54 protein-coding genes (1 of these 54 running past the window's edge) are annotated in these 55,835 nt (G+C 71.4%); 29 read left to right on the top strand and 25 right to left on the bottom strand.

Annotated features, from left to right (window positions below; translation table 11 throughout):
* Positions 1–101 precede the first annotated feature (101 nt).
* Together C4V41_RS56615 and C4V41_RS56620 are read left to right on the top strand one after the other, a co-directional pair.
* Positions 102–602: a SigE family RNA polymerase sigma factor gene (locus C4V41_RS56615; RefSeq protein WP_103964352.1), complete on the top strand. Its 501-nt coding sequence runs from the start codon at positions 102–104 to the stop codon at positions 600–602.
* A complete protein-coding gene (locus tag C4V41_RS56620; protein ID WP_103964353.1) occupies positions 599–1,909 on the top strand; it encodes a TolB family protein in 1,311 nt (436 codons plus the stop codon). The genes C4V41_RS56615 and C4V41_RS56620 overlap by 4 nt, the downstream gene beginning before the upstream one ends.
* 118 nt (positions 1,910–2,027) lie before the next feature.
* On the opposite strand, the gene C4V41_RS56625 is transcribed toward C4V41_RS56620, so the two are convergent.
* Positions 2,028–2,513: a GNAT family N-acetyltransferase gene (locus C4V41_RS56625; RefSeq protein ID WP_235031026.1), complete on the bottom strand. Its 486-nt coding sequence runs from the start codon at positions 2,511–2,513 to the stop codon at positions 2,028–2,030.
* A 206-nt stretch (positions 2,514–2,719) separates the two neighbouring features.
* Here C4V41_RS56625 and C4V41_RS56630 point away from each other — a divergent pair, with 206 nt between their 5' ends.
* The 6 genes from C4V41_RS56630 (at position 2,720) to C4V41_RS56655 (ending at position 8,083) form a co-directional block, all read left to right on the top strand.
* A complete protein-coding gene (locus C4V41_RS56630; protein ID WP_103964355.1) occupies positions 2,720–4,120 on the top strand; it encodes a glycosyltransferase in 1,401 nt (466 codons plus the stop codon).
* A 161-nt stretch (positions 4,121–4,281) separates the two neighbouring features.
* Positions 4,282–5,328, top strand: a complete 1,047-nt coding sequence (locus C4V41_RS56635) for an ABC transporter substrate-binding protein (RefSeq protein ID WP_200824960.1) — start codon at positions 4,282–4,284, stop codon at positions 5,326–5,328.
* Positions 5,325–6,149 (top strand): ABC transporter permease, encoded by an 825-nt coding sequence (locus C4V41_RS56640; protein WP_103964357.1) that lies wholly within the window; start codon positions 5,325–5,327, stop codon positions 6,147–6,149. The genes C4V41_RS56635 and C4V41_RS56640 overlap by 4 nt, the downstream gene beginning before the upstream one ends.
* Positions 6,125–6,835: an ABC transporter ATP-binding protein gene (locus tag C4V41_RS56645; RefSeq protein ID WP_103964358.1), complete on the top strand. Its 711-nt coding sequence runs from the start codon at positions 6,125–6,127 to the stop codon at positions 6,833–6,835. Before C4V41_RS56640 ends, C4V41_RS56645 begins: the two co-directional genes overlap by 25 nt.
* Before the next feature lie 118 nt (positions 6,836–6,953).
* Positions 6,954–7,430: a hypothetical protein gene (locus C4V41_RS56650; RefSeq protein WP_103964359.1), complete on the top strand. Its 477-nt coding sequence runs from the start codon at positions 6,954–6,956 to the stop codon at positions 7,428–7,430.
* A complete protein-coding gene (locus tag C4V41_RS56655) occupies positions 7,427–8,083 on the top strand; it encodes a TetR/AcrR family transcriptional regulator (RefSeq protein WP_103964360.1) in 657 nt (218 codons plus the stop codon). The genes C4V41_RS56650 and C4V41_RS56655 overlap by 4 nt, the downstream gene beginning before the upstream one ends.
* On the opposite strand, the gene C4V41_RS56660 is transcribed toward C4V41_RS56655, so the two are convergent.
* Genes C4V41_RS56660 through C4V41_RS56680 form a run of 5 tightly spaced genes read right to left on the bottom strand, consistent with a single transcriptional unit; the run spans position 7,989 to position 12,530 of the window.
* A complete protein-coding gene (locus C4V41_RS56660) occupies positions 7,989–8,822 on the bottom strand; it encodes an ABC transporter permease (protein WP_103964361.1) in 834 nt (277 codons plus the stop codon). The two genes, C4V41_RS56655 and C4V41_RS56660, sit on opposite strands and share 95 nt — an antisense overlap.
* Complete coding sequence (locus C4V41_RS56665) at positions 8,819–9,538, bottom strand: ABC transporter ATP-binding protein (RefSeq protein ID WP_103964362.1); 720 nt, start codon at positions 9,536–9,538, stop codon at positions 8,819–8,821. The genes C4V41_RS56660 and C4V41_RS56665 overlap by 4 nt, the downstream gene beginning before the upstream one ends.
* 15 nt (positions 9,539–9,553) lie before the next feature.
* Positions 9,554–10,519 carry a phosphotransferase family protein gene (locus C4V41_RS56670; RefSeq protein WP_103964363.1) on the bottom strand — a complete coding sequence of 322 codons (966 nt, stop codon included), beginning with the start codon at positions 10,517–10,519 and terminating at the stop codon, positions 9,554–9,556.
* Positions 10,516–11,706, bottom strand: coding sequence for an acyl-CoA dehydrogenase family protein (locus tag C4V41_RS56675; protein WP_103964364.1), 1,191 nt, complete (start codon positions 11,704–11,706; stop codon positions 10,516–10,518). The genes C4V41_RS56670 and C4V41_RS56675 overlap by 4 nt, the downstream gene beginning before the upstream one ends.
* A 41-nt stretch (positions 11,707–11,747) precedes the next feature.
* Positions 11,748–12,530: a CPBP family intramembrane glutamic endopeptidase gene (locus C4V41_RS56680; protein WP_103964365.1), complete on the bottom strand. Its 783-nt coding sequence runs from the start codon at positions 12,528–12,530 to the stop codon at positions 11,748–11,750.
* Between the two features lie 90 nt (positions 12,531–12,620).
* Between C4V41_RS56680 and C4V41_RS56685 the strand changes: the two genes are divergently transcribed.
* Positions 12,621–12,968, top strand: a complete 348-nt coding sequence (locus C4V41_RS56685; RefSeq protein ID WP_103964366.1) for a DUF6285 domain-containing protein — start codon at positions 12,621–12,623, stop codon at positions 12,966–12,968.
* A 4-nt stretch (positions 12,969–12,972) separates the two neighbouring features.
* On the opposite strand, the gene mctP is transcribed toward C4V41_RS56685, so the two are convergent.
* The 4 genes from mctP to C4V41_RS56705 all read right to left on the bottom strand — a co-directional run bounded on the left by mctP (position 12,973) and on the right by C4V41_RS56705 (position 16,216).
* Positions 12,973–14,580 (bottom strand): monocarboxylate uptake permease MctP, encoded by a 1,608-nt coding sequence (gene mctP, locus C4V41_RS56690; RefSeq protein ID WP_327537522.1) that lies wholly within the window; start codon positions 14,578–14,580, stop codon positions 12,973–12,975.
* Positions 14,577–14,786 carry a DUF3311 domain-containing protein gene (locus C4V41_RS56695; RefSeq protein ID WP_103964367.1) on the bottom strand — a complete coding sequence of 70 codons (210 nt, stop codon included), beginning with the start codon at positions 14,784–14,786 and terminating at the stop codon, positions 14,577–14,579. The genes mctP and C4V41_RS56695 overlap by 4 nt, the downstream gene beginning before the upstream one ends.
* A gap of 261 nt (positions 14,787–15,047) precedes the next feature.
* Positions 15,048–15,668 (bottom strand): carboxymuconolactone decarboxylase family protein, encoded by a 621-nt coding sequence (locus tag C4V41_RS56700; protein ID WP_103964368.1) that lies wholly within the window; start codon positions 15,666–15,668, stop codon positions 15,048–15,050.
* Positions 15,668–16,216 (bottom strand): VOC family protein, encoded by a 549-nt coding sequence (locus C4V41_RS56705; protein WP_103964369.1) that lies wholly within the window; start codon positions 16,214–16,216, stop codon positions 15,668–15,670. Before C4V41_RS56705 ends, C4V41_RS56700 begins: the two co-directional genes overlap by 1 nt.
* A 78-nt stretch (positions 16,217–16,294) precedes the next feature.
* Here C4V41_RS56705 and C4V41_RS56710 point away from each other — a divergent pair, with 78 nt between their 5' ends.
* Positions 16,295–17,185 (top strand): SDR family oxidoreductase, encoded by an 891-nt coding sequence (locus C4V41_RS56710; RefSeq protein ID WP_103964370.1) that lies wholly within the window; start codon positions 16,295–16,297, stop codon positions 17,183–17,185.
* Here C4V41_RS56710 and C4V41_RS56715 read toward each other — a convergent pair.
* From C4V41_RS56715 to C4V41_RS56745, 7 genes are all read right to left on the bottom strand, one after another.
* Complete coding sequence (locus C4V41_RS56715; RefSeq protein ID WP_103964371.1) at positions 17,182–18,123, bottom strand: helix-turn-helix transcriptional regulator; 942 nt, start codon at positions 18,121–18,123, stop codon at positions 17,182–17,184. The genes C4V41_RS56710 and C4V41_RS56715 overlap by 4 nt on opposite strands.
* A complete protein-coding gene (locus C4V41_RS56720) occupies positions 18,105–19,688 on the bottom strand; it encodes a CocE/NonD family hydrolase (protein ID WP_200824961.1) in 1,584 nt (527 codons plus the stop codon). Before C4V41_RS56720 ends, C4V41_RS56715 begins: the two co-directional genes overlap by 19 nt.
* A gap of 57 nt (positions 19,689–19,745) precedes the next feature.
* Positions 19,746–20,606, bottom strand: coding sequence for a DUF4394 domain-containing protein (locus tag C4V41_RS56725; RefSeq protein ID WP_103964372.1), 861 nt, complete (start codon positions 20,604–20,606; stop codon positions 19,746–19,748).
* A gap of 115 nt (positions 20,607–20,721) precedes the next feature.
* Positions 20,722–24,219: a S8 family serine peptidase gene (locus C4V41_RS56730; RefSeq protein ID WP_103964373.1), complete on the bottom strand. Its 3,498-nt coding sequence runs from the start codon at positions 24,217–24,219 to the stop codon at positions 20,722–20,724.
* Between the two features lie 105 nt (positions 24,220–24,324).
* Entirely contained in the window at positions 24,325–24,936 is a 612-nt protein-coding gene (locus tag C4V41_RS56735) for a TetR/AcrR family transcriptional regulator (RefSeq protein WP_103964374.1), read from the bottom strand.
* Positions 24,933–25,751: an oxidoreductase gene (locus tag C4V41_RS56740; RefSeq protein ID WP_103964375.1), complete on the bottom strand. Its 819-nt coding sequence runs from the start codon at positions 25,749–25,751 to the stop codon at positions 24,933–24,935. The genes C4V41_RS56735 and C4V41_RS56740 overlap by 4 nt, the downstream gene beginning before the upstream one ends.
* The gene (locus C4V41_RS56745) at positions 25,752–26,927 is read right to left on the bottom strand and encodes a cytochrome P450 (RefSeq protein WP_103964376.1); all 1,176 of its coding nucleotides are present in this window, start codon (positions 26,925–26,927) and stop codon (positions 25,752–25,754) included.
* 247 nt (positions 26,928–27,174) lie between these two features.
* Here C4V41_RS56745 and C4V41_RS56750 point away from each other — a divergent pair, with 247 nt between their 5' ends.
* From C4V41_RS56750 to C4V41_RS56765, 4 genes are read left to right on the top strand one after another with little or no spacing between them, the layout of a single operon-like run.
* The gene (locus tag C4V41_RS56750) at positions 27,175–29,301 is read left to right on the top strand and encodes an anthranilate synthase component I (protein ID WP_103964377.1); all 2,127 of its coding nucleotides are present in this window, start codon (positions 27,175–27,177) and stop codon (positions 29,299–29,301) included.
* A gap of 45 nt (positions 29,302–29,346) precedes the next feature.
* The gene (locus C4V41_RS56755) at positions 29,347–30,498 is read left to right on the top strand and encodes an amidohydrolase family protein (protein ID WP_103964378.1); all 1,152 of its coding nucleotides are present in this window, start codon (positions 29,347–29,349) and stop codon (positions 30,496–30,498) included.
* 57 nt (positions 30,499–30,555) lie between these two features.
* Entirely contained in the window at positions 30,556–31,452 is an 897-nt protein-coding gene (locus C4V41_RS56760) for an ABC transporter ATP-binding protein (RefSeq protein WP_103964379.1), read from the top strand.
* Positions 31,452–32,231 (top strand): ABC transporter permease, encoded by a 780-nt coding sequence (locus C4V41_RS56765; protein ID WP_103964380.1) that lies wholly within the window; start codon positions 31,452–31,454, stop codon positions 32,229–32,231. The genes C4V41_RS56760 and C4V41_RS56765 overlap by 1 nt, the downstream gene beginning before the upstream one ends.
* Before the next feature lie 55 nt (positions 32,232–32,286).
* On the opposite strand, the gene C4V41_RS56770 is transcribed toward C4V41_RS56765, so the two are convergent.
* Positions 32,287–32,799: a MarR family winged helix-turn-helix transcriptional regulator gene (locus C4V41_RS56770; protein WP_103964381.1), complete on the bottom strand. Its 513-nt coding sequence runs from the start codon at positions 32,797–32,799 to the stop codon at positions 32,287–32,289.
* Between the two features lie 13 nt (positions 32,800–32,812).
* Entirely contained in the window at positions 32,813–33,163 is a 351-nt protein-coding gene (locus tag C4V41_RS56775; protein ID WP_103964382.1) for a DoxX family protein, read from the bottom strand.
* A gap of 207 nt (positions 33,164–33,370) precedes the next feature.
* On the opposite strand from C4V41_RS56775, the gene C4V41_RS56780 reads away from it, so the two are divergent.
* The gene (locus tag C4V41_RS56780) at positions 33,371–35,986 is read left to right on the top strand and encodes a M4 family metallopeptidase (RefSeq protein WP_160150760.1); all 2,616 of its coding nucleotides are present in this window, start codon (positions 33,371–33,373) and stop codon (positions 35,984–35,986) included.
* A gap of 199 nt (positions 35,987–36,185) precedes the next feature.
* Complete coding sequence (gene thyX, locus C4V41_RS56785) at positions 36,186–36,920, top strand: FAD-dependent thymidylate synthase (protein ID WP_200824962.1); 735 nt, start codon at positions 36,186–36,188, stop codon at positions 36,918–36,920.
* Positions 36,921–37,009: 89 nt separating this feature from the next.
* Here thyX and C4V41_RS56790 read toward each other — a convergent pair whose 3' ends face one another.
* A complete protein-coding gene (locus C4V41_RS56790) occupies positions 37,010–37,318 on the bottom strand; it encodes a ubiquitin family protein (RefSeq protein ID WP_200824963.1) in 309 nt (102 codons plus the stop codon).
* 3 nt (positions 37,319–37,321) lie between these two features.
* The gene (locus tag C4V41_RS56795) at positions 37,322–38,401 is read right to left on the bottom strand and encodes a WD40/YVTN/BNR-like repeat-containing protein (RefSeq protein WP_103964384.1); all 1,080 of its coding nucleotides are present in this window, start codon (positions 38,399–38,401) and stop codon (positions 37,322–37,324) included.
* A gap of 138 nt (positions 38,402–38,539) precedes the next feature.
* On the opposite strand from C4V41_RS56795, the gene C4V41_RS56800 reads away from it, so the two are divergent.
* On the top strand, positions 38,540–39,340 hold the full coding sequence (locus tag C4V41_RS56800; protein ID WP_200824964.1) for a helix-turn-helix domain-containing protein: 801 nt from the start codon (positions 38,540–38,542) through the stop codon (positions 39,338–39,340).
* 40 nt (positions 39,341–39,380) lie between these two features.
* Here C4V41_RS56800 and C4V41_RS56805 read toward each other — a convergent pair whose 3' ends face one another.
* Together C4V41_RS56805 and C4V41_RS56810 are read right to left on the bottom strand one after the other, a co-directional pair.
* Positions 39,381–40,832, bottom strand: a complete 1,452-nt coding sequence (locus tag C4V41_RS56805) for a sialidase family protein (protein WP_103964385.1) — start codon at positions 40,830–40,832, stop codon at positions 39,381–39,383.
* Positions 40,833–40,910: 78 nt separating this feature from the next.
* Positions 40,911–42,029, bottom strand: coding sequence for a globin domain-containing protein (locus C4V41_RS56810; protein ID WP_103964386.1), 1,119 nt, complete (start codon positions 42,027–42,029; stop codon positions 40,911–40,913).
* 344 nt (positions 42,030–42,373) lie between these two features.
* Here C4V41_RS56810 and C4V41_RS56815 point away from each other — a divergent pair, with 344 nt between their 5' ends.
* The 4 genes from C4V41_RS56815 (at position 42,374) to C4V41_RS56830 (ending at position 45,228) form a co-directional block, all read left to right on the top strand.
* A complete protein-coding gene (locus C4V41_RS56815) occupies positions 42,374–42,676 on the top strand; it encodes a hypothetical protein (RefSeq protein ID WP_103964387.1) in 303 nt (100 codons plus the stop codon).
* Positions 42,677–42,841: 165 nt separating this feature from the next.
* The gene (locus C4V41_RS56820; RefSeq protein WP_103964388.1) at positions 42,842–43,528 is read left to right on the top strand and encodes a gamma-glutamyl-gamma-aminobutyrate hydrolase family protein; all 687 of its coding nucleotides are present in this window, start codon (positions 42,842–42,844) and stop codon (positions 43,526–43,528) included.
* Positions 43,529–43,537: 9 nt separating this feature from the next.
* The gene (locus tag C4V41_RS56825; RefSeq protein WP_103964389.1) at positions 43,538–44,452 is read left to right on the top strand and encodes an alpha/beta hydrolase; all 915 of its coding nucleotides are present in this window, start codon (positions 43,538–43,540) and stop codon (positions 44,450–44,452) included.
* Positions 44,449–45,228 (top strand): enoyl-CoA hydratase/isomerase family protein, encoded by a 780-nt coding sequence (locus tag C4V41_RS56830; protein ID WP_235031027.1) that lies wholly within the window; start codon positions 44,449–44,451, stop codon positions 45,226–45,228. Before C4V41_RS56825 ends, C4V41_RS56830 begins: the two co-directional genes overlap by 4 nt.
* A gap of 268 nt (positions 45,229–45,496) precedes the next feature.
* Here the strand turns inward: C4V41_RS56830 and C4V41_RS56835 are convergent, their stop codons facing one another.
* Entirely contained in the window at positions 45,497–46,678 is a 1,182-nt protein-coding gene (locus tag C4V41_RS56835) for an acyl-CoA dehydrogenase family protein (protein ID WP_103964390.1), read from the bottom strand.
* Positions 46,679–46,729: 51 nt separating this feature from the next.
* Positions 46,730–47,320, bottom strand: coding sequence for a class I SAM-dependent methyltransferase (locus C4V41_RS56840; protein ID WP_103964391.1), 591 nt, complete (start codon positions 47,318–47,320; stop codon positions 46,730–46,732).
* A 128-nt stretch (positions 47,321–47,448) separates the two neighbouring features.
* Here C4V41_RS56840 and C4V41_RS56845 point away from each other — a divergent pair, with 128 nt between their 5' ends.
* From C4V41_RS56845 to C4V41_RS56880, 8 genes are all read left to right on the top strand, one after another.
* Positions 47,449–49,053, top strand: a complete 1,605-nt coding sequence (locus tag C4V41_RS56845; RefSeq protein WP_235031028.1) for a sensor histidine kinase — start codon at positions 47,449–47,451, stop codon at positions 49,051–49,053.
* A complete protein-coding gene (locus C4V41_RS56850) occupies positions 49,050–49,739 on the top strand; it encodes a response regulator (RefSeq protein WP_103964392.1) in 690 nt (229 codons plus the stop codon). The genes C4V41_RS56845 and C4V41_RS56850 overlap by 4 nt, the downstream gene beginning before the upstream one ends.
* A 174-nt stretch (positions 49,740–49,913) precedes the next feature.
* Complete coding sequence (locus C4V41_RS56855) at positions 49,914–50,315, top strand: hypothetical protein (protein WP_103964393.1); 402 nt, start codon at positions 49,914–49,916, stop codon at positions 50,313–50,315.
* 10 nt (positions 50,316–50,325) lie between these two features.
* Positions 50,326–50,916, top strand: a complete 591-nt coding sequence (locus tag C4V41_RS56860; RefSeq protein WP_103964394.1) for a phosphoribosylanthranilate isomerase — start codon at positions 50,326–50,328, stop codon at positions 50,914–50,916.
* Positions 50,909–51,817: a GNAT family N-acetyltransferase gene (locus C4V41_RS56865; RefSeq protein WP_103964395.1), complete on the top strand. Its 909-nt coding sequence runs from the start codon at positions 50,909–50,911 to the stop codon at positions 51,815–51,817. The genes C4V41_RS56860 and C4V41_RS56865 overlap by 8 nt, the downstream gene beginning before the upstream one ends.
* A 165-nt stretch (positions 51,818–51,982) precedes the next feature.
* Entirely contained in the window at positions 51,983–52,564 is a 582-nt protein-coding gene (locus C4V41_RS56870) for a CDP-alcohol phosphatidyltransferase family protein (RefSeq protein ID WP_103964396.1), read from the top strand.
* A 4-nt stretch (positions 52,565–52,568) separates the two neighbouring features.
* A complete protein-coding gene (locus tag C4V41_RS56875) occupies positions 52,569–55,073 on the top strand; it encodes a mannose-1-phosphate guanyltransferase (RefSeq protein WP_103964397.1) in 2,505 nt (834 codons plus the stop codon).
* A 278-nt stretch (positions 55,074–55,351) separates the two neighbouring features.
* On the top strand, positions 55,352–55,835 hold the 5' portion of the coding sequence (locus C4V41_RS56880; protein WP_103964398.1) for an FHA domain-containing protein. It continues 29 nt past the right edge of the window; the window shows 484 of its 513 coding nt (coding positions 1–484); its start codon is at positions 55,352–55,354; the stop codon falls past the right edge of the window.

Here is a 55,835-nt window from a genome sequence, read left to right on the forward strand (position 1 = left end):
TAGCCGGGCGGCCCCCCGAGATCATGAGAAGACGTTCGCCGGGAGATGCAACGTCTTCGTCCCTTCGGCCGTCTCTGACGTGACGACCGAAGGGACGACACGTGGACGACGAACCCGGCTTCGGCGAGTTCGTGGCGGAGCAGACGGAGGCGCTGCTCCGCTACGGATACGTCCTGACCGGAAACCCCCATGACGCCGCCGATCTGGTGCAGGAGGCTCTGATACGGCTGCGCGGCGCCTGGCCGAGGGTGAGACGCAAGGACAGCCCGCACAGCTACGCCCGTACCACGATGGCACGGTTGCACATCAGCGTGTGGCGGCGGCGCAGGCGTGAACACCTCACCGGCGAGCCGCCGGACCGGGTACACCACGAGGTCTTTCCCGCCGACGAGGAACAGGGCCTGTGGGAAGAGCTGGCCGCGCTGCCCCGCAGACAGCGTGCCGTGCTGGTGCTGCGCTACTACGAGCAGCTCAGCGACGCCGAGATCGCCAAGGTGCTCGGCATCTCTGCCGGAACCGTGCGCAGCCAGGCCTTCCGGGGCCTGGACAAACTGCGCACCTCCCTCTCCTCCGCACCGGCGACCCACGGGAGCATGCGATGACCGAGCTGGAAGACAAGCTGAGCCGCGTCCTGGCGGAGGCCGCGCAGCGGGCGCCGCAGGCGCCGGCCGGGCTGGCCGCGGCGGTCGAGACGGGCCATCGCCGGCGGCGGGCGCGGGCCGGGGCCGTGCGCGCGGCCGCGGCCGTGGTCCTGGTGGCGGGCGGGGTGGGCGTGTCGGTGAACGCCCTGGGCACCTCGGCCGAGCCGCAGCCCGCGGCCGGCCCGACCGCCGAGCCCGGGCCGCCGGCGGACAAGATCCCGCCGCCCATCGAAGAGGTGTGGCCGCAGGCCGTGCACAAGATCCCGGCCAAGCTGCCCGACGGCCGCGCGTACTATCCGCAACTGCTCCTCGACGATCGCACGCTGCTGGTCATGACGGGCGCCTTCGACGGAAAGCGCCAGTTCCTGTGGAGCTACGACCTGGGCACCGGCGCTCCCAAGCGGATCGCCGAGATCCCCCCGACGAAGGGATCGGCGATCTTCGCCGACGGCGTCGCCGCCGGTGGCGGCAACATCGTCTGGTGGGCGTCCCACAAGGAGGCGGGCGGCCCCCGGGTCGCCCGGATCTGGACGGTCCCGGTCACCGGCGGCCGGCCTCGGACGGTGACCGACGTCCCCCTCGGAAACGTCATACGGCAGGGGCACATCGACGGGCTGGCCGTGACGGGTTCGGACGTGGTCTTCGCCTACGAGAAGGGCGGGGTCTACCGGGTGCCGCTGAGCGGGGGCTCGCCGCAGCCGGTGAAGGGCGCCGAGCGGCACCACATCCTGCGGTGGCCGTGGGTGGGCGTCCACCAAGGGAAGGCGATCTTCCGCGAGCTGCTCAACGCCGAGACCGGTGAGCGGCGCGACGCCGTGGTCAAGGCCGACGAGGAGGTCAGGTGCGGCGTCGACCGGTGCGCGGGCGTGGCCGTGCGGTACAAGACGATCAAGGTCGAACGCCGCCGCGACGCCTCCGGCAAAGAGATCAAGTGCGGCACCCGCCGGTGCCCGGACACGGCGCGGAACCAGATCATCCTGCGCAGGTTCGTCCGCGACCGCGACGGCTCCCATGAGCGCCGGCTGCCGAGCGCCTTTCATCCCGGCGACGAGGCCGGCCTGGACCGCTTCTTCAGGATCACGCTGAGGGGGCCGGGACGGCAGGCCGTCCCGACGCTCTACGACGCCGGCACCGGCAGGTCCGCCGATCTCGGCATCCGGCCGGACGCGAAGGGATCGATGGCGCTTCCCGACGGCGGCAGCGACCGGCTGATGACCTACCAGATCAAGAACGAGATGTACGTCCTGGATCTGGCCACGATCAAGTAAGAGCCGCTCTCCGGCCCGCTGGGAGGAGGTCATTTTCTCCATAGCGGCAGATCAGGCCGTAACCGGATCACGGTGCGGCCACGACCGGCGGGGATCGGCGATCCCCGCCGGCTCTCGTTTACGCGGTCCGGTGGTAGCGGATGGTGCCGTCGTCGCTCAGGCCGGGCATCGGCTGGAAGCCGGCCTTCTCCAGGACCCGGATGGAGGCCGGGTTGGCGGGCTCGACCGTGGCGCACACCGTGCGCACCCCGGGCGCGGTGAGGGCGTGGCCGGTCAGGGCCCGGGTCGCCTCGGGAGCGTAGCCGCGGCCGCGCCGCGAGGCGACGATGCCGTAACCGATCTCGACGACGCCATCGGCGGGCGGCCAGAACAGGCCGATGGAGCCGACGGTCAGGCCGCTGTCACGCTCGACGATCTGGCGGTGGCCGAACTCCGCCAGCCACGCCGGGTTGCCGGCGAACAGGCCGGCGATGACGTGGTCGCCCTCGGCGGGGAAGTCTCCCGCCCAGTGCGCCGGCCGCGCGCCGTCGAGGACGGCGGCGACCTCACCGGAGGTCCAGGAACGCAGGACGAGACGGTCGGTGAGCAGATCCGGATGAGACAAGGTGAAACTCCTGGTCGTTACGGGGAACGACCGGCCCGCGGAGCCGAGCTCAGGCGGGCCGGACAAGGGCATGCTGATGACGGCTGACGGCAGCCATATTCATCAACCCCCTCGTCTCTTCAGCGATCACACTCGCGGGGCGACTTTAGCACCTGTACGATCCGCACGCGGCGGGCACCCTTGCCGCGCTGATCGGGGGATCGTTCATGCCGCGCATCATCGTCGCCGCCACGCCTCTCCACGGCCACGTCACCCCGCTGCTGTCGGTCGCGGCCGACCTGGTGCGCCGGGGCCACGACGTGGCGATGCTGACCGGCTCCCGCTTCGCCGGCCGGGTCCGCGCCACCGGTGCGCGGCACGTGTCCCTGCCGCCCGAGGCCGACTACGACGATCGCCGCATGACCGCGCACTTTCCCGAGCTCGCCACCGCCGCGCCGGGGCCCGAGATGGACGCCGTCTACGCGCGGCAGGTGTTCGCCGACTGCGCGCCCGGCCAGTGGAGGGCGCTCGCGGCGCTGCTGGAGACGTTCCCGGCCGGGGCGGTGGTGGCCGATGTGCTGTTCCTCGGCACGTTCCCGCTGGTGCTGGGGGAGCGGCGCGGGCCGCGGCCGGCGGTGGTCGGCCTGGGCGTCGTGCCGGTGATGGCCCAGAGCGCGGACGCGCCGCCGTACGGGCTCGGTCTGCGGCCCAGCGGGCGTGAGACGCACCTCGCGCTGAACGCGGCGGCGCGGGCGGCCTTCGCGCCCGTGCAGGAGCACTGCGCGAAGGTGTTCGCCGCGCTGGGCGCCGACCTGCCCGGCCACCTGTACGACGCCACCGTCAGCGTGCCCGACCACTACCTGCAGCTCACGGTGCCGGAGTTCGAGTACCCGCGCTCGGACCTGCCCGCCTCCTTCCGCTTCGCCGGCCCCCTGCCGCCGCCCGCGAGCGCCGGGTTCGAGCCACCGGACTGGTGGGGCGAGCTGAGCGGTGCGGCGGAAAGGGGCCGACCCGTCGTCGTGGTCACCCAGGGCACACTGGCCAACGCGGACCTGGGCCGCCTCGTCGTGCCGGCGCTGCGCGGCCTGGCGGGGGAGGAGGTCCTGGTGGTGGCCGCGACCGCCCGCCCCGACGGCCCGGCCGAGGTGCGGGCCGCGATCGTGCCCGCCGACGGTCCGGCCGGGACGCCTGGCGCCACCGGGCTCGCCGAGGGTCCGGCCGGGACGCCTGGCGCCACCGGGTCCGCCGAGGGCCCGGCCGGTGCGCCCGGTATCCCGGGTAACGCGATCGTGGCCGGTTACGTGCCCTTCGACCGGCTTCTGCCGTACGCGGACGTGCTGGTCACCAACGGCGGCTACGGCGGCGTGCACGCGGCGATCCACCACGGCGTGCCCCTCGTGGTGGCGGGGACCACGGAGGACAAGGCCGACATCGCCGCCCGCGTGTCGTGGAGCGGCGCCGGGATCGACCTGCGCACCGGCCGCCCCGAGCCGGAGGACGTGCGCCGGGCCGTGATGACGGTGCTGGGCGACGAGCGCCACCGCCGGGCGGTGGCGCGGCTGCGCGCGGCCGCCCGGCGGTACGACCCTTTCGAGACGATCGCCCGTATCGTGAATCAAAACATGTAAATCTGGTAGGAAATGTTGACTTAATGCCCGAGGGCTCGTAGCTTCATGGTCATGAGCTTGACCAGGCGCCTGCACGTGGACCACGGCCACGTCGCCAGCGCGCAATGTCGCTGATCGCCGCATCGACACCCCCATCAGCGACGACCAGAGGACACACCGACATGTCTGCCTCCCCCCGCCTCAGACCGGCGCTCGCCGTACTGCTGCTCGCCGCCCTGACCGCGTGCGCCGCGCAGGAGAAGCCGAAGGCCGTGCTCGCGGCCGACGCCCCGCTGCCCGCCTCCGTCCCCGAGGGCACCAAGCTGATCGTCGGCGACCCGCCCACCAAGGTGGCCCTCCAGCTCTCCGGCGAGATCGACAAATTTTCGTTCGACATCGAGTGGGCCAACCTCAGCGGCGGCCCGCAGACCAGCGAGGCGTTCAGGGCCGACGCCCTCGACGTCGGCGCGGTGGCCGAGATCCCGGCCATCCACGCCAACTGGACCGGCCTGCCCGTGAAGATCGTCGCCTCCAAGTTCCGCAAGGACCCCCTCGACCACCCCACGTACGAGCTCGGCGTCGCCCCCGGCGTCCCCGTGAAGACCCTCGCCGACCTGCGCGGCAAGAAGATCGCCTACAGCCCCGGCCAGGCCCAGGGCGCTCTCGTGCTCAAGGTCCTCAAGCGGGCCGGGCTCACCAAGCAGGACGTCACCCTGGTCGAACTGCCGAGCACCGGCGACATCTACCCCAACGCGCTGGCCTCCAGGCAGGTGGACGTGGCCCCCATCGGCGGCGTCAACATCAAGCGCTACCTGGGCAAGTTCGGCCGCGACGGCGCCACGACCCTGCGCCACGGGCTGCGCGACGACCCCGGCCACCTCTACGTCCGCACGGTCACCCTGCAAGATCCCGCCAAGGCCGCCGCCATCCGCGAGTACGCCGCCGCCTGGGCCCGCGCCACCCGCTGGGTCTACGAGCACCCCAAGGAGTGGATCGAGGGCTACTACGTCAAGGACCAGGGCCTGACCGCCGAAGACGGGAAATATCTCGTCGACCTGGCGGGCGAGCCCGACATCCCGGCCGACTGGTCGGAGGCCATCACCAGGAACCAGGAGACCATCGACATCCTCGCCGCCGAGACCGGCAAACCGAAGCTGGCCGCCAAGGACCTGTACGACCTGCGCTTCCAGGCCGTCGGCGCCGACGCGATCAAGGGCGGTGCCCGATGACGCTGCTCGCCTCCCCGCCCGCCGTCACCGCCCCCGTACGCGCCCGCCGCCGCCTGCGCCCCGGCCGCCCGGTCAGGCTGGGCTTCCTGCTGGGCCCGTTCCTGCTGCTCGCCCTCTGGTCGGCCGCCTCCGCCGCCGGCTGGCTCGACCCCCGCTTCCTGTCCCCGCCCTGGACCGTGATCACCACCGCCGGCGAGCTGATCGAGACCGGCCGCCTCCAGGACAACCTCATCGCCTCCGTCGGCCGCGTCGCGCTCGGCCTGGCCATCGGCGTGCCGCTCGGCACCCTGCTCGCGCTCGTCTCCGGGCTCAGCCGCTGGGGCGAGGCCCTCATCGACGGCCCCGTCCAGATCAAGCGGGCCATCCCATCGCTCGCGCTCATGCCGCTGCTGATCCTCTGGCTGGGCATCGGCGAGGTGATGAAGGTGAGCGTCATCGCCGTCGGCGTCCTGGTGCCCATCTACATCCACACGCACAACGGCCTGCGCGGCATCGACAGCCGCTACGTCGAGCTGGCCGAGACCGTCGGCCTCGGGCGCGGCGCGTTCATCCGGAAGGTCGTGCTGCCGGGGGCGCTGCCGGGATTCCTGCTCGGCATGCGCTTCGCGGTCACCACGGCCTGGTTGTTCCTCGTCGTGGCCGAGCTCATCAACTCCACCAGCGGCATCGGCTACATGATGGACCTGGCGCGCACGTACGGGCAGACCGACGTCATCCTCGTCGGCCTCGTCCTGTACGGCCTGCTCGGCCTGTTCTCCGACGCCGCCGTCCGCCTCGTGGAAAGGAAGGCCCTGTCGTGGCGACGGACACTCGCGAGCTGATCCGGGTCGAGGGCCTGACCCGCGTCTACGGGACGCGTACCGTGCTCGACCGTCTGGACCTGGAGCTGGCGCCCGGCGAGTTCGTGGCGCTGCTCGGGCGCAGCGGCTCGGGCAAGAGCACGCTGCTGCGCGCCCTGGCCGGGCTGGACTCCGACGTGGCCGGCGACGGCACCCTGCAGGTGCCCGCGCAGGTCTCGGTCGTCTTCCAGGACGCCCGGCTGCTGCCCTGGCAGCGGGTGCTCCCCAACGTCGTGCTCGGCCTGACAGGCCTGACAGGCCTGAACGGGGCCGAGCGGCGCGGCCTGGACAGCCTGGCCGAGGTCGGGCTGGCGGGGCGCGAGCGGGCCTGGCCCAACGAGCTGTCCGGCGGCGAGCAGCAGCGGGTGGCCCTCGCCCGCTCCCTCGTACGCGAGCCCGCCCTGCTCCTGGCCGACGAGCCGTTCGGCGCGCTCGACGCCCTGACCAGGATCAAGATGCACGGCCTGCTGCGCCGCCTGCACGAGCAGCACCGCCCGGCCGTGCTGCTGGTCACCCACGACGTGGACGAGGCGATCGCGCTGGCCGATCGCGTGCTCGTCCTCGACGAGGGCAGGATCGCGGCGGAACTCCGTCTCGGCCCCGGCATCGGCCCGGCCGAGGCCAGGACCGAACTGCTGCGGGCACTCGGCGTGACCGACGAACGCTGACCGCGCCCGGCACGACCGCCGACCTCGCGAGCCCCACCGGCTCGATGGCCCCGGCTCGATGGCCACAGGCTCGACGATCTGTCCCCGGGAGAGTCGTGATCTGTGTCAACCTCGGAGCGTGATCTCCTCCGGCGCTCCGAGAAAAGGTGCCCGGCGGCTCATCGGAGCCGTCGCCGGCCTGGCCGCCGTCGCCCCCGTCTACTACCTGACCGAGGCGGCCGCCAGATCCCTGCGCGCGGGCGCCACCGCGTTCGGCCCCGCCCCCGCCGCCCTGGGCTACCTGGCGGCGGTGGCGGTGATCGTCACCCTCCTCACCGCCTGGCCCGCGGCGGCGCTCGGCTGCGGCCTGCCGCTGGCCGCGGCCGGCGTCGTGTTCGCCCTCGACCTCGACACCGCCCTCGGCGTGGCCGGCAGCCTGCCCTGGTCGAAGGCCGGCGGGCTGCCCTGGTCGCCCCCGGACGGCGCGCCCTGGGCCGAGATCGCCGAACCGCCCGGCACGATGGCGGGCATGACCGGCCTGTACGCCCTCATCGGCGTCCTGCTCGTCCTCTCCGCGCTGCTGCCCGCCCGTTTGCGATCTATCCTGGACCGGTGAGCGGGCGGGATCCGGATCGGCGCAGGGCACTGCTCGACGCCGCCGACCGCGTCATCATGCGGGAGGGCCCCGAGGTCTCCATGGCCGCCATCGCCGCCGAGGCGGGCATCACCAAACCGATCCTCTACCGCCACTTCGGCGACAAACGCGGCCTCTACCAGGCCCTGGCCGACCGCCACGTGCGCACGGTCATCGGCCGGCTCCGCCCGCGGCTCGCCGACCCGGGCGGCGACCTGCGCGGCCGGGCCAGAGCGACCATCGGCGTCTACCTCGACCTGATCTCGGCCAACCTCAACCTCTACCGCTTCCTGTTCCACCGCGCCGGCGCCGAGGACAGCAGGGTCCGCTCCCACATGACCTCCCTGGTGCGCAACCTGGGCGAGGAGCTCGGCGGCTTGCTGACCGCCGAGCGCGTGGTGCCCGATCCGGTGCGGGCCCAGGTGCTCGGGCACGCGTTCGTCGGCATGGTGCAGACCACCGGCGACTGGTGGCTCGACCACCCGGAGGTGGACCGTACCCAGGTGGTCGAGGGCCTCGTCGACGTGATCGCCGCCGCGATCACTCCCCGAACCGGGAGAGCCGCCCGTGGCGGCGGGCGTGGCCGAGCGCCCACCCGAACAACGCCAGCGCCCCCGCCAGGTAGCCCACGTTGATCACCGCCGCCCACGCCAGCCGGTCCCACGGCAGCGCCCCGCCCGCCATGACCGTGCGCATGCCCTCGAACACGTGCGAGGCCGGCAGGAACCACGCCACGCTCTGCAGCGGCGCGGGCAGCACCGACACCGGGTAGAAGATCGCGGCCAGCGGCTGCACCACGAACACCAGCGACCAGGCGATCACCTGGGCGTTCTCGCCGAAGCGGAGCACCGCCGCGATGCCGACCAGCCCCAGCGACCAGCCGAGGACGAGCAGCACCCCCATGAACGGCACCAGCCCCACCCCGATCGTGCCCACCCCGAACCCGTAGAGCGCCAGCGCCAGCCCGGCCATCATGGCCACCGCGAAGGCCACCTTGCCCAGCGAGAACAGCATCAGCCCCACCAGGTATTCGACGCTCGACAGCGGGCTGACCTGCACGTTGAGCAGGTTGCGGGACCAGATGTCCTCCAGGAAGGCGATGGAGATCTCGTTGCTGGCCTTCTGCAGCACCTGCCAGAGCAGCACCGCGCCGAGCAGGAACGACACCACGAACGGCACCCGCTGCGCCTGCAGGAACGACGTCACGAACCCCCACAGCACCAGCTCGACGGTCGGCCAGAACAGGATCTCGAACATCCGGATCGGGCTGCGCCGCAGCGCCGCGAAGTCGCGCCGGACCACGCCCAGCACGCGGGTGCGCCGGGCGGCCAGGCTCAGCGGCGGCAGGCCCAGGGAGAGCGGTGTCGGAGTCATCCGCGTGCCACCTTCAAGAACACCTCTTCCAGGTCTTCGGCCTCGTAGCGCCCGGCCAGCTCCTTGGCGCTGCCCGCCGCCACGATGCGGCCGCCGGACAGGAAGTGGATGCGGTCGCACATGCGCTCGACCTCCCGCATGTTGTGCGAGGTGATCAGCATGGAGGTGCCGTTCTCCGCGGCCAGGCGGGACAGCAGGCCGCGGATGCGGTCGCCGGCGTCGGGGTCGAGGTTGGCCGTGGGCTCGTCGAGCACCAGCAGCCTGGGCGCGTTGAGCAGCGCCTTCGCGAGCTGCACGCGGGTGCGCTGCCCCGACGACAGCGCCATCATCTGCCGCCTGCCGAGCGGGCCGAGCTCGAACAGCTCGATGACCTCGGCCACCCGGTGGGCGGGCCGGCGCAGCGCGTAGAGGCGGGCGAAGGCGTCGAGCACCTCGCGCACCCGCAGCACCCCGGGCAGGTCGACGTAGCTCGCGGCGAAGTTGACCTGGCTGAGCACCTCGGTCCGGTGCCTGGACAGCTCCTTGCCGAACAACTCGATGCTGCCCGCGTCGGGGGTGATCAGGCCGAGCAGCATGTGCAGGGTGGTCGACTTGCCCGCGCCGTTGGGCCCGAGCAGCCCGGCGACCTCGCCCTCGCCGACCGTCAGATTCAGCTCGTGCACGGCCGTGACCGGGCCGAATCTCTTGACCAACTGGGAAGCTCGTACGATGGTCACCGCCCCAGCCTGCGGTCAGGACGGCGCGCGGGGCAACGGGTTTTCGCGCAGCAGCCGCAGCAGGTCCCACTCGGTCTCGCAGACGCGCCGGCCGATCGCGGCCAGCTCCACCGACCGCGCGCCGCCACGCAGGTGCCGCATGGTCTGCATGACGCAGATGATGCCCCACTTGAGCACGCCGAAGGTCTCCCACCAGCGCAGCGCGTCGCGGTCGACGGGCTGCCCGCCGGCCTTCTCGTAGGCGTCGATCAGGTCGGCGTACCCGCCGAACCCGCCCACCGGCAGCGGCGAGCCGAACCGCCACGCCTTCACGCACAGCCAGCCGAGGTCCTCCAGGGGATCGCCGGCGTGGGCGAGCTCCCAGTCGAGCACGGCCCTGACGCCCTCGGGGCCGACGATCAGGTTGCCGTTGCGGAAGTCGCCGTGCACGACCGTGCGCCGCGTGCCGGGCGGGCGGGTGGCCGCCAGCCGGCGCAGCGCCAGCTCGAACACCGGATGCGGCTCGCCGAGCTGATCCAGCACGTCACGCCAGCGCGGGAGCGGGTCGCCGCCGTCGTCGTCGGAAGGCACCGCCGACAGCGGCATCCGATGGATCGCCGCCAGCGCCCGCCCGCACTGGGCGGCCAGCCGGGGCCGGGCCGCCGCGTAGACGTCGTCGCGCAGGATCTTGCGCGGGATCGTCTCGCCGGGGACGCGGGACATGAGGATGTACGACTCGCCGCAGGCCACGATCCGCGGCACCGGCACCCCGGCCTCCGCCGCGGCCCGCATCAGCACCGCCTCGGACGCCAGTCCGGCGCCGGTCTCCAGGGTGGCGCCGGGGGAGTCGAGCCGCAGGATCAGCTCGTGCGTGCTCCCGTCCGGGGCGGTCACGTCGAGGGCCCACGTCTCGCGCGACGCGCCGCCCGGCAGCCGGGCACTGAACGGCACGACCGCCTCGGTCCCGTACGCCTCCCGGACGATCTCGTGCGGGTCGGTCATCGCAGGCCGAACTCCCAGGCGCCGCCCGCCGCGTACGTGCCCAGAATGCGCCGCCCCACCGAGTCGATGTGCACCTCGTCGGGCCCGTCGTAGATGCGCCCCGCCCGCGCGTGCCGGTACATGCGGTCCAGCGGCGTGTCCGGGGTCAGCCCGGCGGCGCCGTAGACCTGGATGGCCCGGTCGATGACGTTGTGCAGCATCCGCGCCCCTGCCACCTTGATCGCCCCGATCTCCACCCGGGCCTGCGAGCCCGCGTCGATCAGCCCGGCGGCGTGCAGCGTGAGCAGCCGCGCGGACTGGATCTCGGTGTAGGAGTCGAACACGTGCTGCCGCATGAGCTGCTTGGCGGCCAGCGGCTCGCCGAACGCACTCCGCTCGTGCAGCCGCCGGCACATCAGGTCGAACGCCCGCTGCGCCTGCCCCAGCCAGCGCATGCAGTGGAAGATCCGCCCGGGGCCGAGCCGCCGCTGCGCGATGACGAACCCCTGGCCGCGCGGGCCGAGCAGGTTGGCGGCCGGCACGCGGACGTCCTCGTAGCGGACCTCGCAGTGCGCCCCGTCGAGCCCCAGCACGGGCGTCTCGCGCACGATCGTGTAGCCGGGCGTGCCGGTCGGCACCAGGATCATGGAGAACGCCAGGTGTGGTGGTGCGTCAAGCTCGGTCCGGCACATCACGGTCGTGTACGCCGCCCGCGACGCCCCGGTCGTGAACCACTTGTGCCCGTTGATCACCCATTCGTCCCCGTCGAGCACGGCGGTGGTGGCGATCTGGGTGGGATCGCTGCTGGAGACGGCGGGCTCGGTCATCGCGAAGCTCGGCCCGATGTCGCCGCGCACCAGCGGCTCCAGGTAGCGCTCGCGCTGCTCGGGGGAGGCGTGCTCGTGCAGCATCAGTGAGTCCTGCAACGTGTACGTCCCCAGCGCGAGCTGCCCGTACTCGCTACGCCCCTGCACCTCGTTGACATAGACGTAGGCGAGGAACGGCAGCCCTCCGCCGCCCAGCTCACGCGGATGGCCGAGCGCCCACAGGCCCTCCTTCTTCGCCTCCGCCCGCAGCTCGTCGAGCGCCGCCACGGCGGCGGGCCCGCCCGCGTGCAGCACGGGCTCGGCGGGCTCGACCCGCTCGGTCATGAACGCGTGGACGGCGTCGCGGATCGGCCGGACGCCGTCGGGCACGGCGAAGCTCATGACAGGATCTCATCCCGAGAACCGTTGTGCGGTCAACGGTTTCAGGGCAGCCAGCTCACCCGGCCGCGCAGGAAGGCGTACCCGACGAAGGCCACGGCGTCGATGAGCGTGTGCGCCACCACCAGCGGCATGGCCCGCCCCCACCGCTGGTAGACCCGCCCGAACACCAGCCCCATCACCACGTTCCCGACGAACCCGCCGAACCCCTGATACAGGTGGTACGACCCGCGCAGCAGCGACGACACCACCACGGCCTTCCACGGCGACCAGCCGGCCTGCCCGAGCCGGTGCAGCAGGTAGCCGGCGACGATCACCTCTTCCAGCACCCCGTTCTGCGCCGCCGCCAGCAGCAGCACCGGCACCTGCCACCACACCTGCGGCAGCGCCCCGGGAACGACCGTCAGGTTCACCCCGGCCGCCCACACCACCAGGTAGAACGCCAGCCCGGAGCCGCCGATCGCGGCCGCCAGCGCCGCCCCGCGCACCACGTCGCCGCCGGGCCGGCGGAAGTCGGCGCCGATCGTCCGCAGCGACTCCCCGGAGCGCACCAGCAGGTACGCCACCAGCCCCACCGGCGCCACCGCGATCGCGATCTGGACGAGCTGCAGCGTCAGGTCCAGCCAGGGCCGGCCGGGCGCCATCGACCCGACGAGCACGGCCTGCTGGCCCTTCAGCTCCTTCGGCGCGGTGAGCGCCCCGATCAGCCGGACGAACGCCACCAGCGCGCTGGCGCCGAGGGAGACGGACAACACGACGAGGACCTCGGCCCGGATGAGCTTCGGCCCGAGCACCGGGGAGTCGGCGAGGGGGGACGGAGTGTGCATGGCCGCAGATTAGCCGTTACATGATCCGACCCTGATAAAAGAGGACATGTCGCTCTTGGGAGGAGAGGCGCACTCTGCTAGGCAGGAACCGTGACGCCAACCGATCTCCACGACGTCCCTGCCGCCGCCCAGCTCGTCGCCGCCGTCCGCGACTTCCTCCAGACCGACGTGCTGCCGGCCGTCGAAGGCCGGGTCCGCTACCACACCCGCGTGGCCATCAACGTGCTCGGCATGGTGGAGCGGGAGATGGAGCTCGGCCCGGACCAGGCCGAACGGCACGCCGCCCGGCTGGCCGAGCTGGGCGTGGCGGGCGACGCCGACCTGGCCGCCGCCATACGAGAGGGCCGCGTCACCGATGACGCGGCCCTCGTCACGGCCCTGGAGCAGGCCGTACGTGCCAAGCTGGAGGTCGCCAACCCCGGCTACCTCACGGACTGAACCGTCAGTGCGAACCCGTCAGGTCGAGGTCCTTGACCTTGGAGTCGCCCTCGTCGGCGAAATACTCGTCGCGCGCCGTCGCGTCCTCGCCGTCGGCCACCTTGGCCGCCCGGAACAGCAGCGTGGCCACGACCGCCACCAGCACGTTGACGCCCAGCGCCACGAACCCGGGGTAGATCGTCAGCTTGGTGTCGAAGCCCAGGTTCGACAGCGCGAAAGCCGAGCCGCCGAAGTGCAGCTTGCCGTTGGCCGGGTTCGGGATGAGGTAGAGCATCCACATGCCCGCCGCGAGCCCCGCCGCCCAGCCCGCGATCAGGCCGCCCTTGTGGAACCAGCGCGTGTACAGGCCCAGCGCCACCGACGGCAGCGTCTGCAGGATGATCACACCGCCGATGAGCTGCAGGTCGATCGAGAACTGCGGGTCGAGCACCAGGATGCACAGCACCGCGCCCGCCTTGACGAGCAGCGACACGATCTTGGAGACCTTGGCCTCCTGGGCGTCGGTGGCGTTCTTGTTGAGGTATTCGCGGTAGATGTTGCGGGTGAACAGGTTCGCCGCCGCGATCGACATGATGGCCGCCGGGACGAGCGCGCCGATGCCGATGGCCGCGTAGGCGACGCCGGTGAACCAGTCGGGGAACATCTGGTCGAACAACATCGGCACGATCGTGTTGTTGTCGGCCTTGCCGTTCGCCATGACCGGCTTGGTGCCCGCCGCGATCGCCATGAAGCCGAGCAGCGCGATCAGGCCCAGCACGAGGCTGTAGGCGGGCAGCGCCGACATGTTCCGCTTGATGACGTTGCGGCTCCTGGAGGCCAGCACGCCGGTGAGGCTGTGCGGGTAGAGGAACAGCGCCAGCGCCGAGCCGAACGCCAGGGTCACGTACTGGATCTGGTTGTTGGCGTTGAGGATGTAGCCGTCACCCGGAGCGGGCGAGGCGGCGAACTTCTCCCGGGCCGCGTCGAAGATCGAGTCCCAGCCGCCCAGCTTGGCCGGGATGTAGATGATCGCCGCGATGATCACGATGTAGATCAGCGCGTCCTTGACGAACGCGATCAGCGCCGGCGCGCGCAGCCCCGACTGGTAGGTGTAGGCCGCCAGGATCGCGAACGCGATGATGATCGGCAGGTGCCCGGTGATGCCCATCGCCTTGAGCACGGCCTCGATGCCGACGAGCTGCAGCGCGATGTACGGCATCGTCGCCACCAGCCCGGTGATCGCGATGAGCAGCGCCAGCGTCGGCGACCCGAACCGGGCCCGGACGAAGTCGGCCGGCGTGACGAACCCGTGCACGTGCGAGACCGACCACATGCGCGCCAGCACCAGGAACACCAGCGGATAGACCACCACGGTGTACGGCAGCGCGTAGAACCCGATGGCCCCGGCGCTCCACACCAGCGCGGGCACCGCCACGAACGTGTACGCGGTGTAGAGGTCGCCGCCCACCAGGAACCAGGTGATCCAGGAGCCGAAGCTGCGCCCGCCGAGCCCCCACTCGTTCAGGCTGGCCAGGTCGGTGGGCCGCCGCCAGCGCGAAGCCACGAAACCCATGCCGCTGACCAGCGCGAACAGCAGGATGAAGACGACCAGCTCGGTCGTGTGGCCATTCACTTGGTCATCCTGTAGACGATCGTCGTGGACACGACGCCCACCACGATGAACGCGATCTGCAGCCAGTAGAAGAGCGGGAAGCCCAGCAGGCGTGGCTCGTCGGCGTTGTACAGGAACGTGAGCAGCGGCAGCACGATGGGCAGGACCAGCAGCCAGTTCCATGGGCTGCGGTCGGTACGCGGCCGCCCGGGATCCCCGGTAGTCATCGACCCTCCGATGAGTGGATCAGGAGCCGGTGGTGACTGGCGCCTGACAGCTTGTCAATGGAGGGAGATTAGCTTTACGGAGGTATTAAACCCAATGTCCATTGTGTTACGGTTTGGCCTAAATGTCGGGATGGAATCTCACCATTCGAGACACATGCCTGGGGACGGCATCCGCAGCATAAGTACGGGATCGCCGCGATCGTGATCGCCTATCGGCGAATGGTCGTTTAATCGCGCCGAGCGGTCGGATCGTCAGATGAGTCAGGTCGTCAGCTCGTCGGCGATGTCCCGCGTGCCGTACCCCTCGGGCGCCGGCACCTCGACGATCGGGTCGGGCCGGTCGTCGAACTCCAGCCGCAGCGCCCGCGCCATCGTGGCGTGCATCTCGTACAGGCAGACGACGTACGTCAGCTCCAGGATCCGCTCGTCGGGCAGATGCCGGGCGAGCACCGCGAACACCTCGTCGGCCACCCGCCCGCCGTCCAGCACCAGCGCGTCGGTGTAGGCCAGCACGGCCCGCTCCAGCTCGCCGAACACGTCGCTGACCGGCCAGTGCGGGATCGCCCGCACCTTCTCCTCCGGTACGCCGAGCGCGCGCAACTGCTTGCAGTGCTGCGAGAACACGAACTGGCTCTGCCGCGCCCACCCGGCCCTGGTCTGGCCCAGCTCGCGCAGCACCGGGTCCAGCCCGGACTCCCGGTAGAGCTGGAAGCCCTTGACGCAGTGCCGGAAGATCTTCGGATCGAGCGCGAACACCGTCCACCAGTCGCCCGGCGACCCGGTGGCCGTGCCCTCCCGATCGGGGGAGAACAGGTGGTCGTAGAAGAACCGCACCACCGGGTCGGTCATCTCCTCGCGCGGCACCCGGCGCAGCCGCGGCATCACACGGTCCGGTCGGCCGCGGTCTTCGGCTCGTGCGCGACGTCGCCGGGTCCGCCCACCTGCCGCGTCCAGGCGGCGAACTCGACCAGCACGCCGTCGGGGTCCTTGAAGTAGATGGACCGGACGAACACGCCCTCGTGCATCTCCGGTGCCACGCCGAACTCGCTGTCGTCGTGGTTGAGCAGCACGCCCACGTCGATGCCCTTGGCGACGAGCCGGTCGCGGTACTCCTCGATCCGCTCCGGTGGCACGTCGAAGGCGATGTGGTTCATCGAGCCGACGGCCGACAGCAGCTCGCCGCGGTCGGGCAGGTTCTTCGGCGCGGACACGCCCGGCACACCCTCGGGCGCGTCGGGGAACCAGAAGAAGGCCAGCGCGTTGCCGCCGCCGCAGTCGAAGAAGAAGTGCTGCCCCCAGCCCAGGGGCAGCTCGATGGTCTTGATCAGGGGCATGCCCAGCACGCCGGAGTAGAAGTCGACGGTCTGCTTCATGTCCGAGCAGACCAGCGCGACGTGGTTGACCCCGCGGAGCTCGAATTCGCTGTTCATGGTAACTCCCTACTTATCACAGGGTTTCCGGGAAAAACATGACATGAGATGTCGGCTTTCCGGGGCAGGATCGGGCGCATGATCGCAGTGGTGGCGGGTTCGACCCGCGGAACGGGACGTGGAATAGCGGTCGCGCTGGGCGCGGCCGGCGCGACGGTCTACTGCACCGGCAGGAGCACCCGGGCGGGACGCTCGGAGATGAACCGGCCGGAGACCATCGAGGAGACGGCCGAGCTGGTGACCGCGGCCGGCGGCACGGGCATCGCGGCCAGGACGGACCACCTGGACCCGGCCCAGGTCGAGGCCCTGGCCGCCCGCGTCGAGCGGGAGCAGGGGCGGCTCGACGTGCTGGTCAACGACGTGTGGGGGAGCGACCACCTCTGGCAATGGGACACCCCGGTGTGGAAACACGACATGGACAAGGGCCTGCGGCTGCTCCGGCTGGCCGTCGATACCCACATCATCAGCAGCCGGTATCTGATGCCGCTGCTGATCAGGAACGAGGGCGGCCTCGTCGTCGAGGTCACCGACGGCACCTGGTCCTACAACGAGACCCGCTACCGGGAGAACGTCTACTACGACCTGGCCAAGATGTCGGTCAACCGGCTGGCGTTCGCCTGGTCCAACGAGCTGCGCCCGCACGGCGGCACGGGGGTGGCGGTCACGCCCGGGTTCCTGCGCTCGGAGGCCATGCTGGAGGGCTTCGGCGTCACGGAGGACAACTGGCGTGAGGCCAAGGTGGACAGCGCGTGGATGGTCTCCGAGACGCCCGCGTACGTCGGCCGCGGCGTCGCCGCCCTGGCCCAGGATCCGGACCGGCGGCGCTGGTCGGGGCGGTCGGTCAGCAGCGAGGAACTGGCGGAGGCGTACGAGCTGACCGACGTGGACGGCAGCCGGCCGCGCGTGTGGAGCTACCTCACCGACGTGCGCGAGAAGGGCGGCGACACCGGCTGGGAGGCGTACCGCTAGCCATAGAGCGCGGCCATGCGGGCGGCCGCGCCGGCGACCAGCTCGCGCAGCTCCGGCGGGCCGAGCACCTCCGCCTCCGGCCCGAACCGCAGCACCTGCGAATACGCCACGGGCACCGACTCCACCGCCAGCCGCACGGTCCCGTCGGGTTCGAGTGAGGCCAGCGCGTCGTCGAGCGCGGCCGGATCGGCCACGTGCCGCAACATCCGCCGGCCGCGCTCGGTGAGCCGCAGCGTCACCACCTCCCGCAGCAGCGACCGGCTGAACTCGGCGGACTGCCCGCTCCAGAAGGCGGCCAGATCGAAATCGGGCTCCCGGTCGAAGACCTCGTCGAGCAGGGAGATCTCCCCGAACCGGTGCACCCGGAAGATCAGGAACCGCCCCTTGAGCCGGGCCGCCAGATACCAGACACCCGCCTTCAGCACCAGCCCGTACGGCTCCAGCGTGCGCGGCCCGCCCTTGTACGCCGTCGCGACCCGGCGGTCCGACCACACGGCCCTGGCCAGCGGCGCCAGCGCGGCCGGCGGCGGATCGTCGGCGGCGAACCAGCCCGGCGCGTCCAGGTGGAAACGCTGCGCCGCCGTCGCGGGCGCGTCCCGCAGGGCGGGGGAGAGCGCCGCGGCGGCCTTCAGCCGGGCCGTGGCGGCCACCTCATGCAACCCCATCTCGCGCAGCGCCGCCGGCACCCCCGACAGGAACAGCGCCTCGGCCTCGGCCCGGTCGAGCCCGGTCAGCCGGGTCCGGTAGCCGTCGACCAGCCGGTAGCCGCCGCCCCGCCCCCGGTCGGCGTAGACGGGCACGCCCGCCTCCGACAGCGCGAGCACGTCGCGGTGCACCGTGCGCTCGGACACCTCCAGCTCCTTGGCCAGCTCCGCCGCCGTCATCCCGCCCCGGCCCTGCAGCAGCAGGACCAGTGACATCAGCCTTGAGGCGCGCACAGCGGCAGCACCACGGCGGAGGGGCGGTCGGGGGAGTGGAACACCTCGACGTCGGCGGGCACCATCGCGCTGCCCGCGCCCAGCGGGTCGCCGGTGCCGTGGTTGCGGGCGATCGTCGGGTACGCCCCCGCCGCCACGTGCACCCTGATCCGGTGTCCGCGCCGGAACCGGTGCCCCATCGGCCACAAATCCACGGCCACCCGTTCAACGCCACCGGAGTTGCCGGGCCCGAGGCGGCGCACCCCCTCGCACACGTTGAGGGAGCGCCCGTCGGGATGCACGTCGCACACTCGCACCACCACGTCGACGGAGGGCGTGCTGGAGCGCACGAAGAGCTCCGCGCGGACCGGGCCGATCATCTCCACATCCGACTGTAGCGCGGCCGAGCTGTAGACCAGCACGTCCCGCCGCCGCTCCAGCCGCCGCTGGTCGCGCGGCCGGGAGTCGCCCAGCAGCACGGGCCCGCCGATCACCGGCGTCGGATGGTCCGGGTGGTAGCGGAACCGGTCCGGCTCGGCCGGGAGCGGCCCCTCGGTCCCGAGCCCGAAGCCGTGCTGCAGGTGCCAGCGCTGCTCCCGCATCCCGGGCACCGGCCAGTCGGCGTGGTCACGCCACTCCTCGGCCCCGGTCACGTAGACGCGCACCGGGTCGGGCCGCAGCCCGGACGGGTCGCCGAGCAGGTGGGCACGGAACCAGGCCGACGCCTCGGCCATCGTGGGCCGGCCGTGCCGGGAGTCGATGTGGTACCAGGGGCCGATCGTCAGGTATGGCCGCCGGCCCGCCGCCCGCAGCGCCGCGTAGTCCTTGAGCTGCCACGGCAGGAACACGTCGTACCAGCCGCCGAGCATCGTGACAGCCGCCTGCACGTCGCCCACCTTCGGCGAGAAGTCGCGCTTGTCCCAGTAGGGGCCGGCCGGGACGGCGTGGTGCGCGAGCAGGTCCTGGTAGAACCGCAGCGGCCGGCCGGCCGAGGCCAGGTCCAGCTCGGACATCGGCCGCCCGGACAGGACCGCCCGGCGCGTGAGCCGGGGCGCGGTCAGCACGGCCGCGCCGCCGACGAAGCGGCGGGTCATGCCGTCGGTGAGCGTGGTCCAGCTCAGCGCCGACTCCAGCGCGAACGCGCCGCCCACGTAGGCCGCGTCCCTGAACTGGGAGGCGGTGATCTGGGTGGCCATGGCCTTCAGCTCGGGCCCGGCGTAGGGCGCGATCGCCCACTGCGTGTAGCCCAGGTAGGAGGGGCCGAACATCGCGAACGAGCCGCCGTACCAGGGCTGTTCGCGCAGCCAGGCGACGGTGGCCAGGCCGTCCTCGTGCTCGTCGCCGAGCGGGTCGAGCAGGCCGCCGGAGCCGAAGCCGCCACGGCAGCTCTGGATCACGACGTGGAAGCCCTGACGGGCGAAGCCGCGGCCGTAGTACCAGCCGAGCAGGCCGCGGCGGCCGTAAGGGGAGCGCATCAGGATGACGGGGGCTCGCTCGCCTCCGGCCGGGGCGTAGTGGTCGGCCAGCAGCGTCACGCCGTCGGGCATCGGCACGGGGAGGTCCCGCTGAAGCCGCACGCGTCTCATGTACTAACCAGTAACATATGGCCCCCGGTATGCGGTAGCCCGGGGGCACCCCATTAACTACCGCGCCGGCTGCACGGCGATGTCGCTGACCTGACGGTTCATGGGGAACGTTCCAAGCACGGTCGCGGCGCCGGTCAGCGGGTTCACCGTGTAGAAGCGGTAGGAGCCGTTGACCTTGAGCGCGGCGTAGGCGGTGTTGGCCACCGTCACGCCCTTGCGCAGCTCGCTGTAGACGTCGAAGCCGGCGTCGGTGTCGGCGTCAACGCCCAGCTTGCCGGCCGGCGCCAGGTTGCCGGCGTTGGCCGGGGACTGCACCGAGACCTGGTCGCCCGTGGTGTCCACGTCGAACAGCGTCGTCGCGGTCGTGGCGTCGAGGTCGTTGTTGGTGTAGCCGGCGCCGGTCACGCCGAGCGCGGTCTGCGCGGCGGCGGGCGGCACGGGCGGGTTGGTGAGAGTGCCGTCGGTGGCGGTCGTGCCCGCGGCGGGGGCGCCGTTGGGGTCGTCGAGGTTGTGCCGCAGGTTCTGGCCGGCGTCGCTGATGACGCGCAGCCGGTTGGCGGCCGGGTTGAAGTCGACGCCGAACGTCTTGCCGCTGAGCGCCACGGTGAGCTTGCCCACCCTGGTGGCCTTGGCCCGGTTGTCCAGCGTGTAGATGCCGCCCTTGTCGCCCACCGCGTACAGCTTGCCGTTCTGCACCCGGTAGTCGATTCCGACGATCTTCATGTCGTCCTTGAGCCCGCTGACCCGGCCGGCCCGCTCCACCTTGCCAGGGCTGCCGGCGTCGAAGACGACCAGGTCGCCGGCCGTCGTCAGGCCCGTGACGCGCGGGCCCTCGTCACGGTTGCCGGCCTGCGCGGGCGTGGCCAGGACCGCGCCCGCGCCGAGTACCGCTACGGCGAGCGCCAGTTGCTTACGCATCAGATCTCTCCTTGAGTGGGTGTTGCCTTGCCCCTTCTTCGCTCGCCCGCCGCCCGTGGATGTCGGAAAATGGCGGAGCCCGCCCCGCCTGGAGGCGGAGCGGGCTCCTCATCGGTTACGGGGTCGCCTTGTCGGAGCGCTCCGAGATGCGCAGGGCGTTGACGATCGTCGCCCCCTGCCGCGTCGCGAAGCGCACGTTGAGCTGCCCGTCGGTCACCTTCACCGTGTACTGCCGCGTCACGGCCGTGTACGTGCCCGACTCCAGGGCCAGGTCCAGCGCCGGGATGGCGAGCTGCCCCTCGACGAGCACGTCGAAGACCCGCTGGCCCATCCGCATGTTCCTGATCTCGGCGAAGTCCAGCTCGACCGTGTACGTCCCGGCCGGGACGTTGTCGAACCGGTACTCCAGCATGCTCTCCCTGGCCGTCCTGAACAGCGCCTGGTCGGTGGTGCCGGCGATGGTCCTGGACGTGCTCTGCGTGCGGTTCTGGTTGGTCAGGTAGCCGTAGCTCCCCTGGACGTACTTCTTGTCCGGCGTCCAGGTGTCACCGAGGCTGTCGACCAGGTTCCTGGTGGCGCCCGTGTCGATGGCCACCTGGTGCCTGGGCACCACGACCGTCACCTTGACCTCGATGGTGGGCTGCCGGCCGCTGGCCGACTTGACCAGCAGCTTGCCCGCCTTGAACGTGCCCGGCGCCACGCCCGCGCTCGACACCGTCACCTTCAGGTCCACCGCCTGCCCCTTGGCCAGGTCACCGGCGGTCGGCGCGACCGTGAACCAGGGCTCGCCGGTCACCGTGTACGGCGTCGCCGAGCCCAGGTTCGTCAGCGACAGGCTCCGCGTACGGCTGGACTCCGCCGGCATGACCACCGTCAGCTCGGCCACCGACGCGCTCACCCGGCCGGTGACCAGCGCCGTGTCGATCCGGGTCACCGTCGCCGGCGCCACCGTGACGGGCTTGGTGAACGTGCCGTAGTGCTCCTTGGACACCTCGACGTTGTAGTCGCCGGCCAGCACCTGGCCGTAGAAGGCGCCGTTGTCGCCGGTCGTGAACGTGGCCACGTCGCCGATCTTGACCGTCGCCCCGGCGATCGGGTCGCCGTCGTTGGCGTCGGTGACCGTACCGGTGACCAGGCCGTGCCGGCTGGCCGTGAACGACAGGCCCTGCCCGGTGGACAGCGCCGGCTCCTCGTAGGAGTAGAGCAGCGCGTCGTTGCCGGCCGCGTTCTCGACGCCGACCGTGGCGCTGCCACCCTGGTCGCGGGCGCTCTCGATGTCCTTGTACCGGAACCCGATCGAGCCGTCCTCGCCCAGCAGCGCCGAGAACGACACCCGCTGGCCGCTCTCGCTGTAGAAGCTCACGTTGCGCCACTCGACGACGAACACCCGGTGCGGCGCCGTGCCCGTCACCGCCGTGTAGATCCCGGCCTGGGCGTCCACGATCAGGTCGTCCCAGAACGGGTAGACCGCGTTGTTCGGGGTGCCGGTGGTCGGGAGCCGGCCGTTGGCGCCGGTGGTGACGCGGTCGGTGGCGAACGTGACGTACCCGTTCGTGCCGATCCACGCCTTGCCGTAACCGGTGCCGTAGAACGGGACCGGGAAGGGCAGCGTGACCTGCGCGGCCTCGTCGTCGCCCGTCAGCGCCAGCTTCTCGGTGCCCGCGGCGAACGGCTGGGCGGCGCTCCTGCAGGTGTAGCCGAAGTTGTCGCCGCGCAGCGGCAGCTCGATGTCCTTGACCAGGTCACCGGCCACCGTGACGGCCGCCGTGGCGCCGCTGGAGCAGCGGGAGGCCGGCGTGACCCTCAGCTCGTACGAGCCGTGCGGCAGCGTCAGGCTGTAGCGGCCCGCGGCGTCGGTCACCCCGCTCACCGGCGTGCCCGCTGCCGTCACCGTCGCCCCGGCCTCGGGCGTGCCGGCCGTGCTGACCGTGCCGGAGACCACACCCGTGGGCAGCAGCGTCATCGGCACGTCCGCGGTCGCGGTCTGCTCCGCGGTGATCGTGACGTCGGCGCCCGCCGTGGCGTAGCCGAACTTCTCCGCGCTGAGCCGGTAGGCGCCGGGCAGCAGGCGCGGGATGGTGTACCGGCCGTCCGCGCCGGTCGTCACGGTGCGGTCCAGCGGCCCGGTGACGGTGATTTTCACCCCGGCCACGGGCCCGGCGGCCGCGGTGACGGCGCCGGCCAGGTCGCCCAGGCCGTCCCTGGGAGCGGCCGAGACGGCGGCGTAGGTGTCGAGCCTGCCCTCGCCCCAGACGTTGTTGTCGGTCGCGGTGCCGCCACAGCTCGTGTCGGAGACGTCCACGGCCGTGGTGTCCAGCAGCGGCCGGGTGGCCGCGATGTCGCCCACCAGGCCGGGCGACGCCGACCAGATCAGCGCCACCGTGGCCGCCACGTGCGGCGAGGCCATGGAGGTGCCGGAGAAGCTGTCGTAGCCGTTGCCGGGGATCGAGGAGCGCACGTTGACGGCGGGGGCCGCGATGTTGGGCTTGATCTCGCCGCCCTCGCCCTCGCCCTTGCTGGAACGGGCGTACAGGGCGTTGTTGATGTCGAAACCGCCCGCGCTGTACGTGGTCACGTACTGGCCGGGCGAGCCGCTGGTACGGCAGGCGGGCCCCTCGTTGCCGTTGGCGAACGCGGGGAAGATCCCGGCCGCGACCCAGGCGTCCACGACCTCCTTGTAGAACGGGTCGAACCCGTCACCGCCCCAGGAGTTGTTGACGATGTCCGGAGCCAGGTCGGGCCGCGGGTTCCGGCCGTTCAGGTCGGTGGGCGCCAGCATCCACTGCCCGGAGGCCAGCAGCGAGGCGTCGGTGCAGGTGTTGACCTCACAGCCCTTGGCGGCGATCCACTTCGCGCCCGGCGCCACGCCGATGCCGTTCGCGCCGGTCATCGTGCCCATCGTGTGCGTGCCGTGGTCGTTGTTGTCGCACGGCGCCGACGACGGGCAGACGCGCGCCGGGTCGAACCAGTTGTAGTCGTGGGTGAACGTGCCGTCCGGGTTCGTGCCCCGGTAGCTCGCGACCAGGTCGGGATGGTCGAACTGGGCCCCGGAGTCGATGTGGGCGATCACGATGCCCTCGCCCCGGTTGCCCAGCTCGTTCCACACGCGCGGGGCGCCGACGCGGTCGATGTTCCACTCGATCGCGTTGACCTTGGCCTCGGCCTTGCCCGAGATGGGCTTGGGCAGCGTGAGCGTGCGGACCGGGTCGAGGCGATCGACCTCGGGTAATTTGGCGATCTCGGCGGCGAGTTTCTCGTCGGCGGTGACCCGCACCGCGTTGACGATCCAGTAGGAGGTGTAGTCGGCGCTGCGGGCGTCGAGCAGTTTGCGCAGGCCCTCCTGAGAGGTCTTCGCGCGTTCGGTCTTCGCCTCGAAGACCTGTTCGGCCTTGGCGTCCTTGGTGGTGGCCCGGCGGGCGCCGCTCAGGTCGGCCGCCCCTTTCAACCGGACCCAGAAGGTGGCTTTGTCGTCCTGCGCGAGCTGCGCCTGGACGGCTGTATCGATCTTGCCGGGATCCGGCGCCGCCGCCTGTGCTGCGGCCTGGGGAACGAGAAGGCCGGCGGCGGTGATGATCCCGGTCAGGATCGCACGCCAGCGAGGGGTGTTCGGCACGTGCTCTCCTTCAATGACATGAAGCGAGGTGATCTTTACGCCTCTGTCGAGAAGGGTGAAGAGATCTTGTTCGGAAAGCAAGAGGTGCCGGGAAATGTAATCTGGTCAGGACCCCGCCCGATAGCCGACCTGCCGCAGGATCGCCAGGAAATACTCCTGGATGCGCTCGGCGTCCTCGTCGTCGGGATGGCCGTTGAGGTGGCCCAGCACCGCCGCCGACAACATCTCCTGCACCACGTCCACGTCGATCCCGGCGGGCAACTGCCCGAGGTCGCGGGCGCGGCAGAGCATCTCGCGCACCACCGCCTCCCGCCGCCCGCCGTTGACGTCCCGGTACGTCGTGATCAGCTCGGGATAGTCGTCCATGCTGCCGTTCACCCGGCGCAGCAGGCGGCGGTTGCGCGGCACCGCCAGATGCGCCGCCCAGTCGCCGAACATGTGCTCGATGCTCGGCCAGCCGGTGAGCCGGGGGTCGTCGTCGTGGTTGGCCCACTCCAGCGCGCGTACCAGCAGCGCGGTCTTGTCGGCGAACCTGCGGTAGACCGTGGCCCTGGTCACCCCGGCCCGCCTGGCGACCTGCTCGATGCTGGTCTGCGCCGCGCCGTGCTCGATGAGCAGGTCGAGCGCGGCGGTCAGGATGGCCGTGTCGGCCTCCTGGCTGCGCGGCCGGCCGGCCGGCCGCGCGGCCGGTGTCTGAGGGAGTAGGGATTCCGTCATGTTCGTCGGGTCACCATCTTGTCGTAGAGGCGGTCCGGCAGGATTCTATTGACCGTCAGCAGCAGCCTGGCCAGGTAGCCGACGGCGTAGCGGGGCCTGGGGTCCGGCGTGGCGACGATCCGCAGGATGCACCGCCCCACCACGGACGGCTCGGACGCCTTGCTGTCCGGCCCGAACCCCGCCTCGGTCTTGGCCGCCATCGCCTCGACCATCCTCTTGTACGGCCCCCGCCCCGAGAACGCCCGCAGCTCGCGCGGCGTGTCGTCCTGGAACTCCGTCTTGATGATCCCCGGCTGCACCACGACCACGTGCACGCCGAACCGCCCGGCCTCCTGCCGCAGCGAGTCCGAGTACGCCTCCAGCGCGTGCTTCGAGGCGTGGTACCAGGCGCCCAGGGGCAGCGCGATCTCGCCGCCGATCGAGGAGACGTTGACGATCGTGCCCGACCCGCGCTCGCGCATGTGCGGCAGGACGAGCTGGATCAGCCGGGCCGGGGCGAAGACGTTGACGTCGAACACGTGCCTGGCATGCGCGATCGGCACCTCCTCCGCCGACCCGTAGCCGCCGACGCCGGCGTTGTTGACCAGGACGTCGATGCGGCCGTGCGCGTCCAGCACGGTCTTGACCGCGCGTTCGAGGTCGGCGTCGCTGGTGACGTCCACCTCGAGGGGATGGCCGCCGGCGGCGCGGATGCCCTCCATCCGCTCCACGCGGCGCGCCACCCCGTACACGGTGTGGCCGGCGCCCAGCAGCTCCAGCGCGGCGGCGCGGCCGATGCCCGACGACGCGCCGGTCACCAGGCAGACCTTCCCCATCTACCGCACCTCCCACGTGACCGGCAGGCTGTGCACGCCGTGGATGAGCATGTCGTCGCGCAGCGGCACCTCGCCGGGGTCGGTGGCCAGCCGCAGCGTCGGGAACCTGGTGAACAGCGCGGGGAAGGCCGACCGCATCTCGACCCGGGCGAGCTGCTGGCCCAGGCACTGGTGCACGCCGTGCCCGAAGCCGAGATGGGCGCTGGTGTCGCGGCCCAGGTCGAGGCGGTCGGGATCGGGGTAGCGGCCGGGGTCGCGGTTGGCCGCCGGGATCGACAGGGTCACGCTCTCCCCGGCCCGCACCGTCTCGCCGCCCAGCTCGACGTCCTCCAGCGCGGTGCGTACGAGGAAGGGGACGATGCTGAGGTGGCGCAGCAGCTCCTCCACCGCCTGGTCGGTGTCCGTGATGAGGGCGGAGATCTCCGCCGGGTGGGTCAGCAGCGCGAACGTGCCCAGGGCGAGCATGTTGGCGGTGGTGTCGAGGCCGGAGCCCAGCAGCAGGAAGCCGATGTTGGCCAGCTCCTCCTCGGTCAGGTCGCTCCTGGTCAGCCCGCTCAGGATGTCGTCGGTGGGCTCGGCGCGCTTGGCCGCCACCAGCTCCTTCATGTGGAGCTGCACCGCGACGTAGGCCGCCGCCTTCTGCTCGGCCGGCACGTCGGCGCGCATGAGCGTCTCGCTCTCCGCCATGAACCGCTCGCGCTCGTCCTCGGGCACGCCCAGCAGCTCACAGATCACCACGGCCGGAATCGGCGCCGCGAACGACGCGACCAGGTCGGCCGGCGGGCCCTGCCGCTCCATGGCGTCGAGGTAGGTCTTGGTGATCTCCTCGACCCGCTCGGTCAGCAGGCGCATCCGGCGCACGGTGAACTCGCCGGTGAGCAGGTGCCGATAGCGGGTGTGCTCGGGCGGGTCGGAGGAGATGAACATCCCCGGCGGGGCGGGCTCGGCGGGACGGCCACTGGCCTCGGTGGGCCGGTGCCGCAGCTCGGAGCGGGCGCTGAACCGCCGGTCGGCCAGCACCTCGCGCACGAGGGCGTGACTGGTCACCAGCCAGCCCAGGTGCCCGTCGGGGTAGGCCATCCGGGTGATGGGCCGCTTCTCCCGCAGCCCGGCCAGCTCGGCGGGCGGATCGAACGGCGTGGGCCGCTCGGTGGGAATCGTGATCGCCTCGGTCATGTGAGGCCCCCTTTCGCTACGAATACAATACAGGTCTGTATTGTAACTCGGACTGGCGGGTCGCGTTGCGCGATCATGGTCCGGCGGTTACCCTTGCTCCTATGCGAACTCACGCTCAGCTCCAGTGGTGGCGCCGCTTCTAGGCGGCGCGTGTTTTCGCATTCCTCAACGGACGGCCGCCCCGGATGGCGGCCTTTCTCGTGTCCGCCCCCGGGGCTCGATCATGTGACGTGATAAGGGGCAGCAAGTGGAGACGAGCGGATATACCACCGCCGGGGGCATCGGTGTCGAACGCGAGGCACGCGAGGTGGACGAGGCCGCCCTCGAAGAGATCGTGACCGCGCTCGGGGAGCGCCGCGGGGGCGCCTTCTCCTCGGGCATGGACTACCCGGGCCGCTACAGCCGATGGGCCTTCGGCTACGTCGACCCGTGCCTCGAACTGGTCGCCAAGGGCCGCACCATCACGGCGACCGCCCTCAACGACCGCGGCCGGGTCGTGCTGCCCGCCGTCGCCTCCTGCCTGCTGGCCGCCGGCAAGCCGGTCACCGAGCCCACCGCCGACCGGGTCGAGGTGCACGTACCCGAGTCGGAGGAGATGCTGCCGGAGGAGATGCGCAGCCGCAGGCCCACCGTGTTCACCGCGATCCGCGAGATCATCGCCGCCTTCAAGGGCGACGACCCGCACCTCGGCCTCTACGGCGCGTTCGGCTACGACCTGGCCTTCCAGTTCGAGCCCATCAGGCAGGAGCTCGTCCGCCCCGACGACCAGCGCGACCTCGTGCTGCACCTGCCCGACCGCCTCGTCGTGATCGACCGGCAGCGCGAGACCAGCCTCGAGTTCCGCTACGAGTTCACCGTCGACGGCGCCACCACCCGCGGCCTGGAGCGCTCCGGCGAGACCGCGCCCCCGGTCACGCCCGCCGTGCCGCCCGCCGACCCGGTGAGGGGCGAATACGCCAAGGTCGTCGCCGCCGCCAAGGAGAAGTTCAAGCGCGGCGACCTGTTCGAGGTCGTGCCCGGCCAGGTCTTCCACGCCACCTGCGCCGACCCGTCCGGCTTCTACCGCGGCCTGCGGACCAGCAACCCGGCCCCCTACGAGTTCATCATCAGCCTCGGCGAGGGCGAGCACCTGGTCGGCGCCTCGCCCGAGATGTACGTCCGGGTCAGCGGCGACCGCGTCGAGACCTGCCCCATCTCCGGCACCATCGCCCGCGGCAGCAACCCGGTCGAGGACGCCGAGGCCATCCGCACGCTCCTCTCCAGCGTCAAGGAGGAGTCGGAGCTGACGATGTGCACCGACGTCGACCGCAACGACAAGTCGCGCATCTGCGTCCCCGGCACGGTCAAGGTCATCGGCCGCCGCCAGATCGAGCTCTACTCCCGCCTCATCCACACCGTCGACCACATCGAGGGCCGGCTGCGCCCCGAGTTCGACGCGCTCGACGCCTTCCTCACCCACATGTGGGCCGTCACGGTCACCGGCGCGCCGAAGACCTGGGCCATGCAGTTCATCGAGGACCACGAGGCCACCACCCGCAGGTGGTACGGCGGCGCGATCGGCTTCATCGGCTTCGACGGCTCCATGAACACCGGCCTGACCCTGCGCACCGCCCAGATCAGGAACGGCGTCGCGACCGTCAGGGCCGGCGCCACGCTGCTGTTCGACTCCGACCCCGAGTCCGAGGAGCGCGAGACCGAGCTGAAGGCCAGCGCCCTGCTCGGCGCCCTGGCCACGGTCAACCAGCCCGGCGCCGTCCCGGCCGCCGCGCCCAGGGAGCAGCCGGGCCTGGGCATGAAGGTGCTGCTCGTCGACCACGAGGACTCCTTCGTCAACACGCTGGCCGACTATTTCCGCCAGGAGGGCGCGGCCGTGGTCACACTGCGCCACGGCTTCCCGTCCACCATGATCGACGAGATCGCGCCCGACCTGGTCGTGCTCTCGCCCGGCCCCGGCTGGCCGACCGACTTCGGCATGTCGGCCCTGCTCGACCAGATCTACGCCCGCGACCTGCCGGTGTTCGGCGTCTGCCTGGGCCTGCAGGCCATGGTCGAGCAGGCGGGCGGCACGCTGGAGCTGCTCGACTACCCCGAGCACGGCAAGCGCGGCCAGGTCAGCCGCCTCGGCGACAGCGCGTTGCTCGACGGGCTGCCCGATGAGTTCACCGCGGCCCGCTATCACTCGCTGCACGCCAAGCGGCCCGGCGTGGTCGGTTTCACCCCGACCGCGCTCACGCCCGACGGCAACGTCATGGCCATCGAGGACCCCGAGCGGCGGCGCTTCGCCGTGCAGTTCCACCCCGAGTCGATCCTCACCCAGGACGGCGGCGCGGGCGCGAAGATCATCGCAAACGTGCTGCGTCTGTCCCGCAGGTAGGTAAAACCCGGGCGGGAGCGTGCGGAATGCGCCTAGAGTCTCCGCATGCTCCCCGTAGACCTGCCCGGCACGGTGCGTGACGCGCTGCTCGCCCCGCTCGTCGATCACCACTGCCACGGGGTGCGACGGGACGACCTCAACAGAGCCCGGTTCGAGCTGCTCATCAGCGAGGGCGGCAACCCCGCCCCGCCCGGCACCACCCACTTCGACACCCCGTTCGGCGCGGCCGTGCGCCGCTGGTGCGCGCCGCTGCTCGGCCTGGAGCCGCACGCCCCGCCCGCCGTCTACCTGACCCGCCGGGCCGAGCTGGGCGCGGGCGAGGTCAACCGGCGGCTGCTGACCGGGGCCGGGGTGGTGGCGTTCCTGGTGGACGCCACGCCGGACGAGACCGGAGACCTCGACGTGCTGTCCGCGGCCGAGATGGGCCGCCACGGCGGCGCCGCGGCCGACGAGATCGTCCGGATCGAGCACATCGAGCGCGACGTGGCCGAGACGGCGGAACTCACCGCCGACTACCTCGACACCCTGGAGGAGGAACTGACCGCCAGGGCGGCCAGGGCCGTCGGGCTCAAGACGGTCATCGGCTCCCTGTCCGGCCTCGACGTCGACCCGGTCCCGCCCGCCACGGGAGCGGTGATCGCGGCCGCCAACCGGCGCCTGGCCGACCCCAAGGGGCCGCTGACGGACCCGGTCCTGCTGCAGCACCTGCTCTGGAGCGCGGTCGAGGTGGCCAGGGAGCGCGGGCTGCCCGTGCAGTTCCACAGCGGGTTCGGCGGGTCGCTGGAGCCGCACAGGACCGACCCGGTCCGGCTGAGCGCGTTCGTCAGGGCGCTGCAGCCCGCCGGCGTGCCGGTGATCCTGCTGCACTGCTACCCGTTCCACCGCCAGGCCGCCTATCTGGCGGGCGTCTTCCCGCACGTCTACGTGGACGTCGGGCTCGCGCTGCCGCACACCGCCGCCGCCTCGGCCCGGGTCATGGACGAGCTGCTGGAGCTGGCGCCGTACCACAAGCAGCTCTTCAGCTCCGGCTGCCGGGGCGTGGCCGAGTCCGGCTACCTGGGCGCGCTCTACTTTCGGCGGGCCCTGGGAGCGGCGCTCGGCGCCAGGCTCGGCGCGGGGGAGTGGAGCGCCGCCGACGCGGCCAGGATCGCCCACATGATCGGCTCGGGGAACGCACGCCGGGTCTATCGTCTCTGAACTCCTCCCTGCGAAGGAGGTGTGATCTAGGTCTCATTATGCATAATCGGCCTCACCATGAGTGCTATCGAGATACGAGACCTTTCCAAGTCGTTCGGTCCGGTACGCGCGGTGGACGGGGTGTCCTTCACGGTCGACGCGGGCACGATCACGGGCTACTTAGGCCCGAACGGAGCCGGCAAGACCACGACTCTTCGCAGCCTTCTCGGGCTGGTCACCGCCGACTCCGGCAGCGCGCTGGTCAACGGCCGGCGCTACGTCGAGCTCGACCACCCGCTCAGCGAGGTGGGCGCGGTGCTCGAAGCCACCAACTTCCATCCCGGGCGCACCGCGTACGACCACCTGAGGGTGATCTGCACGGCCGCCAGCCTGCCCGTCGCGCGCGCCCGCGAGGCGCTGGAGCGCGTCGGGCTGGCCGACGTGTCCGGCAAGCGGGTGCTGGGCTTCTCCATGGGCATGCGGCAGCGGCTCGCCCTGGCCACGGCGCTGATCGGCGAGCCCAGGGTCTACATCCTGGACGAGCCCGCCAACGGCCTCGACCCGGCGGGCATCCAGTGGCTGCGCGGCTTCATGCGCTTCCTCGCCCACGACCAGGGGGCCGCCGTGCTCGTCTCCAGCCACGTGCTGGCCGAGGTCGAGCAGACCGTCGACAACGTCGTGATCATCGCCAGGGGGCGGCTGGTGCGGCAGGGCAGCCTGGCCGACCTGGTCAGCAATGGCGGCGCGCCCGTCATCAGGGTCCGCACCGCCAAGCCCGGCGAGCTGGCGCCCGCCCTCGAACGGCAGGGCGGCGAGGTGGAGCTGGCCGACGGGGTGCTGCGGGTCAGGAACCTCGGCGTCGAGGCCATCGGCACCATCGCGCTGGAGCACCACGTCGTGCTCACCGAGATGACCGAGGAGCGCGGCGACCTGCAGCGGGTCTTCCTGGAGCTGACGGGGGAGGGGGAGCCCTGATGGCGCTGCTTCGCGCGGAACTGCTCAAGGTCTCCACCACCCGGCTGTGGTGGGTGATGCTGCTCGTCATGCTGGGCTACGTCGCCCTGCTGCTCGGCTTCACCATCTACGCCGCGGGCGTGACCACGCCGGACGGCCAGGCCATCATCCCCGCCCGCGACACCGCGCCCTTCCAGGAGGTCATCTGGGGGACGGGCGTGAGCGGGGCCGTCTTCGCGGCCGTGCTCGGCGTCGTCATGATGACCGGCGAATACCGCTACCAGACCATCACCACCACGCTGCTCGCCACGCCGAAGCGGGTGCGGGTGGTGGTGGCCAAGCTCGGCGCCGGCCTCGTGGTGGGCCTGCTGCTGGGGGTGGCGGTGCTGGTGCTGACCGGCGTCACCCTGGTGGTGACCGTCCTGCTCGCCGGGGGTGAGCTGACCTTCACCGCGACCGTCGCGCGGGTGATCGGCAGCGTCCTGGTCGTGCTGGCGCTCTACGCCCTGGCCGGGGTGGGGCTGGGGGCGCTGATCAAGAACCAGGTCGGGGCGCTCAGCGCGCTCATGGTCTGGGTGTTCGTGATCGAGAGCCTGGTCAACGGGATTCCGGCGTTGCGGCCGGTGGGCAAGTGGACGCCCTCCGGGGCCACGCAGGCGCTGACGAACACGGGGGTGGGGTTCGGGGTGGACGTGTCGTACCTGCTGCCGGCGTGGGCGGGCGGGCTGGTGCTGCTCGGCTACGGGCTGATCTTCTCGGCCATCGCCTCGGCCACCACGCTGCGCCGCGACATCACCTGAGCGGCCGGGTTCAGTGGTCCCGGCCGCGCGCTGTGGTGTCGCCTGCGCGGCGGTTTCAGTGGTCGCGGCCGGGCGCTGTGGTGTCGCCTGCGCGGTCCTCGCCTGGGGGGCGGCCGTCGAGACAGGCGCCCAGTTTGGTGCCGACGACCTGCATGGCGTCGGCCAGGGCGACCGTCTGCTCCGGCGACAGGTGGTCGAACAGCACCTCGCGCAGCGCCCGCGCGTGATGAGGGGCGATCGCGGCGATGACCGCGCGCCCCTCATCGGTGATCTCGGCCACGCTGGCCCGCCCGTCGCTCGCGTCCGGCCGCAGCCGTACGTAGCCCCGGTCGACCAGCTTGCTGACCCGATGGCTGAGCCGGCTGATCGACACGTTGCCCACCGCCGCCAGGTCGCTCAGCCGCAGCGGCCGCCCGGCCAGCGCGTTGAGCAGGCCGTATTCGATGTGGACCAGGCCATGGGCCCGGAACGTGCGCTCCACCTGCGGGATGCCCACCAGCATGACCGCGAGCAGGCCCTGCCACGCGCGCTGCTCGTCCTCGCCGAGCCCGCCGAGCCCGTCGACCAAGGAACCCCCAGGGTCAGAAACGTCCTGCCACGACGATGACCGCCATCGCCAGCAGGACCAGATTAACCGCGATGCCCTCCTTGCGCCTCCGGTGCACGACGGCGGCCCCGATCATGATGAGGCCGAGCCCGGCGGCGGCCAGTGGGGTGAGGAAGGTCGCGATGCCGGTGGCCCACGGCAGGACCACGCCGAGGCCGCCGAGCACCTCCAGCGCGCCGATGCCCCGGAGCTGCGCGGGGGTGAAGTCCTCCCGGTACGCCTGCTGCTCCCGCGCCCTCTCCCCGGGTGGGAAGAACTTGCCCGCGCCCGAGACGACGAAGGCGACGCCGAGCAGGATCTGGATGATCCAGAGTAGGACGTTCATAGCTTGACCCTTCAAGTAGTTGCCCGGACCTCGACTGTAGGCCAAGAAACTTGAAGCAACAAGCAAATATGCGTGATCAATTTCTTCTTCAGAAACGAGAAATGCATATTTCCAAATTCAGGTAATCGAATTGTGATTTGTCTCGCTGTCAATTCTGCGGTGATGATCGGTTGGCCAGAATCCCTTACACACCACCCTGGAGGTGTCGTGTCCTGGCGTCCCATCACTCTCATCACCGCCTTATGTCTGGCGCTGTCCGTACCGGGTGTCGCTTCGGCCGATGACCCGCCCCCCGAGGTCGAGTCCCGGGCCGGCACCCGGGCGCCCGCCGAGGTGTACGGCCTGTCCGAGCCCGCGCGGTCCGCCGACCCCGTCGCGGCGGCCAGGGAGCACCTGACCGATCCGCGCTACCACCTCGACCCCGCCGACCTCACGCCGCTGCGGACCGTGGTCGACGGCAAGGACGAAACGGTCAGGTTCGCCCAGCGCTACCGCGGCCTGCCCGTCTTCGGCGCCCACTATCTCGTGCACTTCCGTAAGGACGGCGACAAGCGCGAAGTGGTCGGCGCGGGCGGCCGCTTCCTCACCGAGCTGAGCGTCGGCACCGACCCGGCCGTCTCGAAGGAGACCGCCGCGAAGATCGCCCGCGCTCTGGTCCTGCGCGACCGGCGGACGCGCGCGGCCGCCACCGCCGAGACCGGCGAGCTGGTCGTGGTGCCGCAGGGCAAGGGCGTGCTGGCCTGGCACGTCGTGCTCCGCGGGCAGGACAAGGTGAAGAACCGGCCGTTGTGGCTCGACACGTACGTGGACGCCGCGTCAGGCCGTCCCCTGTTCGCCGTGGACCGGCTCCGGTTCGAGGGCCCGGTGCAGGCCAGCGGGCAGACCGCCCATGGCAGGACCGTTCCGCTGAACGCGTACCAGCGGGCCGACGGCGCCTACGAGCTGCGTGACCGGGCGCGCCCGATGTGGAACGGCACCACCGGCGAGATCCTCACCTACGACGCCGCCGGCGCCGATGTCACCACCTTCCTCAACCCCGGTATCCCGCCGGGCACCGAGCTCGCCAGGTCGGCCACGCTCGCCTTCGGCCCGTACCACACCGAGACTGGCGCGGTCGACGCCCACTGGGGCGCCGGCAAGGTCTACGAGTACTACCGCGGGCTCGGCCGTGAGGGCATCGACGGCAGGGGCGGCACCATGTACTCCGTCGTCAACGTCACCCTGGACGGCCAGCCGTTCATCAACGCCTTCTGGGACGGCACCAAGATGGTCTACGGCGGAGGCGGCGACTACCACTCCTTCGCCGCGAGCCTGGACGTGGTCGGCCACGAGATGACCCACGGCGTCATCACCAACAGCGCCGACCTGGTCTACATGGGGCAGTCGGGCGCGATCAACGAGGGCCTGGCCGACTATTTCGGCAACGCCGTCCAGGTGAACACGTTCGGCATCCCGATGACCGACCCGAACGCCAGCCTGCTGGGCGAGGACCTGTGCAAGACCGGGACGCCCGCCGAGTGCGCCATCCGCGACCTCGACGACGCCCGCGTGGCCGCCGACGACTACATCGGCGCTTCCATCGTCCTCGACAACGGCGGCGTGCACCTCAACTCCACGATCTTCTCTGGCGCCCTGTGGGACATCCGGGAGGTGATCGGCGGCGCCAAGACCGACAGGCTCGTCTACAAGGCGCTGACGGAGTTCATGACGCCCCTGGACGACTTCACCGACGGCCGCCGCGCCGTCGAGTCGGCCGCGCGCGCCCTCGGCATGTCGGGCCGCGACAAGCTGGGCATCGCGTACGCGTTCGACCAGCACGGCATCAAGGCCGGCTGGGAGCGGCTCATCCCCACCGACAGCCGTGTCCTGATCGACAACATCACCGACTTCAACGCCTTCCCCGACGTGGCCGGCGGCCGGTACGTGGTCTCCAACTCCTCGCCCGACGGGTCGGCCCCCGGCAAGATCTTCACCGGGAGCGTGCGCGGTGGCGCGCCGGCGGTCCTGTCCGCGAACGACCGGTGGAACTACTACCCGGCGACCGACGGCACCCAGGCGGCCTGGCCGTCGTTCGACGCCGACGTCACCAACTTCCAGATCTACGCCCGCCCGCTCGACGCGAGCACGCCGACGCGGCTCGTCGCCCAGACGACGGAGCCGGTCAACGCCGTGGCCGTCGCCGGTGCCGACGTCGCCTGGGCCGCCTTCGACCCGGCCGGCGGTGAGGACGAGATCTGGCTCAGGCGGGGCACCGCGGCGCCTCTCAAGATCACGGGGCCGGGTGTGAACGGCTACCAGCCGACGATGATCCGCGGCAAGCTCGCCTACCTGCGCGTCTGGCAGGAGGGCGGCACCTTCCGCGTCACACCCGCGGTCTACGACCTGAACGCCCGCACCGAGGTCGTGTTCCCGGTCTCAGGCACCGACTCCGGCCTGCCGGTCATCACCGGCCGGTACGTCCTGTGGCTCAACAACACCGACGGCGACCAGCGGTACGGCATCCTGCGCGCCGCCCACAACGGCACCGGCGTCACCACCGTCGTGCCCGACGGCCCCCAGGCGCCCGAGCCGGTCTGGTTCGACGCCAACGACACGGCCGCCACGGTCAGTCTCTGGCCGCCCGGTCAGGAGATCGACAACGCCACGCTGCCCAAGCTGCACCAGGTGCCGGTCGCGGGAGGCTCGCTCCAGCGCTACTCCTGCAACCGGGGCGACCAGGGATTCTTCTCCGCGGACACGGCGGCGAGCACGGTCGCCTGGCTCGACGGCACCGCCGGAGACACCGACCTGGTGACCCGCACCACGCCCGCGAACCGCTGCTGACCCGCGGCGCGTTCGCGGGTCGTCGCCGCCTCGCGACACGCCCGTGAGCCGCTGCTGAGCCGGATCGAGGCAGGCCGCTGACCTGCCAGGGCGCCCGCCGCGCCACAAGGAGGGGGCGGCGGGCGCCGACTCGCGCCGGCGGCCCCGACCTGATTAGGGTTGGGGCCGTCACGTCGTCAATCCGAGTGGGGGGTTCCGCATGGGCATGGTCGAGCCGGAGGTCGAGGTCAAGTTCCGTGGCGACATGGACGTGGAGCTGGTCAAGGCGGCGGCGTCGGACGCCGACGTGCTGTGGGCCGCGCGTGTCTCCACCAAGGGCGAGAGCTCCCTGGCCGAGATCGAGGCCGATCCCCAGCGATCCAAGGGCCTGATCAACTATCTGATGCGCGACCGCCACGGCACGCCGTTCGAGCACTCGTCGATGACCTTCTACATCAGCGCGCCGATCTTCGTCTTCCGCGAGTTCATGCGGCACCGTACGTTCTCCTACAACGAGGAGTCCGGCCGCTATCGGCAGCTCGTCCCGGTCTTCTACGTTCCCGGCCCGGACCGCAAGCTGATCCAGGAGGGCAAGCCCGGCAAATACCTCTTCAAGGACGGCACCGACGAGCAGCACAAGGTCGTCACCGAGGCGACCCAGCAGAGCTACCGTCAGTCCTACCGCGCCTACCTGGAGATGCTGGAGGCTGGCGTGGCCAGGGAGGTGGCCCGCACGGTGCTGCCCGTCGGCCTCTACTCCTCGATGTACGCCACCTGCAACGCCCGCGCCCTGATGAACTTCCTGTCGCTGCGCGTCAAGCACGAGGACTCGACGTTCCCCTCGTTCCCGCAGCGCGAGATCGAGATGGTGGCCGAGCGCATGGAGGAGATCTGGGCGGGGCTCATGCCCCTGACCCACGCGGCCTTCGAAGCCAACGGCCGCGTCTGCCCCTGACCCACCCGGCCATGCCCGCCCTGCCGCGGCAGGGCCCCTGAGCCCGACGCTTCGCACCGGCTCAGGGGCCCTCGCTGAGGGGCCCTCGTTCAGGCCAGGGCCGGGAGGACGTAGACCTCGGCTCCCGGTGGCAGGGCGCAGTCCAGGCCGCCGAGGCCGCGGGCGTTCTCGCCGCACACGATCATGCTGATGTGCCGCCGGATGCGCCCGTAGTCGTCGCGCAGCCGCTCCTCCAGCATCGGGTGCGTACGCCGCAGCATGTCGAGGGCCGAGCCCAGCGTGGGCGGGGAGTGGCGGTCGGCGCCGATGGCGAACACCTTGACCTCCGCTCGCCCGCTCACCCATCTGCGCAGCGAACTGGGCAGGACGAACACGACCATCGTCACCATCTTCGCCATCGGCTACAGCACCGCCGCCCGCACGGAGAGCACGTCGGGCAGATGCCGCCCGACCAGCGACCAGGTCTCGCCGTCGTCGCGCGAGCAGTGCACCTCGCCGTCCCGCGTACCGAAGAAGATGCCCGCCTCCGACGCCGTCATCGCGTCGCGCAGCACGGACGCGTGCACCGGCCCCTCGGGCAGCCCCTGCGAGAACGACCGCCAGGTCGCGCCCGCGTCGTCGCTGCGATGGACCTGGTAGCGGTGGCCGGCCGGGGTGCGGTCCATGTCGGCGGTCAGCGGCAGCACGTAGATCGTGTCGGGCCGCGACGGATGCACCACGACCGGGAAGCCGAAGTCGGACGGCAGCGTGGCGCCGATGTCGTGCCAGCTCCCGCCGAAGTCGTCGCTGCGGTAGACGCCGAAGTGGTGCTGCAGGTAGAGGCGCTCCGGCCGGGACGGGTGCATGACGACCTTGTGCACGCACTGCCCGTATTCGGGATATTGCTGGCCCTCGGGGAAGAACGGGGCGCGGATACCCTGGTTGGCGGCCTCCCACGACAGGCCGCCGTCGGTCGAGCGGTAGAAGCCGGCGGCGGAGACCGCGACGCCCAGGATCTGGGGGTCGGTGGGGTGGTTGACGATCGTGTGCAGGCACAGGCCGCCGCCGCCCGGCTGCCAGTGCTCGCGGTGCGGATGCTCCCACAGGCCCTCGACGAGCCGGTAGGTGACGCCGCGATCCTCCGAGCGGAACAGCGCGCCCGGCTCGACGCCCGCCCACACCACGTCGGGCTCGGACGGCGAGGGGACGAGCTGCCAGACCCTGACCAGCGTCGCGCCCGTCTTCTCGGGGAAGGCGATGGGCGCGTGGTCCGCCTCATGCCAGGTCTTCCCGAGGTCATCCGAATACGTGACGGACGGCCCGAAATGGCCGTATTCGATGCCGGCCAGCAGCCGGGGCGTGGTGCCGCGCGTGTCGATCGCCACCGAGGGCACCGCGACCGTGGAGAACTGGATCGGCTCGACCTCGAAGGGGCCGCCGCCCGCCGAGCGGGCGAGGAACAGGCCCTTGCGGGTGCCGATCGCGAGCACTGCGTCACTCATGACATCGCTCCCATGTTCGCTTGCGAGCCATCGTGCCACGGGGCACCGACAGTTACCGAGGACTGGGAGATTCCGCACCCTGCCGCTTTACCCGGCGGGTAATCGTGAGCCTTCCCTCCAGGCGGTAGCGTTCCGGGCATGGGAGCCGTGGCCGTACATGATGAGTCTTTTGGTGAGTTGTTGCGCTCGTGGCGGCAGAGGCGCCGGGTGAGCCAATTGGACCTTGCCATTGAGGCCGACGTTTCGGCCCGCCACATCAGTTTCCTGGAGACCGGGCGCGCCCGGCCGAGTCGCGAGATGGTGATGAAGCTGGCCGAGGAGCTGGAGGTGCCCCTGCGGCACCGCAACAGGTTGCTGGTGTCGGCGGGGTTCGCCCCGGTCTATCCCGAACGGGAGGTGCGCGCTCCCGAGATGCGGGTCGTACGGGAGGCGCTGGACAAGATCCTGGCCGGGCACGAGCCGTATCCGGCGCTCGTGGTGGACGCGATGTGGAACCTGGTGGCGGCCAACTCGGCGGCGGCCATGTTCATGGAAGGGGTGCCGGCCGAACTGCTGAAGGAGCCGGTCAACGTCATGCGGCTGTCGCTGCACCCGGAGGCGATGGGCGGGCGGCTGCTGAACCTGGCCGAGGTGCGCGCCCACCTGCTGCACCAGTTGCGCAGGCAGGCCGAGGTGTCGGGCAACGGGCGACTGGCGGAGCTGCACGACGAGCTGGCGTCGTACGTCTATCCGGGGGTGGACCTCAACGTGGCGCACGTGCCCGGGCCCGCCGACATCCTGATCCCGCTGCGGATCGCGGCCGGGGACCGGGTGCTGTCGATGTTCACCACGATCGCGACCTTCGGGACGCCGGTGGACGTCACGGTGTCCGAGCTGGCCATCGAGACGTTCTGGCCCAGCGACGAGGAGACCGCCGCCGCCTTCCACAAGGGCTCCTGACACTTTTTTCTGAAAGGACCCCGCTGAAGTGCGCGGGGTTCTAGCGGGCCGTGAGGGGGAGGGCGGGCCGGGGGTCTCCGGTGGCGATGGGGGCCTCGATGGCGACCAGGGGTGGCGGGCCGCCGGTGATCGGTAAGCCGCCCGTGACGGTGTGGGTGCGTACGTTGAACGTCCCGCCAGAAGGAGCCGAGGCGACCGTGAACGCCGGGAACGCGCTCCCGCCCGGCACCACCGACGTGGAGATGTAGTCGCCCGCCAGCCGCCCGTCCGTGGTCCCGGCCAGCCAGCCCAGCGCCATCGGCCCCTGCAGCTCCACCGGCGGCGACCAGCTCGCCCCGCCGTTGAGCGAGGAGGTGTAGGCGACGGTGAGCCGGCAGGTGGCGGGGGCGCAGGCGGCCTCGGGGTAGCGGTGGTAGGCGAGCGCGAGCCGGGCCTTGCCGCCCGAGCTGCTCCGGTCCACGCCGAGCCCGGGGATGAAGTGGTCGCCGCCGTCGCCGGTGACCCGGAGGACCTCGCTCCACGCGTTCCCGGTGGCCGATTTGCTGAGCACGATGTCGTTGCCGGCGCAGGCGAACTGGAAGCGGCAGTCGTGCCAGACGACGTACACGGTGCCGGTCGCGTCCGTCTCCGCCGACGGCAGCGGTAAGGCGCGTAAACCGCCCGCGACGGGGTGCCGCTGCACGTCCGAGACCAGCACGCTGGCGCTCCAGCTCGTGCCGCCGTCACGGGAGCGGAAGGAGCGGATCCCGCCGTCGTCGCTCAGGTACGGCACCACCACGGCGCCGTTCGGCCGCACGACCGGCTGCCCGCCAAGGCCGGTGGCCGAGGTGCCGGTCACGGCCCAGGTGAGGCCGCCGTCGGAGGAGCGGGCCACCTTGATCGCGTTGCCGGCCGCGGCGTCGTCGAACGCCGTGTAGCAGCGGCCGTAGAACGGGCTGTCCTCGGTGTTGTCGCAGACGATCCAGCCCTTGTCCAGGTCGCCCCCGTCCGCGACGGCGGTCGTGACCGGCGCTCCCCACGTCACCCCGCCGTCGGTGGAACGGCTGGTGAGCACCGCCGCCCCCCTCACCCCGCCCGCGTCGGTGAGCGCCAGCGAGGAGATCAGCCACGTGTCGTTCCTGGCGTCGAAGGCCACCGACGGGTCGCTGACCCGGGCGAAGGGCCCGCCGCCGTGCGTCGTGATCCCGGGTAACACGCCCTTCGCCCAGGTGGCGCCGTTGTCGGCGGAGATCGCGTACGCGATGCCCGATGCCCCTCCGTCGGCGAACCTCCCGGCCTGCTGCGCGGCCACGATCGTCGTGCCCCACTGGTAGGTGTCGGGCCCGGCCTGGGTGCCGTGCTGGCCGCTCGCGCCGGTGGACGCGTCGGTCCCGATCTCGGTCAGCGGGACGGCCTCGGAGACCGATGCCGACGCCGGAATCGAAGGAAGGAACAGGATCGCGGCAACGGTCAGGATCCCGCCGATGTCTCGGCGCCGGGCGGAAGGTGGCAACGGTTCACCTCACTTTGGCCTGTCAAGTCCAGATGGCACCGTCAGACCGCCGCTGTCAACCCTCCCGATCTAGAAAGTTCAGCGTTCGCCCTGGCCGATGTCCCGGTGGATGCGTGACAAGGGCACCCCGTCCTGCTGGAGGCGGCGTACGGTCTCGTTGACCATGGCGGGCGGGCCGCACACGTACACGTCGTGCTCGGCCCAGGACGGGAAGCGCGCCACGACCTCGGGCAGATGGCCGCGCATCCCGTCGTAGGCCGGCTGGCCCGACACCACGGGCACCACCCGCAACCAGGGGAAGGAGGACTCCATCCGGATCAGGTCGGGCAGGTCGTACAGCTCCTGCGCCGTGCGGGCCCCGTACAGCAGGTGGATGTTGGGGCGGCGGCCGGAGGCGATGACGGACTCGATGATCGCCTTCAGCGGCGCCAGACCGGTGCCGCCGGCCACGCACAGCATGTCGCGCACGCTCTGCTCGCGCGGCGCCATCGTGCCCATCGGAGGCCCCAGCATGAGCGTGTCGCCGATGCGGGTGTGCCGGATGAGCGTCGTGGACACCCAGCCGCCGGGCACCGAGCGCACGTGCAGCCTGACCGTGTTGTCCGGGCGCGGCGCGTTCGCGATCGAGAACGTCCGCCACACCCGCGGCCAGCGCGCGGTCTGGACGTTGACGTACTGACCGGCCGTGTACGGCAGCCGCTGCGTCGGCCGCAACGTGAGCACCGCGATGTCCTGGTGGCGCTGCTCGTGGTCGATGACCTCGGCCAGCCACCAGGCGGGCGACACCCCCGAGTCCGACCCGGCCGACTCGATCATGAGATTGGCCGCGGCCGTGTAGGCCGACACCCAGGCCGCCTCGATCTCGTGGTTCCAGATGTCGGCGGCGAACCGGCGGATCGTGGCCAGCAGGGCGTTGCCCACGGCCGTGTAGTGTTCGGCGATCACGCCGTACTTGCGATGGTCCCTCCCCAGTTGCCCCAGATAAGCCGCCAGGCTGTCCGGGCTGTCCAGGCTCCACACGATGCGCGTCAGCGCGCTGAACAGCCGATCTCGCTGGACGTCCATGGCCGGCGGGAACATGCCTCGCAAGTGCGGACTCTCAGCGAACAACCGGCCGTAGAAGTAGGCCGTGGCCTTGTCGGCCACCGGCTCGACGACGGAGAAGCTCTCCTTCACCAGGCGTGGATTCAACGACATATATCCAACCCCACCCTTTGACCGGAATCGTATTCCGGTCCTCGCCGTTCACCTCCTGAGGGTTCCGGGTCATGAGCGCTGGGTATGCCCCGGCACCTCCGTCGCGCTCAAAATTGAGTGTTACATCGCTGATGACGCGTCACAACCGTTTCCCCCCAATAAGGTGCGAAGCAGAACTATCCGTAGTGGGATCGTGATTCTCCGCAGGCGAGATCTCGATGTTTTCGGACGGCTAATGCGAATAAAAGTTATATTCGTATTCGAGTGGCCGCAGAAAGGGCAGGGAAACGCCCCCCTAGGGGAAAGCGGTTTCCAGGGCGCCGCCCCGGGCGTACCATCCGGGCATGGCTGTCCTCCATCCCAGGCGGGTCGCTTGGGAAGGCGCGCGAATCTTCGTCTTCGCCGCGAACACGGACGCCTACTGGTGGCTCAGCGACACCGTCGGCCACTACCTCGGCCTCATGTACCAGCTCCAGCTCTGCGAGACCCGCCTGCGGCTGCAGGCCGACGCCGACGCGCTGTACGGCGAGGCCGGCGCGTGGCGGGCCCGCCTGGACGACCTCCTCGACGCGCACCCGGGCGCCGCCTCGATCCTCACCCAGTTGACCGCCGAGACGGCCTCCCGGCTCCCATGGGCATCTTCGTAAAGAGGACGAAAGCCAGAAAGCGCCGTGCCCTGGGAGGCAAGTGGTAGGCGGGGATCTTTAGGAGAGGTGACATATCGGAAAGGGTGTGCGCCATGATGGGGCCAAGTGGCCGTCGCCCGACCGGCTGACGGCGGCACGAGCTCCGCCATGCCCCCTGGAGATCGCATGTCCCGACCGCTCATCGGTATCACCGCCTACTTCGAAGCAGCCCGCTGGGGCGACTGGGTGCGTGAGGCCGTCCTGTCTCCCCCTTCCTACGCCAAGGCGGTCGGCCGGGCCGGGGGCGCGCCCGTGATGCTGCCGCCGCTCACCCCGCACACCGCCGAGGACTACGTACGCGGCCTGCGCGGCCTCGTCCTGGCCGGCGGCGTCGAGGTCGGGGCCGCCGCCTACAACGCCGAGCAGGACCGGCGCGCGCCCGAGCCCCAGGAGCACCGCGACCGCTGCGAGCTGGCCCTGGCCAGGGCCGCCGTCCGCGCCGACATCCCCATCCTGGCCATCGCCAGGGGCATGCACGTGCTCAACGTCGCCCAGGGCGGCACGCTGATCCCGTGGCTGCCCGAGGTGCTCGACAGCGACCGGCACACCGACGCGGGCGGCGCGCACACGATCCAGGTCAGCGTCACCAGCAAGCTCGGCAAGGCGATCGGCGACCGGGCCGAGGTCACCGCGCCGCACCACCAGTCCGTACACCGCCTCGGCACGGGCCTGCTGGCCGTGGCCTGGGCCGAGGACCAGATCGTCGAGGGGATCGAGCTCCAGGGGCACCGGTTCGGCGTGGGCGTCCAGTGGCACCCGGAACGCGGCGAGGACAACCGGCTCTTCGATGCGTTCATCGAGGCGGCCCGATAGGCTGCGATCATGCCGCTGCATCCCCAGGCGCGGGACTACGTCGCCCAGTATCCATCGGATCTGAACACCGACCTGGCCGCGCTCGACCTGGCCGCGATCCAGGAGATGCGCGCGCAGGACGCCCTGGCGGCCCACCGCGGGCCGCTGACGAAGCTGCCGTTCGTCCGCGACGAGGTGGCCGGCGACGTGCCGATCCGCATCTACCGGGCCGACCCCGGCGACGGCCTGCTGCCTGTCGTGGTCTACTTCCACGGCGGCGGCTGGGTCTTCGGCAGTGTCAAGCGCAACGACGCGGCCGCCCGTGACCTGGCCATCAGGACCGGCGCGGTCGTGGTGTCGGTCGACTACCGGCTGGCCCCCGAGCACCCGTTCCCGGCCGCCGCCGACGACGCCTGGACGGTGGTGCGCGACATCTTCGCCAGGCCCGCCTTCTACCAGAGCGCCGGCACCGTGGCCGTGATCGGCGACAGCGCGGGCGGCAACCTGGCCGCGGTCGCCGCCTGGCAGGCCCGCGACGCCGGCCTGAGCCTGGCCCACCAGGTGCTCGTCTACCCGGTGCTCGACGTCCACATGGACACCCCCAGCCACGCCGAGTTCGGCAAGGGGTTCGGGCTGGACACCGCGGAGATGGAGTGGTTCGCCCGGCAATACGCCGACGGCGCCGACCCGGACGACCCGCGGTTGTCCCCGCTGCGCCTGCCCGACGTCTCCGGCCTGGCGCCGGCGACCGTGGTGACCGCCGGGTGCGACGTCCTCAGAGACGAGGGCGAACGCTACGCCGACCGCCTGGCCGGGGCCGGAGTGCCGGCCGAGGTCCGCAGGTTCGACGGCGCCGTGCACAGCTTCTTCGTCCTGCCGGGCCTGTTCGACCAGGCCATCGAGGCTCGCGAATACGTGGCCGACCGGCTGCGGGGGGCCTGGTGAAGTACGACAAGCTCAAGATCGACACCCCGGCCGACGGCGTTCTGAGGATCACGATCAGCGAGCCCGGCCGGCTCAACGCCGTCGACACCACCGCCCACCGCGAGCTGGGCGAGGTCTGGCGCGACGCCGACCGCGACGACGACGTCAGGGCCATCCTGGTCAGGGGCGAGGACGAGGCGTTCTCGGCGGGCGGCGACCTGTCCATGATCGAGGAGATGACCCGCGACCACGCCACCAGGCTGCGCGTGTTCGCCGAGGCCCGCGACATCGTCTACAACGTCCTCAACTGCTCCAAGCCGATCGTCTCCGCCATCCAGGGCCCCGCCGTCGGCGCCGGGCTCGCGGTCGCGCTGCTGGCCGACATCTCCGTGGCCGGCCGGACCGCGCGGATCATCGACGGGCACACCAGGCTCGGCGTCGCGGCCGGCGACCACGCCGCGATCGTCTGGCCGCTGCTGTGCGGGATGGCCAAGGCCAAATACCACCTGCTGCTGTGCGAGCCCGTCACGGGGGAGCAGGCCGAGCGGATGGGGCTGGTCAGCGTGTGCGTGGACGACGACCAGGTGCACGAGCGGGCCATGGAGATCGCGGTCAGGCTCGCGGCCGGCGCCCAAGAGGCGATCAGGCTGACGAAATACTCGCTCAACAACTGGCTGCGGCTGGCCGGGCCCTCGTTCGACGCCTCGCTCGCCATGGAGTTCCTCGGCTTCACCGGCCCCGACGTGGCCGAGGGCGTACGCGCGCTGCGCGAGAAGCGCCCCCCGTCGTTCGGCTGAGCCGGGTGTGCTTCCCCGCGCCTCGGGTAGGCGCAGCCGTGGAAGGAACAACGGGGTGGTGGGCCAGCCGACGCGCCGGCGCCCACGCGGTGAGAGCCCTGTTCGCCGGGGCCGAGAACGGTGCCTGGGCGAACGGAACCAGGGCCTCACCGAGGGAAGGCGCGCCTGCCGGCCGTCCACCGGACGGCGAAAGGGGAGAGCACGATTTCGGAAAAGCGGCACGCGACGGCCTCTCCGATCACGGGCGTGACCGGGGCGGCGAAGGTCGCTAGAAGCTGCGGGGCAACCCGAGCACCTGCGTCGCGAGGTAGTTGAGCAGAAGCTCCTCGGTCACAGGTGCGACCTTCCCGATACGGGCGTCGGCCAGCAGCCTGGCCACGGGATATTCCAGCGAGTACGCCATCCCGCCGTGCGTCTGGAACGCGGCGTCGGCGGCCTCCCACGCCGCCTGTGACGCGGTCAGCTTGGCGATGTTGGCCTCGGTGCCGCTCGGCAGGCGCCGGTCGAAGCACCAGGCCGCCTTGTAGATCATCAGCCGGGCCAGCTCGATCTTGGCCTTGACCTGGGCCAGCGGGAACGCGATCGACTGGTTGGCGCCGATCGGCCGGCCGAACACCTCGCGCTCCTTGGCGTAGCCGACGGCCACCCGCAGCGCCACCTCGGCCGTGCCGAGCGCGGAGGCGGCCAGCAGGATCCGCTCGGGGTTGAGGATGTCCCAGAGCACGGCCACGCCCCGGTCCACCTCGCCGACCACCCGATCGGCGGGCACGCGCAGGTCATCGACGAACACCATGTTCGACGGCGTCGTGTTCGCGCCCATCTTGGGGATCGGCCGGTAGGACAGCCGCCCGGCGGCGACCGCCTCGGGCACGTTCACCAGGAACACCGTCAGCCCGTCCGTACGCGGTGACGCCTCGGCGGCCGGGACGGTCCTGGTCACCAGCAGCATCCAGGTGGCCCGCTGCACGCCGGTGATCCAGATCTTCTGGCCGTTGACCACGTAGTCGCCGCCGTCGCGCCGGGCCGAGGTGGTGATCGCCAGCGAGTTGGACCCGGCGTCCGGCTCGGTCAGCGCGAAACAGGTCTCCACCTCGCCCGTGGCCAGGCCGGGCAGCAGCTCGGCGCGCTGCTCGGCGCTGCCGTGGCGGGCGAGGGTGAGGGCGCCGAAACCGGGGGTGAGCACGTACGTGAAGGCGGCCCCGCCCGCCGCCCCCGACGCCGACAGCGTCTCCGTGGCCACGGCCAGCTCCAGCAGCCCCTGCCCGCCCCCGCCGTACTCCTCCGGCACCGCCAGCCCCAGCCAGCCGCCCTTGGCCAGCTCCGCCCAGACCTCCTCTGGCCACTTCTTCTCGCTCTCGCACCGCTGCCAGTAGCCGAGGTCGTAACGCGAGCAGATGTCGGCGATCCCGCGCTGGACGGCCTGGGCGCTCTCGGGGAGGGTGAAATCCATCAAGCCATCGTAGAAGAACGTTCTGTTCGGGGTCTACGCGCGTTCAAGGCTTCAGGGGCGAGGTCTGCGGGCGTGGAAGACGAACGCCGGCGGCATGTTGCGCCACACCGTACGGCCCGGCACCACCTCTTCGAACCGCTCGGCCAGCAGCGCGCGGAACCGCCGCGCCGAGCTGAGCGGAATGGCGTGCATGTACGAGAACGTGGTGAACGCCGCCCCCACGCCCATCACCGAGGTCACCGCGCTCAGCAGCTCACGCTGCAGGCCGTCGGGGAAGGCCGCCCACGGCAGCCCGCTCACCACCACGTCGGCCTGCCCGAGGCCGCGCTGCCCGAGCAGGTCGTCGAGCTGGGCCGCGTCGGCCTGCGCCACGTCTACCGCCGGGTAACGCTCCGCCAGCAGCTTCGCCAGCGGCTCGTTCAGCTCCACGGCCAGATGGTGGCCACGGCCGTCCAGGCGCCGCTGGATCTCCGCGGTGAAGGACCCCGTGCCGGGGCCGAGCTCCACCACGATCGGCTCGCCGCGCTCGGGAATCGGCGCGCAGACGGCCGCGGCCAGTCTCCGCGAGCTCGGCGCGACCGCGCCGATCTTGCCCGGAGAGCGAAGAAACTGGCCGAGGAAAAGTGCGGTGTCGTTGGACATGTCATGAACCTAAAGGCAAGATCGCTCATCGTCGCTCCACCTCCCGGGCGGACCTTCGGCCACTTGGAGGAGGTGGAGTCCTCCGCGCGGAGGACTGCCTGTTCAGGCTATACGGATACCGTGTGTCCATGCGTTGGCGTGGTGTGCCACTGGATGTCCTGCTCGCGGCCTCGGGAGTGAGCCTGGACCTGTTGACGACGGCGCACGCGGGCGACACCCCCTACCTGCCCGCCGCGATGAACATCCCGATGGCGCTGCTGGTCGGCCTGCCCATGGGGCTCGTCCGCCGCCGGCCGGTGCCCGTCACGCTCTACCTGGCCGCCGTCCTGGCCGTCACCGACCAGATCGGGTCGTTCACCTCCAACACCGCGCAGATCCTCGTGTGCGTGTCGGTGGGCGTGGCCGGCTTCTCGGCGGGCCTGCGCGCCACCTCGCTCGCCGTGGCCGCCACGATCGCCGCGACCGCGCTCAACATCGCCGACCCCGGCGCCTCGGTGACCGGCAACATGTGGATGTACGCGGTGCTCCTGCCCGTCTTCCCCGCCGTGCTCGGCGCCTACCTGCGCAGCTCCGCCGAACGCCTGGACGAGCGCGACGTCACCCCCGACGCGCTGCTCGCCGCCGGGGGAGTGGCGATCACCGTGCTCAGCACCTGGACGAGCTGGCACGCCGGCGCCCAGCCCGTCTGGGTCTCCGGGCTGCTGGCCGTGGTGGGCGGCCTGTCCCTGGGCATCGCCCGGCGGATGCCCGGCCTGGTCTTCACCCTGCAGGGCGTGCTGCTCGTCTCCGCCGACATCTACCTGCACGAGGCGGTCAACACCTGCGTGATCCTCACCCTGATCGCCATCGGCGTGTTCGCCATGCGGGTGGTCTCCTGGGCCTGGACGATCGCCGCGTACCTGACCGGCTCCCTGCTCACCGCGATCGCCGTCGTCGGCGACGACACCGAGGTCACCCTCTTCCGCGTCGGCGTCCTGATGACGCTGGTCGCCACGCCCGTCGCGATCGGCCGCTACCTCGGCGTGCGCCGCGAGGCCGTGGCCTCCGAGCGGCTGCGCGCCGAGGAGGCGGCCCGGGCGGCGGTGGCGCAGGTGCGCGCCGACCAGCTCGCCGAGCGCGAGCGCATCGCCCGCGACGTGCACGACATCGTCGCCCACCACGTCGGCGCCATGGTGCTGCGCGCCAGCGCCGCCCGCTACACCGCCCCCGACGGCCCCGTCGCCGACGCGCTCTCCGACATCCGCGAGACCGGCCACCAGGTGCTGCAGGACCTGCGCGACCTGCTCGACCTGCTGCGCGACCCCGACCGGCAGCCCGACCTGCTGGCCAACCCCGCCGACGTCGTACGCGAGTCCGCCGAGCGCATGTCCGCCGCCGGGCTCGTCGTCGACCTCGTCCTCGACCCGGCCACCGACCAGGCCCCGCTCATCGCCCGCACCTCCGCGGCCCGCATCGTCCAGGAAGGACTCACGAACGTGCTCAAACACGCCGGACCCGGCACCCGGGTCCGCGTCTCCGTCTCCCCGTACGAGGAGGGCCTGGCCGTGGAGATCCGCAACGGCCGCCCGCCCACGGCCATCGAGCGGCTGCCCTCCTCCGGGCGCGGCCTGGCCGGCATGCGCGAGCGCGTCCGCGCCGTCGGCGGCACCCTCAGCGCCGGGCCCGACGGCGAGGGTGGCTGGCAACTGGCCGCCCACCTGCCCGCCCGCCTGTCCTCGGGGAGCGCGGCGTGATCCGGGTGCTGGTCGCCGACGACCAGGCGCTCGTACGCGCGGGCGTGCGCATGCTGCTGCAGGCCACGGGCGACATGGAGGTCGTGGGCGAGGCCGACGACGGCGCCGAGGCGGTACGCCTGGCCGAACGCCACCTGCCCGACGTGATCCTCATGGACCTGCGCATGCCCAGGGTCGACGGCCTGGAGGCCATCAGGCGCGTGCTCGCGGCCCGGCCGGGGGCCAGGATCGTGGTGCTGACCACGTTCGCCGAGGACGGCAACGTCTACGCCGCCCTGCGCGCCGGGGCGGTCGGCTTCCTGGTCAAGGACGACGACCCGGAGCGCATGGTGGACGCCGTACGCCGGGCGGCGGCCGGTGAGCAGCTCCTGGCGCCGTCGGTGCTGCGGCGGGTGGTGGAGCGCTTCCTGGCCGCCGAGGAGCAGGCCACGCCGTCGGCGCCGCAGGGGCTGACCGAGCGCGAGCTGGAGGTGCTGGCCCTGGTCGGCACCGGCCTGTCCAACGCCGAGATCGCCGAGGAGCTGCACGTGGGCGTCACGACGGTCAAGACCCACATCGCGGCCGCCATGGACAAACTGGGCCTGCGCAACCGCATCCAGGCCGCCGTGGTCGCCCACCGCACGGGCCTGGTGGACGCCTCCTTCCGCCCCGTACGCCGGCCCAGGACCGGCCCGTCGCCCTCCTGACCCGCGAGCCCGGCCTCTGTCCTCGGGGGCCGGGCTTTCCGCGCGCCGACTACCGGGAAGTCACCAAAGCGGGCTACGGGGGATCACCCGGCAGGCTGACGACCAGGCCTGATCCCCGCCGCGAACATGTGGTCCTCGAAGCGTCATCATCCGCGGAAAGGACCGGAAACCACCATGGCCGTCACATCCCAGCCCCCCAGGACGAGCGTCTCGGCGGGCCTGCTCTACGCCCTGCGCATAGCCGTACTGGCCCAGGCGGCGGCGCTGCTCGTGGCCGCCTCGTTCGCCGGCCAGGCCGTGGAGTCCGACTCCATGCTGGAGCCCCACGTCATGGCCGGCATGGTCGTCCACCTCGTGGCCCTCGTACAGATCGTCCTGGCCGTCCTCCTCTGGCGCCCGGGCCGCGGCGCCGGCTGGCCCGCGCTGGCCAGCGTCGCGCTGTTCGTCGTCGGCATGGCCCAGCACTTCACCTGGGAGTCGCTCGGGGCGCACCTGCCCAACGGGGTGATCCTGTTCGGCCTCGTGGTCGCCGTACTCGTCTGGTCATGGTCCCCGGCAGCGGCCCGCCGCCGTTAAGGTCGGAGATGTGTATGTGAAGATCTGCGGCCTGCGCGAGCCCGAGCACGTGGCCGCCGCCGTCGAGGCGGGCGCCGACGCCATCGGGTTCGTCATGACCCGGAGCCCCCGCGAGATCGCGCCCGAGCGCGTCGCGGAGCTGGCCGCGCTGGTCCCCGCCCACGTGCTCACCGTCGGCGTGTTCCGGGGGGAGAGCCCCGAGGCGGTGCGGGCGGCGGCGCTGACGTCCGGCGTCCGGGCCGTGCAACTGCACGGGAGGCATCCGCACGGCGACTTCACCGCACTGAAGGACCTCGGGGTCCGGCTGGTCAGGGCCGTGGACGCGCGGGCCGACCTGAGCTGCGGCGCCTACGACGAAGACCTGCTCATCGTCGACGCGCCCCAGGCGGGCTCAGGTCAGCCGTGGGACTGGGCCGCCGTCCGCGGCCGCCCCTCCGGCCGGTGGATGCTGGCGGGGGGCCTCGGCCCGGCCAACGTACGCGAGGCGATCGCGGCCGCCGAGCCGTGGGGCGTCGACGTGTCCAGCGGCGTGGAGACGTCGCCGGGCGTGAAGGACTCGGCCCTGATCGAGGCGTTCCTGAGGGCGGCCCGGCATGGATGAGCTCGTCCGCGGCCCGATCGCCGGCCGCGCCGGCGCGGCCGGTGACCTGGCGCGCGCCCTGGACTTCCAGCACGCCTTCGCCCGCCGCAAGGCCCCCCGCCAGGCACAGGTGCCCGGCGGCTTCGCGGTCCTGGACGACCGCTTCCCCGGCTCCTACGACGACAACAAACTGATCATCTCGACCCCCGAAGCCTTCGCCGCCCCTGACGGGCTCGGCGACCCGCGTGGTCCTGGCGGGTCGGGCGACCCCGGCGGGCTTGGTGGGGCCGGCGAGTTCGGTGATCTGGCCGGCTCCAGCGGGGCCGAAGTGGTGCGCGGGCTGCTGGAGGCGACCGATGAGGTGCTGGCGGGGCGGAAGCACCGCATGGTGTGCGTGGACGACGACCGGCTCGGCACGGCGTTGGCCCCCGCCTTCGAAGCCGCGGGCTACGAGCGGGAGACCAACCTCCTGATGGCCTTCCGGGGCCGGATCCCCCACGACCCGCCCCCGGCGGAGCGGCTGGGCCTGGAGGAGCTGATGTCCGTGCTGCGCCGCGACTGGCGCCACACGCTCCCGCAGGCGCCGGACGAGGTGATCGAGGGGCTCGCCCTGCGGGTGGAGTCCCGGCTGCGCGGCGCCGACGAGGTGGGCTTCTGGGGCGTACGCGCCCCGGACGGCGAGATCGCCGCCAGAGCCGACCTGTACATGCAGGGCGGTGCCGCCCAGATCGAGAGCGTCTTCACCGGCGAGGCTCATCGGGGCAAGGGCCATGCCCGCACCCTGATGACCGCCCTGCTGGCACAGGCCGCCGAGGCCGAGCTGATCTTCCTGGTCGCGGACGCCGACGACTGGCCCCTGCGCTTCTACACCCGCCTCGGCTTCGAGCCCCTCGGCCGCACCCACACCTTCCTCCGCGCCTGAGGTCCCGCGCCTGAGGTCCCCTGTCTGAGGTCTCACGTCTGGGGGCTTGCGTTCGAGAGCCGGTGGTTCAGGCGGGCGGTGCTTGAGGTGGCCCGGGCGAAACGCCTGAACGGTGGGTCAGGCCGGGGCCGCTGTGTTCGAGTTCCACGCAGTAGGGTCTCCTGCGTGAGCGAAACTTCCGCCGAGGACCGGATCTGGACGGTTCCTAACCTGCTGAGCTTCCTGCGCCTCCTGGGCGTCCCCGTGTTCCTCTGGCTGGTTCTCGGGCCCAAGGCGGACGGGTGGGCCATCGGGGTCCTCGCGGTGGCCGGTTTCACCGACTGGCTCGACGGATGGATCGCAAGGGCGTTCAACCAGACGAGCAGGCTCGGCCGGATCATCGATCCCGCCGCCGACAAGCTCTACGTCTTCGCCACCGTCTTCGCCCTCCTCGTGCGCGACGTGATCCCCTGGTGGCTGGTGGTGGTCATCCTCGGTCGTGAACTCTTCGTCGCGTGTTTCATTCCCGTACTTCGCAAACATGGCTATAAGGCACTTCAAGTGCATTTCCTGGGCAAGGCCGCCATGTTCAACCTCATGTACGCCTTCCCTCTCCTCTTCCTTGCCTCCCACACTGGGTGGTATGCCGAAATAGCGCGCGTTGTCGGGTGGGCGTTCGCGCTTTGGGGAACGGGCCTGTACTGGTGGGCGGGGGTGCTGTACGTGGCCCAGGTGCGACAGCTCGTAACGGCGGCCAAGAAGGGGTGATCGGGTGAAGGCGGTCGTCATGGCAGGCGGCGAGGGCACTCGGCTGCGGCCGATGACCGCCAACCAGCCCAAACCGCTGCTCCCCGTGGTCAACCGCCCGATCATGGAACACGTCCTGCGCCTGCTCAAACGGCATGGCGTCACCGAGACGGTGGTCACGCTCCAGTTCCTGGCCGCCCTCGTGCGCAACTACTTCGGCGACGGCGACGAGCTGGGCATGAGCCTCCAGTACGCCACCGAGGACATCCCTCTCGGCACCGCCGGCAGCGTCAAGAACGCCGCCGACCGCCTCCGCGACGATCGTTTTCTGGTCATATCAGGCGATGCCCTGACGGATATCGATTTATCCGACATGATCCGTTTTCATCGCGAAAATGGGGCCCTGGTGACCATCGGCCTGAAGCGGGTTCCGAACCCCCTCGAATTCGGGATCATCATCGTCGACGACGAGGGCCGCGTACAACGTTTCCTGGAGAAACCCACCTGGGGCCAGGTCTTCTCCGACACCGTCAACACCGGCATCTACGTCATGGAGCCCGAGGTCCTCGACTCCGTGGCGGCCGGCGAGCCCGTCGACTGGTCCTCGGACGTCTTCCCCGCCCTCCTCGACAAGGGCGCCGCCATCTACGGCTACGTGGCCGACGGCTACTGGGAGGACGTCGGCACCCACGACAGCTACCTCAAGGCCCAGGCCGACGCCCTGTCGGGCAAGGTCGAGCTGGACATCGGCGGCTTCGAGCTGTCGCCCGGCGTCTGGGTCGCCGACTCGGCCTCGGTGGACCCCGACGCCGTGCTCAAGGGCCCGCTGCTGATCGGCGACTACGCCAAGGTGGAGGCGGGCGCCGAGCTGCGCGAGTACACCGTGCTCGGCAACAACGCCGTCGTCCGCGAGGGCGCCTTCCTGCACCGCGCGATCGTCCACGACAACGTCTATCTCGGCCCCGGCGCCCACCTGCGCGGCTGCGTCATCGGCAAGAGCACCGACGTGATGGCCGGCGCCCGCATCGAGGAGAACGCCGTCATCGGCGACGAATGCGTCATCGAGGCCGAGGCGTACGTCTCCAGCGGCGTCAAGGTCTACCCCTTCAAGACCATCGAGGCCGGCGCGGTCGTCAACACCAGCGTCATCTGGGAGTCGCGCGGCCAGCGCAACCTGTTCGGCCCGAGGGGCGTCAGCGGCCTGGTCAACGTCGAGATCACCGCCGAGCTGTGCGTCCGCCTGGCCAGCGCGTACGCCACCACTCTCAAGAAGGGCGAGTCCGTCGTCACCTCCCGCGACTGCTCCCTGGCCGCCAGGGCGCTCAAGCGGGCCGTCATCGGGGCCCTGACCGCCGGCGCCATCAACGTCCTCGACCTGGAGGCCGCCCCGCTGCCCGTGGCCCGCTTCCACACCGGCAGGGAGCCGGTCGCGGGCGGCATCGCGCTGCGCACCACGCCGGGAGACCCGCAGAGCGTGGACATCGTGATCATGGACGACCGCGGCGCCGACCTGCCCCCGGCCGCTCAGCGCAAGCTGGAGCGGGTCTTCTCCCGCCAGGAGTTCCGCCGCGCCTTCCCCGGCGAGATCGCCCAGCTGACCTATCCGGCCAGGGCCATCGAGGACTACACCCACGAGCTGCTGCGCCACGTCGGCGTGGGCGGCGTCCGGGACATGAAGGTCGTCGTCGACTGCGCCGGCGGCACCTCCTCGCTCGTGCTGCCCACCCTGCTCGGCCGGGTCGGCATCGAGGTGCTCACCGTCAACGCCCGCCTCGACGACGTCTCGCCCACCGAGACGCTCGCCGAGCGCCGCCGCGACCTGCAGCGCCTGTCCGAGCTCGTCAGCTCCTCGCGGGCCGCGTTCGGCGTGCGGTTCGACCCCGTCGGCGAGCGCATCGCCCTGGTGGACGAGAAGGGCCAGCTCATCAACGAGGAGCGGGCCCTGCTCGTCGTGCTCGACCTCGTGGCCGCCGAGCGCAGGGGCGGCCAGGTGGCCCTGCCCGTCACCACGACCCGGGTCGCCGAGCAGGTCTGCCGCTTCCACGGCGTCCAGGTGCAGTGGACCTCCACCGCGCTCGACGCCCTCACCTCGGCCGCCGCCGGGCCCGACATGATCTTCGCGGCGGACGGGCGCGGCGGTTTCGTCGTCCCCGAGTTCAGCCCGGCGATCGACGGGCTGGCCGCGTTCATGCGCCTGCTGGGCCTGGTCGCCCGCACGCGCCTGTCGCTCAGCCAGATCGACGCCAGGATCCCCGAGGTCAAGCTGCTCAAGCGGACCGTGCCCACCCCATGGGCGGCCAAGGGCGCCGTCATGCGCTCGGTCATCGAGGCGGCCGAGTCCGAGCCCGACGGCCACCGCGTCGACACCACCGACGGCGTGCGCGTGACCCGCGACGACGGAAGCTGGGTGCTGGTCCTGCCCGCCGCCGCCGAACCCGTCACCGATCTGTGGGCCGAGGCGCCCGACATCGACGGCGCCCAGGCCCTGCTCGAACGCTGGAGCCGCATAGTGGAGCAGGCCGCCACCTGACTCGTCACGCACCGTGACGGAGCCGGTGAGAAAAGCCGTCACCCGGAGGATGTGCGCGGACAGTGCCGCAAGATCGTAATGTAGAAACGCGCGGCGGCATGGACCACGGGGCGGGGGCGGCGGTAACTTTGTCTGCGTCCAAACCAAAGTCCAGTGTCCCGCCTTGACCTTTGCCGCTGATCAGCGTAAGTTGCGGCATTCGCAAACTTGAAAAAGCGAAGCGAGGCGCGCCTTGAGCACCGTCGCCGCGTCTTCGCGGTAGGAGGCCGAGCCGATCGATGCCGAGCGTCTACTGCACGCAGTGCGGGCACGCCAACCCCGAGGATGCCCGTTTCTGTTCCCGCTGTGGGTCACCGCTGACCAGACCCGAGGTCGCCGGGGATACCACATCCACGATCTCCGTGGCGGGAATCGAGGCGTACGAGGCTGAGACCGGCGACATGCTGCTGGCGGAGCGGGCGCTCGTCGAGCAGCTCCCGCCCGGCACGGCGTTGCTCACGGTCACCAGGGGTCCCAACCAGGGAAGTCGTTTCCGGCTCGACAAGGAGCTGACGACCACCGGGCGCCATCCGGAGAGCGACATCTTCCTCGACGACATCACCGTCTCCCGCCGCCACGTCGAGTTCTACCGCCACCGCGGCGGCCAGTTCTCCGTGCGCGACGTGGGCAGCCTCAACGGCACCTACGTCAACAGGGAACGGATCGAGGAGGTTCCTCTGCACTCCGGAGACGAGGTGCAGATCGGCAAGTTCCGCCTCGTCT

This window comes from Nonomuraea solani (assembly GCF_900108335.1).
In the GTDB taxonomy this organism is placed as follows: domain Bacteria; phylum Actinomycetota; class Actinomycetes; order Streptosporangiales; family Streptosporangiaceae; genus Nonomuraea; species Nonomuraea solani.

What these genes read in the sequence shown, in the direction of transcription:
- C4V41_RS56620 (WP_103964353.1), top strand. Translation starts at nt 599, where the DNA reads ATGACCGAGCTGGAAGACAAGCTGAGCCGCGTCCTGGCGGAGGCCGCG.
- C4V41_RS56630 (WP_103964355.1), top strand. Translation starts at nt 2,720, where the DNA reads ATGCCGCGCATCATCGTCGCCGCCACGCCTCTCCACGGCCACGTCACC.
- C4V41_RS56635 (WP_200824960.1), top strand. Translation starts at nt 4,282, where the DNA reads ATGTCTGCCTCCCCCCGCCTCAGACCGGCGCTCGCCGTACTGCTGCTC.
- C4V41_RS56640 (WP_103964357.1), top strand. Translation starts at nt 5,325, where the DNA reads ATGACGCTGCTCGCCTCCCCGCCCGCCGTCACCGCCCCCGTACGCGCC.
- C4V41_RS56660 (WP_103964361.1), bottom strand. Translation starts at nt 8,822, where the DNA reads ATGACTCCGACACCGCTCTCCCTGGGCCTGCCGCCGCTGAGCCTGGCC.
- C4V41_RS56670 (WP_103964363.1), bottom strand. Translation starts at nt 10,519, where the DNA reads ATGACCGACCCGCACGAGATCGTCCGGGAGGCGTACGGGACCGAGGCG.
- C4V41_RS56675 (WP_103964364.1), bottom strand. Translation starts at nt 11,706, where the DNA reads ATGAGCTTCGCCGTGCCCGACGGCGTCCGGCCGATCCGCGACGCCGTC.
- C4V41_RS56680 (WP_103964365.1), bottom strand. Translation starts at nt 12,530, where the DNA reads ATGCACACTCCGTCCCCCCTCGCCGACTCCCCGGTGCTCGGGCCGAAG.
- C4V41_RS56695 (WP_103964367.1), bottom strand. Translation starts at nt 14,786, where the DNA reads ATGACTACCGGGGATCCCGGGCGGCCGCGTACCGACCGCAGCCCATGG.
- C4V41_RS56700 (WP_103964368.1), bottom strand. Translation starts at nt 15,668, where the DNA reads ATGCCGCGGCTGCGCCGGGTGCCGCGCGAGGAGATGACCGACCCGGTG.
- C4V41_RS56705 (WP_103964369.1), bottom strand. Translation starts at nt 16,216, where the DNA reads ATGAACAGCGAATTCGAGCTCCGCGGGGTCAACCACGTCGCGCTGGTC.
- C4V41_RS56710 (WP_103964370.1), top strand. Translation starts at nt 16,295, where the DNA reads ATGATCGCAGTGGTGGCGGGTTCGACCCGCGGAACGGGACGTGGAATA.
- C4V41_RS56720 (WP_200824961.1), bottom strand. Translation starts at nt 19,688, where the DNA reads ATGAGACGCGTGCGGCTTCAGCGGGACCTCCCCGTGCCGATGCCCGAC.
- C4V41_RS56725 (WP_103964372.1), bottom strand. Translation starts at nt 20,606, where the DNA reads ATGCGTAAGCAACTGGCGCTCGCCGTAGCGGTACTCGGCGCGGGCGCG.
- C4V41_RS56735 (WP_103964374.1), bottom strand. Translation starts at nt 24,936, where the DNA reads ATGACGGAATCCCTACTCCCTCAGACACCGGCCGCGCGGCCGGCCGGC.
- C4V41_RS56740 (WP_103964375.1), bottom strand. Translation starts at nt 25,751, where the DNA reads ATGGGGAAGGTCTGCCTGGTGACCGGCGCGTCGTCGGGCATCGGCCGC.
- C4V41_RS56745 (WP_103964376.1), bottom strand. Translation starts at nt 26,927, where the DNA reads ATGACCGAGGCGATCACGATTCCCACCGAGCGGCCCACGCCGTTCGAT.
- C4V41_RS56755 (WP_103964378.1), top strand. Translation starts at nt 29,347, where the DNA reads ATGCTCCCCGTAGACCTGCCCGGCACGGTGCGTGACGCGCTGCTCGCC.
- C4V41_RS56760 (WP_103964379.1), top strand. Translation starts at nt 30,556, where the DNA reads ATGAGTGCTATCGAGATACGAGACCTTTCCAAGTCGTTCGGTCCGGTA.
- C4V41_RS56765 (WP_103964380.1), top strand. Translation starts at nt 31,452, where the DNA reads ATGGCGCTGCTTCGCGCGGAACTGCTCAAGGTCTCCACCACCCGGCTG.
- C4V41_RS56775 (WP_103964382.1), bottom strand. Translation starts at nt 33,163, where the DNA reads ATGAACGTCCTACTCTGGATCATCCAGATCCTGCTCGGCGTCGCCTTC.
- thyX (WP_200824962.1), top strand. Translation starts at nt 36,186, where the DNA reads ATGGGCATGGTCGAGCCGGAGGTCGAGGTCAAGTTCCGTGGCGACATG.
- C4V41_RS56790 (WP_200824963.1), bottom strand. Translation starts at nt 37,318, where the DNA reads ATGGCGAAGATGGTGACGATGGTCGTGTTCGTCCTGCCCAGTTCGCTG.
- C4V41_RS56795 (WP_103964384.1), bottom strand. Translation starts at nt 38,401, where the DNA reads ATGAGTGACGCAGTGCTCGCGATCGGCACCCGCAAGGGCCTGTTCCTC.
- C4V41_RS56800 (WP_200824964.1), top strand. Translation starts at nt 38,540, where the DNA reads ATGGGAGCCGTGGCCGTACATGATGAGTCTTTTGGTGAGTTGTTGCGC.
- C4V41_RS56810 (WP_103964386.1), bottom strand. Translation starts at nt 42,029, where the DNA reads ATGTCGTTGAATCCACGCCTGGTGAAGGAGAGCTTCTCCGTCGTCGAG.
- C4V41_RS56815 (WP_103964387.1), top strand. Translation starts at nt 42,374, where the DNA reads ATGGCTGTCCTCCATCCCAGGCGGGTCGCTTGGGAAGGCGCGCGAATC.
- C4V41_RS56820 (WP_103964388.1), top strand. Translation starts at nt 42,842, where the DNA reads ATGTCCCGACCGCTCATCGGTATCACCGCCTACTTCGAAGCAGCCCGC.
- C4V41_RS56825 (WP_103964389.1), top strand. Translation starts at nt 43,538, where the DNA reads ATGCCGCTGCATCCCCAGGCGCGGGACTACGTCGCCCAGTATCCATCG.
- C4V41_RS56835 (WP_103964390.1), bottom strand. Translation starts at nt 46,678, where the DNA reads ATGGATTTCACCCTCCCCGAGAGCGCCCAGGCCGTCCAGCGCGGGATC.
- C4V41_RS56840 (WP_103964391.1), bottom strand. Translation starts at nt 47,320, where the DNA reads ATGTCCAACGACACCGCACTTTTCCTCGGCCAGTTTCTTCGCTCTCCG.
- C4V41_RS56845 (WP_235031028.1), top strand. Translation starts at nt 47,449, where the DNA reads ATGCGTTGGCGTGGTGTGCCACTGGATGTCCTGCTCGCGGCCTCGGGA.
- C4V41_RS56855 (WP_103964393.1), top strand. Translation starts at nt 49,914, where the DNA reads ATGGCCGTCACATCCCAGCCCCCCAGGACGAGCGTCTCGGCGGGCCTG.
- C4V41_RS56865 (WP_103964395.1), top strand. Translation starts at nt 50,909, where the DNA reads ATGGATGAGCTCGTCCGCGGCCCGATCGCCGGCCGCGCCGGCGCGGCC.